The following is a 41,777-nucleotide window of genomic DNA, read 5'->3' as shown; positions in this document are numbered from 1 at the left end:
GCGCGAGCACAAGAAGCTCGCTCTACGCCAAGCCGCATGACCAGTTTCATGATCGCCCATTTTGCAGAACTTGACGCACACAACCCGATCACGTTCGGTCGTTCGCATGGCAGTTTCCTTCTGAACGAAAGATCATTGCCGTTCACTCAGCGGCCTGAAGTCAACGCCGACAGTCTGCAAGACGAGCAGCGCACGCGTGGCTGGCGGGGGCACCCATGTCGGGCTACAACTCTCGGTCATCGTAGCGGGAAATGGTAATGCGCCGCAAGAGTGTTGCAGGGCACGAGGGCTGTTTGGCGGTAGGGGTTGCGCTCGCCAGGGTAGATGTCGCGCATAAGCAGCAGCCGGTCGAAGAACAGCCACTCACTGTAGGCTTGCAGCAGTTCCTCCTGGGAGGGCAGAGGCGCCGGTTGCGGCGAGACATGCGCCGCGGCAGCGCCTCTTATGGCCGGAATAGAGGCGATGGCACCGAGCAGGGCGCGGCGGGAAAATCTTCCAAGGAAGGCAGCGGGCATAGCTTCGCCGGCCTCCAGAACAGGGGTGTTAGGCATTTGGGTCTGCATTTGTGGTAACGTTGCACTAATGGCATAAGGCTGCACGTATCGTAAAGTCGGCACTTTTAATGCAAGGTTTGATTCAAAATGACAATTTCACCAGCTCAATGCCGGGCGGCCCGGGCGCTTGTTGGATGGTCGCAGGAACAGCTGGCAGCGGCCTCCAAGGTGGCCAAGACGACCATTGCCAATTTCGAAGCTGGCAAGCGGACGCCATACGACCGCACGTTGGTCGATCTGCAGGCCGCTCTGGAGGCTGCCGGGGTTGAGCTCATTCCGCAGAATGGAGGAGGCGCAGGCGTGAGGCTCACAAAGCCGTAGCCGGGCCGGCGCTTGCGTTCGCGCTCAACCGGCGCGAAGCTGCCTTTGGGGAACGGGAGGGCATACGTATGGCAATCAGATATCGGGCGACGACAACGATCCGGCTCAACACGGATGGCATATGGGGTGCTTGGATGTTGATCGTGTCTCCGCTGGTGCAGGCGATTAGCTGGTACTACTATTTTGCGAAGCCGGACTATGGATGGCTCGGCCTTATTGCCCTCACCAGCGTGACAGTGCCCTGCGGCTTCGTGCTGCTACTGATCGGCCGCGACTATGACAGCATCGTCGACGAGACGAACTGACGCCTCACCGATGGAGCGGCGCGATGCCCAAGGACAAAAGGTCTGGCATGCAGTGGGGGAAGGAAGACCTAGGCTGGCGCGTCCCGATGGGCTTTGCCGCCGTCGCTGTGGCTGCATTCCTGCTTGGAAGGCATTGGCCCGAATACTCGACGATCTGCCGAGATGGCGAAGGGGGCGCCATTTGCGCCCGAGAATGGATCGGCGCGGCAAGCGGATGGATGGCAGCGATTGCGGCCGCCGTTGCGATCAGGCCGCTGCTAGGTCAGTTGCGGGAGCAGCGCAGACAGACGGAATTCGCACTGGGCTACGCGCCGGCAACGCTCAGCGCGAGCCATGTGAAAAACGGCCTCGAGGACGCCGTCATTCACATCGTGAACTGGAACCGGTTCCCCGCCGACGTCCTTGACGTCCGGATGGATGCTGGCCGGATGGCGGCCGGGATGGCGATCTCCAGAATTAACATCTCAGGCGAGCAACTGGCACGCGATTCGGGTGAGGAGGCCCTCAAACGCATTGTGCGCATAGACGGATGGGAGGACCGGAATTCGCGACCGCCTTTTGTCGATGTCACGTTCTACATCACTTTTCACGATGGCGCGCCGGCGATCGTCCCTGTGGAATTCGAGGTGGCCCTAGTGGTCTACGCCGAGAAACCCTATCGAACAACGCTACGCGCATCGATGAATGTCCGCGTCGAGGGCACCTTTCAGATCGACGAAACTTCGATGGTGTTTCAGCGGTAACCCTCGCCGCAGAATTCACTTGCTCAGAGGCTACCGTGTGCACTCCTCTGCGATCCTGATGATGCGACCGATAGATACATTGCCGCCAGGTGGACGGCGGCAGTGACCCCTTGCACGGTCTATGAAAGTGGATAACTCTTCCGGCATGTCGGTACGCCAGAACATTCAAGACGTAGAATTCTTCGGGGTAGGCTCCTACACCGTCGGCGAGGCCGCGCGCCTGATAGGGACGTCTGCGCTCAATATTTCGAGGTGGATGAAGGGCTACACCTTCCGCCGCGAAGAAGTTGAGCATCGAATCACGCCGCTATGGTCATCGCAGTGGCCGATCATCGACAATCATCTCGAGATCGGATTCCGTGACCTGATCGAGCTCCGCTTTGTCAAAGCATTCACAGGGGCCGGCGTCGGCCTTTTGGCGGTTAGAAATTGCATCGAGTACGCACGTGAGTGTGTCAATGACGAGCGCCCGTTCTCAACCAGGCGCTTCCAGACTGACGGCAGAACGATCTTCCTCGAAGGAATAGAGCGTTCCGGTGAAACCAAGCTACTCGACCTGAAGAGGCGGCAGTATGTTTTCCGCCAGGTCATAGAGCGGACGTTCAAAGACCTGGATATCGAGGATGACGCGGTGGCGCGCTGGCGACCCTTCAATGGCAAGCAGTCCATCGTGATCGACCCCCATCGTTCGTTCGGTCAGCCGATCGCCTCCAAATATGGCGTCCCCACCGTGGCGCTTGCGCAAGCGGTAGAAGCCGAAGGATCCGTGGAAAAGGTGGCGCGCCTTTTCGATGTCTCAGCTACCGCTGTTAGAGACGCCATGAAATTCGAAGAGAGCCTTCAGAGCGCCGCGTGAAAGCCCTGGTCGACGAAAACCTGTCGCCCACTCTCGCCCGTTCGCTAAACGCCCTGTTCGCCGGGGAGCATGAGATCGTCCATATCAGAGAGAAGTTCGGCCCCGGCGTGAAAGATGTGGCCTGGATCGGCCAGCTGAGCACGGAGGGGCGTTGGATCGTCATTTCTGGCGATCGACGCATTACCCGGAACAAGGTCGAATATGCTGCATTTCGAAGCTCTCGGCTCGTCGGGTTTTTTCTTTCGAAGGGCCTCTACAAGGCTCCGGTCGTCAAGCAAATGGAGCGGCTACTCGCCCTTTGGAGCACGATCGAAAAGCAATCGGAAATTGTCGCGGGCGGCGCGATGTTCGAACTTCCAATAAAGAGCACGCGCATCGAGCAACTGAAGGTCTAGTCTAAAGGCTGTCGCTACACTTTCGCTTTCCGCCAGCCCGCCCACCACGCTTCCCATTGCGAGCAGAACCAGCGCTCTCCTCGAGCTGGGTTGACGCGCGTAGCAAAGTAATATTCCTGCCCCGGCATATGGTAGATATGCTCGCCGCGCTCGTTAATGTTGCCCTTGATATCGCAGCCCGCCTTGCGGACAGCCGCGTTGCTGGCCGACGAATCGCCGCCATGGTGAACGCGCGGCAGCTCGTGCCGATCGTCGCCGACTGCAAGATAGCCCGCGGAAGTCGCCCCGAGCATCACCAGAACGGCGGCGAGACGATAGCGGAAAAGCGAGCGCCACCAAGGCCGTCGCCTCTGCAACCTCTTGGCATGAACAGAATTGCCCATGATTCCTTCCCCGAGGCGAGAATGCGTCGTCTGAAGTCGGGAGTCCAGTATCAGGCCGCAGCGCTGTAGCCCGCTTCCTTGATGCGGCGCCCGCGACGCTACAGGCGCGAGACATGGTCGGCATGACCGCTTCCCTCCTGATGGTGGCGCTTGGCGCCTGGCCCCGTAAGACCGTATGTCCGCCTCTGTCGATGAGGTGGCTCGCCCTACACTGCGCGTCCGAGGGTTGCTCGGACGGGCCGAGCCGATCCTCATCACAGGAGGACGAGCCGTGGCAGATTATAGGGAAGCATTTGTCGGAATCGATGTCGCGAAGCTGAGGAACGCCATCGCGATTGCCGATTCCGGCCGGGAAGGAGAAGTTCGCTTCTTCGGCGAGGTCGACGCATCGAATACGAGCATGCGCCGAGTTATCCAGCGGATCGCTACCAAGTTCGATCGAGTCCATTTCTGCTACGAGGCTGGCCCGACCGGCTACGGTCTCTATCGGCTGATCCGATCGCTCGGCCATGAATGCATGGTGGTCGCCCCGTCGCTGATCCCGAGGAAGCCTGGCGATCGTGTGAAGACAAACCGGCGGGATGCCCTTGCGTTGGCTCGACTGCTGCGCGCCGGCGAACTGACGGCGGTATGGGTTCCCGATGAAGGTCACGAAGCCATGCGGGATCTCGTCCGCTCTCGGGCGGCCGCGGTCGAGACACTTCGCGTTCACCGGCAGTCGACCGGCGAGACAGTCAAACGGGGCGGCATCACCAAGGCTGGGAACGGCCGCGTTCGCCACATGCTGGTCGAGAGCGCCTGGACCTACAGACATCCGCCGAGGGTCGGTGCGAAAAGGCTCTACCGTGTGGAACAAGCATCGCCAAAGGTGCGAGAGATTGCTTGGAAGGCGCAGACCGGCTGACGGCCCGCTATCGAATGTTGAGCGGACGAGGCAAGAAGACAACGGTGGTCTGCACAGCGATCGCCCGGGAGCTGGCCGGCTTCATGTGGGCCGTCGCAAGGGAGGCGCAACCAGCCTGATCAGTCGCCGCCGCGGCGACATACATCTTTCGCACATGGGCGGAGGCGGGACCACGGCAGGGGAACGCCCGTCAGACGCTTTGTGGCCGGCAAATCGACCGACGCCCGCAGTAAGATAGGAACAGCCCCGGACGCACAATCGGGAATGCGGTAGCCAACCCGCGCATCAGAGCTTGATCACCGACGTCCTTCAGTTCCGCCTCCATGTGCGATTATCAGAATGAGCAGCCGTTCCCCGGATCGGACGGCCTCCTGCGCTCCAAACCTTGACAGCGGACATCAGAGCGCTGTTCCGGCGCCACCTTTCGCGCGTGGTCGTGAGCGACGATGCTCGGAGCCTCTGAGGGCTTCGACACATGACGATTTCAGAGCTTACGCTTAAATCCAACGATCCCGAGCCCGCGCGGCGTTTCGAGGTGTTCACGGGTTCTGGACGGCGGCGCGAATGGTTGCCGGAGGAGAAGGCGCGGATCGTGGCGGAAAGCTACGATGCCGGCGAGACCGTGAGCGCGGTGGCTCGGCGACATGCATTGTCCCCGCAGCAGCTGTTCGCCTGGCGCCGGTCCGCGCGGGTGCCGTTGGCGAATGCGCCGGCACCGGAGCCGTTGTTTGTTCCAGCAGTGGTCGCGGCACAGGAGCCCGAGCCGGCGGGGAAGCTAGCGAGATCGACACGGAAGCGGAAGGCCGCGCGAGAAGCCGGCGTGATCGAGCTGGAGATTGACGGCGTCGCCATGCGGGTCGGTCGTGGCGCCGACGCCAGGACGGTGGCGGCGGTGATCCGCGCACTGAAGGCCGGGTCGTGATCGGGCCGACCGGCGCCGTGCGCGTCATGGTGGCGACCAAGCCGGTAGACTTCCGCAAGGGCGCGGAGGGACTGGCGGCGCTGGTGCGCGACACGATGGGCGCCGATCCGTTCTCCGGCGCGATCTACGTCTTCAGGGCCAAGCGCGCCGACCGGGTCAAGCTCGTCTACTTCGACGGCACCGACGTGTGCCTGCTGGCGAAGCGCCTGGAGGACGGGAAGTTCTGCTGGCCTGCGATCACCGATGGCGCGGTGAGGCTGACGGCGGCACAGCTGCAGGCGCTCCTGGAAGGGTTGGATTGGCGGCGTGTGCATGACGCCCGCGAGACGCGCGCGCCGGTCGCGGCAAGTTGATTCAACGGATGGCCATAATGCATGATTGAATCGGCTTCGTGAGCAACCCGGCCGAGCCCCTGACCAACGATCCGATCGCGCTTCAGGCGATGCTCGCGGCAGAGCGCGCCGAGAACGAGCGGCTGCGCCAGATCATCAAGGAGCTACAGCGTCACATGAGCTGTTCTTCGACACGAGAATCGCAATTTCAACGTTCAATTGCTAGCATTTCGAACAGGCCGTTAACCGCCAGGCTGACCGCCTTTTGCAATCTCCAGGACACTCCTGCTGGCAACGGATCAAGCATCCGACGTAAGGCCGAACGACCCGGTGCGAACAGGTAACCGCCCCCAGTTGGAACAATCCATTGTAGACCGTCATCAGAAACTTGAACTGGTCCTTGGGGTCCAGAAATCCTCAACGACCTAGTAGTTGTAGACCGGCCGACTAGCAGATCGTGGCCCGCATCGGGACCCGGCCGGAGGCGACTGTTCATCCATTTACCAGTAAGGAACTCAAGTTGGTCCTTGATCGACGTCTGAAACGAAATGAAAGCCAATCCGCGGTCCGCCCCTGGCTTTTCTTCAACGACTGGTCCAAATGGGATTCCGCGACGTAGTAGCCGCGGAACATTGACCTCGTCCCTCGGGCCATCTCGAGGGTTCACTTTGCGAATGTGCGCTCCGAGAGGGCAGTTCCTCCCTGCCATATCGTCCAAAAAATTGAATGCATTTTCGTTCGGCTGCCGGCCTGGGTCCGAAAAAATGCTGGACGACGCAAGTGCACCGGACGGCCAGCGGCCAACCAGCAAAGCTTCCAAATGCTGGCCGGTCAAACCCGGCCAGTCTCCCACCAGGCTTGCAGCTTTTGACGCGCAGAAATCACGGAATGCCCGGACGTCCTGTGACAGGCGCCGAAAAACTAAGAAGGAGCCGTTTCGGAGGAAATTACTGGGATCGCCCGATGGAGTGTAGCCCCCGTCACCCGGGTCGCGCTCGTAGCCAAACACAAAATAGCCTGGCCCCACATCGCCCTTAGCGTCGAAACCTCGAACGGCTGGTTGTGATATGCCATCCCTAAATCCGAAATGTTCAAGATCATCAATGCGACGCGCGGTTTCTCGATAGGTTGGTCGTAAGCCCTTGGCAGCAGCGCTGGCGATTAGCTGGTCTGCCCATTGTTGCGCGGCCGGTTCGTCGTTTGATGCCACGATCAGGAATACATCAAGCGGAGCTCCGGTGCTTCCGACGACCCAACTATTTGGATCAGTTCGATCGCCTAAAGCCGTGGGAGCCCGCTTTCGAAATCCTCCCATGAACGCCTCGTCGCGGACGAAAAGATCCTCTCGAAGGATGCCGAGATATTCAGAACCTACGGAAACGCACAGCCAGGTGATGGGGAGCTGCCGTCCGCCCCTTGCTAGAGGTTTGATAGCGTTGCGCTGCTCCTGAACATCGGCAACCGAAGTCACATCCGGTGCAAGATCAACCAACCATCTGGCGGCATCGCTTGTCCTACTGCGATCAGCAGTTAAGCCAATCAGCACCTCAACGTTGGTGTTGAAGCCGCCGAGGATGTTCCCCTGGATCTCGTTGAACTCCAGATCGATAGCGCTCATCTGAGAGCTTTCATCGCAAGCGCAGCCGTAAGGTTCGTGCCTACCCTCGGGCTCCCAATCAAGCCAGGGAAAGCCAAGTCATAGCCAGCTCCACACTTTCTTCTGGTCGGGACCAATTGCTGGGTGCCAGTCTTGCGGCAACAAGTCCCAAGACAAGGCACACTTGGACCATGGTTATCGCCATCGTTGCGTTTCCATCGCGTAACAAACAAATGAACCTGCAACAAATCTGCAAGTTGGCCTGCGAAGCGGACCGGCTCGCCGTCTACTTCGAGGTCTTCGAGCGTGAGGTTCGATCCCTTAGGTGGCGCCAGTTCCAACCGAGGGACACGGCATGATTTTGGATCGCCAAAGCCTTCGCCTCGTACGACCGTCCACCAGTCTGGCGTTAATGCGTCGCCATTCTTGGTTTGGACGCGCTGGTCGTCCACTCCGGCGATGTAAAGCCCGACTGGATTTGCGAGGGTGTAGCGAAAGCCGCCCATCACCTGTGCGTACGCTTGGTCGGAAATGAGCGGGTCGCTATTCCTATTGGGGTTTCCACCCTGACAACAGCAAAGAAGTTCCTCGCTGTTGCGACCATCTACCAGGGTTGTCCCGGCTGCCTTTAGCCGGAGGATAGCCGACACGCCGGCAAGATTGACCTCAGCTCCGAGCGAATTCGCCCGGTGCGATAAATGGACTATGCCTGGCTCGATATTGAAGCGATTGCGCGGATTAAAGTCTCCTGGATCGACAATAGTTTGGCGGGATCCATCGGGCAAGCGACGATAGATGCCCTTGCGCGCTCGAAGGTCATCGACGCGAATGCTATTGTCGCCTGTGAAATCGCGATACAGGTCGAGTGCCCGTCCCTCATCATATTTAAACAGGGTTGCGTAGTAGTCGTAGCCCTCAGCACGAACGCAACCTTGTTGATTTTTCCCTCTTTGCTGCGTCGCGCCACCCACTCGAGATACTCGTCCTGACGGTGACGGACAGGCAAGTGAAGGACCTTATTTTCGCCATCGACAAAGACGCCTTCCGGATGGTCTTCTTCGCCTAGGTCTTCAGCGGCGCGATGTATTCCTTCCCGATCGCCGTCGACGGGAGGAAATTCTGTCCAGGGTCCGCGGCGTCGTACTGCGCGTGGGAACGCTCCCCAAGGTGATACCGCGACGGTCTCACCATCTGTCTCAGGGGGCGTGGCCACCGGGTCTATGTAACCTAGGTTTGGCGCGTTCGCCGAAATCTCCGCCTCAGTCACATCGGCAGGGTCTTTCCCTAGAACTGTGGCAACGAGGTCGAGTACGATCCCGCTCGCCTCGGCAGCCATTGCTGCATGCCAGTTCGTCGGATCACGAAAATCGCGCACGCCCCCAGGCGCATCGAAATTCCATTTCACCATGTCGGTGCTCTCCTTCTCCGCCTGTGTCGGCCACCATCTGATAGCGACGCCCGAGATCAATCACGCACGGTTGGTTTCCCGAGCGCACGCGTGGACGCCTTCAAACTAGCCCGTCTCTGGCCGGACTTATGTGATGACGACCCGATTGTTGAGTAGGGCCACGTCGAAATGAATGAAGCGCTCCACCACGATGTGACTCGGCTGCGTGCCGGCGACGAGGACGTCGTATTGCGGAGCGGTTCCGTCACGTCGAATTAACGGGTCAGGGGGCGGCTGCCGGTAAGCCCCCGATGGCGGTAGCCACGCCAAATGATAGCTATTGTCGACAAAAGCAACTCGACGCAGAACCTTTGGAGACACGTCAACAATGCGTTTCTCAGGTATCAGGATTGATGAAGTCCCGTCAAAATTGTCGGGAGTCCAAAAGTCAGGTTGGCCCGACAGCTTTGCCACTGAATGGAAGCTTGGTGCGCCGATGATATGGTGGTCAATAAATACATCCAGATCGTCACCGTAGACCAGGTACTGTAATCCAACCGGATAGGATGCGTCCGGGTCAAACTGATGAAAATGCAAAATTTTATCGATCTTTACGGGGATTTTTTCCTCGAGTCCGGGTATTTCGATGCCACCAGGATGATCCGGCGGATAATATTGCACTGAAGCCTCCGGAAGCAGCGTTATTTTACCGGCGCCTATATCGGGAAGTGCGAGGTGATTGTGGAAGATCTGGGCCTTCCCTGATCCGTACGAACTGCTGCGAAGGGCTTCGTAGATAGCAGCATGTTTCGGGTCGGCAAAACTTCCCCGAAGTATCACCTGGTACCGATGCCTATCGTCCGCAATGACCGGAGTGTGAGACATATAGAGGCGTGAACCAGATCGTCCGCCAGTTATGAACCCGTGAAAGTGGGCGAGGCCATCGTGACCGCTATGAGCTGGCATGGGATGAGCCTCGGCATGAGCACCTGCCGCGACGGTCACTTCCCCAGTCATCTCGTGATGGAAGCGACAAACATACTCGAATTTTCCCTCCCGGCTGAACCAAACGGGGCTAGATATTTCACCTGTCGGAAGGGGCCCGACATTGAAGTAATAACTGCTCTCCGGATCAGTTTCTACCGTGTGGGGCACCGGATCTAGGTTTCTCCACACGACATAGGTGTCGGGCTCTATAGTTTGTTCAGGAAAGCTATTACCGCGTATGTCGACAATTACTGTTCGGGTCATACTTCTCACTCCTCATCACAAATGCGCCAGCTCGTCGACCCCTTGGTCGACTTGAAGCCAGCACGGATTGAGTTCACGGTAGAGATTCGAAAGCGTATGCGTATCGCGTCGCCACCACCCGGTGAGCCAACGAGAGAAATGCACTGCCGTTTTGGCCTCAGCTTCACGGCCGGATAGTGCTTGCTTGACGTTGTACGCGGCCATCATGCCGCTCATGACGGCTCGTAGGACTCCATGTGAGGATGCGGGATCTACGACGGACGCAGCGTCCCCTACAATAAAGTACCCATCGCCAGCCGACGGAAGAACATGCCGCCAACTGACGTCAGCTCCTTTGGGGGGCCCTATATCACGGAAGTCGCTCAAATTTTCGGGTTTGTTTGCAATGAGAGACCTGCCCGGAAAGCAGAGGCTTACCCAGGCCAATCGGTCTGACGCTACCTGTGCAATCCAGTGCCAACCCCAAGGGCGGCCCACTAGTAATGGCCCCTCAGAGAGGTCCTCGCATCTGCCTTCACAATACCCGTACCTTGCGAGCAACCGCGGGGAACTCTGTACAAAGCAAGGCTTTGCTTTTTTCTCAACCAGCCGACACCACCACTTGCGTCAATGGTGAATGCTGCCCGAATGGGTCCAAGTGTGGTCTCGACGCCGCAGATCCGTCCCTCGCTCAAAATTGGGGCCAGCGCTCGGCATGGCTGCCGAACGTCGACGCCTGCCCGCTGAGCTCGATTGAGCAATATTGTGTCGAGCTTCGATCGCGATATTTGATACCCTAGTTGCGAAAGGTCAGATGGGTCATCAAAACGCGTCCTCGAGCGGTTTCCTGCCCAATCAATCTTGATTTCACTATGACGCAACTCGGAAGCCGTATTCACTTCAGTTGCGACCCCAAGTTGTTTGAGAACGGATCCGATGCCAGGATGCAGGGTTTCGCCAGGACGACAGCGAGGGAACGCGGAGCCCTCGACCAAGACGGTGAGCAGTCCGGATTGTGCCGCCTGGATTGCAGCAGCGCTTCCTGCGGGGCCAGCTCCCACAATAATTAGGTCAGCGCCGTACTTCACTGGCAGTCCATGTACCGTCGTTGTCGCGCATTAGAACAAGCGTTGGATCCGCGAAGAGCAGCACTATCGCGCCGAAATTGACCAGAACCTTCTTGAAATCTTTAGGATCTGGAGTTCCTCTGTCAGCGTGATCAAAAACCTCGTAGCGGTAGCTGTGTCTCGTACTGAGGATCCGTCCGGTTGCGGCCTGTGCATCCTCGAAATCTGCATCGTTAGTATCCGCAGGGCGAAAACTCAGCACGGACCATTTAAGCTTGTCCGCCGACGCCTCCACCCCCAACGCGCGATACACGAGCGCCATAGTTAACGTTCTGGCCACATACTCTTCTGCGGTTGTCTTCCCTATCTCGCTTATGTCGAACCCACTCTTCAAAGCCGTTTGGACGTAATCGGCATAGGCAAGCGCCGGATACTCCACTTTGCCCTCACGCTTTCGAAGCTTCGGACCTCGAACGCCGTCCCACGGATCCTTCCTGCCCAAGCCAATAATCTCGTCTGTAAGAGGTGTAGCCGTGGCGTAGCTCCTGCTCGGCGCGAAAGTGCGCGTGATATCGGGGGCCGCGGCTGGCCAAAACGCACTCAAAGCGGCGCAGAGCTTGCTGTCTTCCATGAATGGAGAACCGAGACCATAGTTGGTCAGAAATGTGACCCCCGGCGCGAGGCTCTTGCCGGTGTCTTCCGGATCGGATTCCGAGGTTCGGTCGTACGAAACGTCCCAACCGGGTGCGAATACGCCGGCAGCTGAGTCCGGAAGCATTGATGCCCTGGGCCGGTCGACAGGCAATAGCTTGGTGAGGGCACCGGTCCCGGATCCAAGCGAGCCGACTATTGCAGTCATCGTATCGTCGGACGGATCAAAATTCGCGCCTGTCAGCTGTAGATTGGCAGCGTATCGCTGATCTGAAAGCGACTGTGGCAAGCCGGAGCCTGGAGCATCCCACACGGTTCGCAGCAACGATGGAAGTACGGATTGGTCAGTCCATTGCATCAACGAGGTCTGGTCGACGAGCGGAAAGAAGTCGGGACAAGCTACAATCGAATACGCTGGGATGCGGCGGGGAAGATCAAGTGCTAGGTCGCTGCACTCTGCGTCAATCCAACCGTCACCTGTGTGGTCAACGTAGTGCCTCGCTTGATAGTTGCCGGCGCGGAGCGTTTCGATTAGGTGCGGATCGTCGTTTAGATCAATTTCAGACCCGTCGCTTTTGATTACGTGCCGAGCATGCACATATTCTGGCGCCGCGCGAGCACCACTCGGTAAAGGCAGCAAATTCAAGCTGGATGAGTAGGCCCGCCAAGGGCCGTCACCATCAGGCGACTTGGGAACGGTATACGTAAGCGGCCTCCCCCCATAGACGGCCGGTTCGGTATAGCGCTGGTGCACGACAGGTGAGAGCAACCAACCCACATCGCTTGACAGTTCGGCAATCTGATCTTGAAAAACAAAAGGTGGGTTGCCGATGTCGGGCTCTGCCCAACCGCCATTGTGCCCGTTGGAAAGAAATCGCAGATGGGCACGGCGGATTTTTTCATTTCGATGGGCGGCAGCCAGGCGTACTTGGATGGAACGGCCTTGGATGCACTCGTTGCCTGAGAAAAGCTTGTGGAAGGAACCCAGAAGCGTCGCTGGCCGTCACCAGGCTCGTCGGCGTCCAATGCGTGCGGCGGCGCCCACGGTCCAGCATCGCTCCTTGTTTGACCCGACGTAGCATTACTAACGCCACCGCTCTCAATGAACCGGAGCGGTCCGTGCGAATTCTTCTCGCCTGCAACGAGTGCAGCCACATACGCCCCGTAGCGACATGGGAGGACACGAGTCTTCCGTCCCTCGGCCTCAAAGAACGGAAGGAAACCTCTAGCGTCATCCAAATATTTCGCCGCTTCGGTTCCAACCCGAGCAACACCGGTCCTAGAGTAGACCATGTCGGCGTGACGGCGATGAATAGTACCGACCGCTGCGCGATATTCGAAGGCGAAAACGACGATAGCCAGATGAGCGCCGCCCGCCCTTGCCCGGAGGTCTTCAACCGAGGGAGGATTGATCCCATAGACGAAATTCTCGACAGTTTCGAGCTCCGCGAGCGTAGGAAATCCAGTAAGGCGATGAAGGTGGTCCCGCTGTCTGAAATGGGTCACTCGTGGTGAGGCCAAGGCGTGATAGAGAAGACTGAGAGCTGGGTTTCCGGGCTCAATTGCTCTGTAGCCTTCGGCAGCGAAATCTTCGAATCCTGGCGCGCTGCGATCTACACCCGTTAGCGGTTTTGTAAGCTCTTTTGCGAGATCCACGGCCGTCAGGTCTAAGCCATGTTGCTCAAACAGCGCTTCCCATCCGAGGGGCGCAAGACGGCTCAAAACCGTAGCCACTTGATCAACCAATCTTGGACCATGTGGCGAGTGAAAAGCTGATTGCGCGATGAACTCTCTAACAAAAGCGGCCGCCACCATTCCCTCCATCTAATTCTTACTGAAACAAGAAAGAAGTATTATATTCCGTAACCTCGCGTTACTGCCTCATCCAACAAGTGCATGCATGAGGTTTCTCACGTTAGGGACGCCCAACCCTGTCACTTGATCATACCCTTTGTGCGCTTCATAGAGGCCGTTACTTCCACTAGTAATGTCGCTGAACGCGGCCGAACCGGCCAGCGGATAGAGTAATGGCGGGAGAAATGGTAGGGCAGCCTTACCACTTTTGAGCATCGCCTCATTAAGCAGTGCGCAGATACCTGCCCAAATGGGTGCACTCCAGCTGGTACCTCCAATTTGAACGACCTTTCCGCCCAATACTAAGAATGCTCCAAAATCCGGGTCTGCTGTTATACTTACGTCCGGGACCAAACGTTTGTCGCCGAACGCTGCAGACAACTGCTTCTGCCATGTTGGTCGATTAAAGAACCTGCTTTTGCCACCGCCGCTATTCGCCCACCCAACCTCGCTCTGTCTGCTTCCGTTGGCAGCGAGTTGCAGGGTCGTACCACCTACGCCAATGACCATAGAGTCCGAAGAGGCATATTCCGCCTGCGTCGGGCCGCCAGAACTATGCCCTGTCTGGTCGGGATTTGAGCCCGCGTCGCCGCTTGAGACGAACACGTTTACGCCCGCAGCAGCCAAACGAAGGAATTTCTGATGCTGTGTGGCCACTTCTCCATTAGGCCCGCCCAGGTACGTCTCCCCGAGCCCCAGACTGATTGAGAGTTGCCGCATGCCAGGGTTGCTCGCTAAGTCGGCGATGATACGGTCGAGCGCACGATCCAAATCGACGAAAGAGAGCGAGCCTGATGCATAAATTCGGATCTTTGCACCAGGCGCGATGCCGCTCGACCATTCAACGTCAAGCGTCTCCTCACCCTCGGGAGCATCGAGAGCACTGCCCTTCACATTTATTCTTTCAATTCTTGATAGGTCTTGCGCTAATCCATTGGCTTCCCAAAATGCTTGGAGGTCAGCATCGTCGGGGAGTGTGTCAATCAGGATCGCTATTGTCTGACCTGCCCCGCAGACACCGAGCGCATCGGCGCTATAAGCGGTCAGGATCTCGCTGACCATGTAGGGAGGCTTGTTGGCCTCGGTCTGTGCTTGGGCAACGAGACCCACTGTGGGCGTCCCGAGAGCTACCCGATTTGCGTCACTAGGTGAACGTCGCCGGCTGTTTCGATGCGCTCGTAAGAATGGCTGAAGGCCGCCGATAGCCCGAACGTTTTTGGCTAGCTTTGCCGGCAAACTCGGAACATTTCGCGCTGCGTTATGCGTGAATCCGTCGCGCGTCACGCGGACAAAATCGACGTCAAGACTCTTGGCCACGACGCTGGTCGGTGCGCGGGCATAGATACCGTCCGCAGTCACTTCTACGGTCGTGAATCCTTGCCCCTCGAGCCAATCCTGTAAAGCCGTAATGGAAGAGGCGTTGGGGTTGTACTTCTCCAGCTCCGTGGCAGATACGGTTTTGCCGCTGGAAACGAGCGCCTCGAGCTTTCCTTGTGCCCTCTTTGGAATGTCAAATGAGAAATGTATCGTCAGCTGCTCGTCCGGCTGATTGGGTTCGACCGCGTTTACCACGAGCCCCAATGGTTGATGAGTTCCTTGCGCAGGAATGGTTACGATACTATCCGGAAATGTCTTTCGGTCGGCCATGACCCGTTACTCCACAAGATTAGCACGGCGGCGAGGAGGATCAGCAGTACGAGGCCTGCTTCCTAAGCTCGCTTGCACCGATAAACGGCAACTGGGTACCCTGGCGGACCAGCAGTGTGTGGCTTATGCCAAGGATCTTCCGTACACTGGCAAGCGCTGCCTCGTTCACGTCGATGTAGGCGACGATGTACCATTCGCCGTTGTGTTCCCTTGCCAAACCCTGCGGCCTAGCATGCCATTTCAAGGCCCCGTGATGGGGCATGAAGTATGTCTCCTGGACACCACCTACCGCACAAAGACCCTCGTCGAGCGCGTATTCCATCACTGCGCAGCACAGTTGCGTTAGCGTCCCCCGCAAGCCGGTTGAGCGCTTGTCAGGAACCACAAAAGTCCGTGTCCATTCAGCCCAATCGGGACGTCTTGGGACGCCCGATCTCTCGCACATGTGCGGAAAAACCTCCGAAACCATGTGCGGCTCGCTGGTTGGGATCAATCGAGCCGAAGTCACGACGCGATCGTCTTCAATGCCAAGCAAATAGGTGGCAGCGTCAGTATCGAACTGATCACGCTCGCGCCCATCCGGACTCGGAGGGCGCCACTTCTTTTGATTCACGAAGAAGTCGTGGCGGCGGCGCAGGAACTCGTCGAACTCATTCTCGTAGAGGTGTTTGTTCAGCGCATTGACGACGTGAGCAGTTATCATCGCGCGACCCCCCTATCCTTCTCAGAAGGATAGTTGCAGCCGCGCTAAAATACGTCACCTGTCCGATCGGACAGTTGACTCGGCTACGGATGGATTAGGCGCTTTCGAACAGCTTCGACTACGGCCTGTGTAGTGGTAGCCACACCAAAGGCTTCGCGGGCCTTTGTTAGGTGCCATTTTGCCGTCCGTTCCGTGAGACCGAGGATTTGAGATGTCTCGGATGAGGTCTTCCCGGCCGCCGCCCACAGCAACACCTCTTTTTCCCGATCAGACAACAAATCCTCATCCTTCTCGTCGCCCTGCGAGAGCGCTTGAATAGACATGCCGGCGTAAACTGCCATCGTCACCAATTGCACCTCTTGCCGTGGCGAAAGTGAGCAAACCTTCTGAGACGAAGCAAATGACAGCACCGATTGCCAATGGCTAACGCTAAGCATTGGTACCGCAAAACCACTCAGGATACCGAACTCTGTTGCTTCTCCTGCGACACGTTGCGACCCGCGCGTATTGGACCATTTTGCCGGAACATCAGCCCAGACAAACGGCTTCAAGGTTTTTGCCGAGTAGATGCAAACGCCATCAACAGCTGCATGCTCGGCTTCGACATATCGTTCAAACCAACCTTTCGGCCAGCCATTCAACTCGACCATAGGAGCAAGCTTCTGCCCACCAAGCGGTACACCGCTCAGGATAAGATGTTCAACCCGAGGCTTCTCACGGTTTGATGGAGGTCGTCGAGCAGCTGCCCCGAGGTAGCATGCCTGCGGCAGCGTTCTACGAAATCGAAAACGTCTGCATCAATCATGGCGTTGCCCTCCTCAGCGCCGCGATAGAACGTTCCCAGTTTCTACGCTAGCCAATACCCTATTGAATGCGCCCATCACTTTCCACCAAATATCGAAGGGCTACGACGATTCTTGGCCCGGAATTACCCCCTTTTCTCCACCAGCATTCCTCTTAGTTGTCTGTGTCGTATTCCGCCAAGTCACATAGTAACGTTCTCCAATCCATTCGGCCGACAGCCGAGCGCTGCAATTCAACCGGGAGGCGTGGCAATCGGCAAAGCGCAATGATCAATGAGCAATGAGCAATAAGCAATAAAGAGATGGCACCCTCGCACGGCGCCATAGTGCGTATGCTTTCGCTTAGTGTTCTTCCGCCAGCATGATGGTCATACCCCCGACGGGTGACCTGGGAGTTGGCAGCGGTCGCGCCCGGCGGCGATTGTTCCGGCAACATGCGTGCCGTGACCGTGATCGTCGGTGTAGGAAATGCTGCCGGGCACGAATGTGGCGCCCCGCACCGGCGAAGCGAGATCGACATGTGGAGAAATGCCGGTGCGACGACAGCCACGACAACGCCTTGGCCGGCGTAGCCCCTGCGGCAGGCCGCCCGGGCGCCGATCTGATCGATGCCCCATGGCACGGATTCGCCAGCCAAAGCGGTTTGCAGCGCCGCCTGATGCCGACGGGCATCCAGGCCCGCCATTTCGGAATAGTCGTAGCCGTAACCATCGCTTTCCGGCTCGGTCTGCAATGTCGTGTCGAACGCCGATATTGCCCGCTAGATGACGACCCGTTCGACGCCTTCCACGGCATCGTCTGATTTCACCGCCTCGCGGATGCCCGCCACCGCTTCGTCCGGCTCGAGGTTTTGCTCCGGATAGACCGAAAGCACGCCCGTGTATGGATTGTAGACCGGCACACCTTCCGCAGGGCCGACATTGGGGTCGAAATCGTCGACGGACAGAAAACGCAGGCCCGATTCCTCGCTGGTGACTGCCATGGTCGGAGCCTTAGCGCTGACGCTGGCGCAGATGCGCCTGACGACGTCTTCAGCGTGCGGGCGAAAATCCGGTTCATGCGCCTCGATACGCCGAAATGCCTGACGGCGGACATTGCGTTCCGTACTTTCGAGAGCGGCGACCGTCTCGGCGCCAAGGACGACGAAACCACTCCACAGCGCCTCGAAGTCGGTCCGCGCAAGCTCCTGCGGCGCCGGCGTGCGGATCCTGGAGCAGGACTTTGCCTGGCGACAGTGCCGCCAGCACAGCGAGGCTGCTGCCGGTGTTTTCGATGATCGCCGGCAGCCGCAGCCGGTTCAGCCTTTGGGCGACGGCCTGGCGATCTCGGCCTTGAGCTTCAACCGCTTTGCCGCCCGCCCTATGTCTACACGGTCAGCAACCTTTTCGCCCGCGTTCGCTTGGGAACATATGTTCGTTGTGGCCATGCGCCGTACCCGGCTGGCGGGAGGGCGTCACTTCCTCATTCATCAAATAATCCACAGAAATATTTCGTTGGTACTTCTGTTGGCACGCAGTGACGATGCCGGGGGGCCAAACACTTGGAAACAAAGTCAAATTTGTTTCTTTTGGAATCCGCCTCTGGGCACCAGTTTTCTCTGAACATCAAGGGCTTGACTTCCTGGCGCCGCACCGACGGATTCCTGATTTCGGCCTGCCGGCTGTGCCGGCAAGCCTGCGCAACCGAGTTATGAACTTTCGGGGCGCACGGTCTCCACGCGCAGCGAGCCGGCTGGAAGCGGCTGCAGCAGTCCGGCTTCCGGCTTCGTCAGACTGAGCCAAGCCGCCCAATCGCCGGGCCGAAACACCACGACCTGCCGACTGTGATAGGGCGCAATATCCGGTCCAGGCTCGGTTGTCAGCATGGTGAAGGTTGGCGGCTTGTTGCCGGCAGCTTCACGCCAAAGCCCTGCGATGGCCATGAACGGCGAGCCGTTGAGCGTGAAGCGATGCTTTGCCTTCGGATACTTCGTGCCCGTGAACTCGAAGAAGGCGGATGCCGGAACGAGGCAGCGTTTGCTGCCGGCGAATTGCCTGCCTTCGGAGCGGAAGTTGAACACTGGTCCGCCTTTCGGTCCGGCCGGTGGAAATCCGAACGTCATCGACGTCAGTTCGACAGCGCCGGCGTCGCCGGCGGCGCGCATGATCGGGGCCGGATCATTGATGCGGATGTCATCAACCTGCGGCAGGTCAAGTTCCGTCTGGTGGGTCGGGATCTCGAGTGCCAGCGACTCCAGCATCCGGCAATATTCAGCCCAGAGAATATGCTGCTCATAGTCGTTGCACATGGAAGGCTCCCGACCGGTCTGCCAGTTTACGTTACGCAAACAAAGAGGCGATGGAAAGCCGTGGCCGTTCAACCCTCGCGGTCGCGCTCGACCAGTATATCGGCCTCGATCGCCGCATTGACGAAGGCAGCGCGGGCATAGTGCGCCTCTTTCAGGCCTTCGAGAACGCCGAGGCAGGCCTTGCGGGCGGCGACGTGATAGCGGCCCGTCTTCGCGGGCCAGCGGTTCATCAGGATGTCGGCGGCCTGCGCCACGCGCTCCACCTTGTAGATCGTGTTTCCGGACCTGCCGAGCGCCACGCGAACCGGCTCATCGACATGCTGGTCTTGCATGCTTCCCCTCCCGAACGCGATCGCGAGTCAATTCGGCATGCACTGAAATGGTTCCAGAAACGAAAGAAGCCCGCCGGCCTGAGCCAGCGGGCTTTCTGTTGATCAGCAAGTCTCGCGCTCAGTGGAGCTCTATATCAAGTCTCGTCAGTGGATGGCGGAACGTCAATGGTTCCGCCGCCACCTGACGTAGGCGAAGCAACATGCGCCGCAAGTTTGCCCTTCCGGTGCAGGACCGGCTTTTCGTATACTTTTTTTCATTGAAATATGCCCCAAGGCCCAAACGCCCGGCGCAACCCGCGCCTCCATCAGCCCAATGTCAACCAAATACGAAAACCGGCGCAACGCGAATGACAGGCTTGCCGCGATAGGAGATGGCGGCGTCCAACATTTGCCGCCCAATGAAATCACTTTGCGCTCATCGGCCAAATGGCGGATTTGATTTGCTTGGTGATCCCGTCTGCCTAGGGCAAACTGCCTGCCGGGGCTGCAGGAGGAGAAATGCGAGCACGCGCAGCTACGATCGGCGATCTCGAAAGTGTCTTCCGCGATCTGTCCACGCGGATGTCGGACGAGTATGTGGCCGCCGGCAAGGACAGCAAGGTCGCCTACGACAATCTGATGATGAATTTGAAGGAAGGCCGGGCGCTCGCGCTGGTCGACGGCGACAAGACGGTGGCGATCGTCGCCTGGCACGAAAACAGCGACGCCGCCGACACGCTGTTTGCCGCGCAGGAGGGTTTCTTCAGCGCCGCGACGGTCCGCTTCTGCAGGCGCCACATCCGCCACATTCAGGCGCTGGCCGGCAACCTGCCCATCCACTCGCGCAGCTGGCTGCAGCGGGCCGACGTCGGCAAATGGTTCCGTGTCATCGGTTATGTCGAACGCGGCCGGGAGAACGGCGCCACTGTGTTCGAATTGCCGCCGGCACGGGGAGCGTCAGCTGCGCGGGCTGCCTAGCGCTGGGCACCCTCGGATGCCATCACCGAAAAGCCCACCGCCAGGATGGCGATGGGCCGATATTCGCCTGCGATGGGCTCATATCGGGGGCTCAGATATCGGGCTGATCGAGTGCCTCGAAAATCACCCGTTCCAACGAACCGAACTCCTCTTCGATCTCGCTGACCTCAAGGCCTAAATGCCGAGCATCCAGGGCAGCTCGCGTGGTCAGGGTTCGAGCCGTTGCCTTGTTGGCAGGCAGTTCGCCCGGCAGGTGCTCGTGGATCCAGCCCTGCAGGAAATCAACGCCGCGCTCGCTCATCGATTTATCCCTTCCTTTATCTGGGGATCATTCACCCAGAATGACCCCAGAAGCGACGATCTGAGCCGTCAGGCTGGTGAGCCTGCCTCGCTTCACGAGCGTCGGTTTTTCGTAGATTCTCTTCATGGCGGTGCCTTTGGCGACAAATCGCTCGTCGGCAACAACGTCTCTCGCGGGGCTGCGTTCCATGGCGGGCTGTTGAGCCCGACGCCCTGACACATCGTAATTGAGAGCAGCCGCGCTCCCGCGAACTGGTGATGTTGGTGCCGCGGCAGGTTGCGAAGCCAATGCGGGGCGTGGCATTTGTCGATGCCGATCATTGGGATGGCAAGCAGGACATGGCACGGCCACCAGACATCGCCCAACACCAGGCCCCGAGCGCAGGCGTCAGCCTGAACCGGGCGCTTTCCAAACTCGGCCTGTGTTCGCGCAAGCAGGCCGAGCTGCTGATCGCCGAAGGGCGCGTGCAGGTTGGCGGCAAGGTGGTGCGCGATCCGTCGCTGCGTGTCGATCTCGGCCGCGACCGCATCGCTGTCGACGGCGAGCAGATCGTCGGCGAGGCAAAAGTCTACCTGATGATCAATAAGCCGCGCGGACAGGTCACCACGCGCGATGACCCGCAGGATCGTGGCACCGTCTATGACTGCCTGGTGGAACTGGAGTTGCCTTTCGTGTCGCCGGTCGGCCGCCTCGACAAGGCCAGCGAAGGCCTGTTGCTGATGACCAACGACACGCGCTGGGCCAACCGCCTGCTCGATCCGGCCTCGCATGTCGCCAAGACCTATCATGTCCAGATCGGCACCGCGCCCGACGAAGCGATGCTGGCGCGCTTTCGCGACGGAGCGATCGTCGACGGCGAACTGCTGACCGCAAGTTCGATCGAACTGCTGCGCAGCGGCGGCCGCACTGCCTGGCTGGAAATCGTGCTCGACGAGGGCCGCAACCGCCAGATCCGCCGCCTGCTCGGGGCATTCGACATCGAGGTGCTGAGGCTGGTTCGGGTGGCGATCGGCGGTTTGCAGCTCGGCGAGCTCGCCAAGGGCAAGGCGCGGCATCTGACATCGGAGGAATTGGCGGTGCTCGCGCGTTAAGAGGCAGGCTTGCTGAGAAACACTACTTCTGGTTCCACCTGCGTATCACCGGCTCGCTCAGATCGTGCTCATAGCCGAGGATGCTGAGGCTCGCGGTATCAAGCACGAAGTGCGCACCGCCTTCGGGTGGCAGACCGAGCCAGCGCGCGGCCAGCACGCGCAGGAAATGCGAGCTTGAAAACACCAGCACATTGCCCTCGATTGCCCGCAGCCCGGCGATGATCCTGACGGCCCTGGCACCAACATCCGCTACCGACTCGCCGTCGGGACAGCCGTCACGGAACAATTGCCAGCCGGGGCGCTGCACAAGAATCTCCTTGGTCTCAACGCCCTCATAGGCGCCATAGTCCCATTCCTGCAGGTCGTCCTTCTTGACGGCAGCAGCGCCGAAGCCGGCAAGCGTGCAGGTGCTGAAGGCTCGCTGCGACGGGCTCGACCACACCGCCTGGAAGGACAGATCCTTGAGCCGGTCCGCCACGCCGCGAGCTGCCGCCTCGCCCTTTGGCGTCAACGGTATGTCGGTGCGGCCGGTGTGTTTTCCCGAAGCGCTCCACTCCGTCTCGCCGTGACGGACGAGGTAGATTTCGGGGTACGGATTGCTCATGGGCCGGCCTTTCGGTTTTACGTCCGCACCCTACCCGGGAGGGCCCGGCCAGCGCCAGCCGCGTGCAGGCGGAAAAGGAAAGGCCGCAACCGAATCGGCTGCGGCCTTGTGCTCAAACGTCAGTGCCCGGAGCGGTCAGGCGGGCTGCAGATCGCCCGACAGCGCCAGGTCGGCTTCCTCGGACAATGTGCCGGCCATGGCGGCGGCGAACTTGGTCTGGTCGAGTTCGCCTTCCCAGCGCGCCACAACGATCGTCGCCACTGCATTGCCGACGAAATTGGTCAGCGCTCGGCATTCCGACATGAAGCGGTCGACGCCGAGGATCAGTGCCATGCCGGCGACCGGCACAGTAGGCACCACCGAGAGCGTGGCGGCCAGCGTGATAAAGCCGGCGCCGGTGATGCCGGCGGCACCCTTGGAGCTCAGCATGGCAACCAGCAGCAGCAGGATCTGGTCGCCATAGGTGAGCGGCGTGTCGGTCGCCTGGGCGATGAACAGCGCCGCCAGCGTCATGTAGATGTTGGTGCCGTCGAGGTTGAAGGAGTAGCCGGTCGGGATGACCAGGCCGACCACCGAGCGGTTGCAGCCGGCGCGCTCCATCTTGGCCATCAGGCCGGGAAGAGCGGCTTCCGAGGACGAGGTGCCGAGCACCAGCAGCAGCTCTTCCTTGATGTAGCGGATCAAGGCGAGGATCGAGAAGCCGTTGTACCAAGCGACAGCGCCGAGCACGACCAGCACGAAGAGCAGCGACGTCAGGTAGAAGGTGCCGATCAGAAAGGCGAGGTTGGCAATCGCGCCGATGCCGTATTTGCCGACGGTGAAGGCCATGGCGCCGAAGGCGCCGATAGGGGCGGCCTTCATCAGGATGGCGACCAGGCGGAAGATAGGCGAGGTCAGCGCCTGCAGGAAATCGACGACCGGGCGGCCGCGCTCGCCGACCAGAGCGAGAGAGATGCCGAACAGCACCGAGAAGAACAGCACTTGCAGAATGTCGCCTTGCGCGAAGGCGCCGGTGATGGTGTCGGGGATGATGTTGAGCAGGAAGCCGACGATGGTCGTGTCATGCGCCTTCTCGGTGAAGGTGGCGACCTTCGAGGGGTCGAGCGTCGCCGCATTGATGTGCATGCCGGCGCCCGGTTGGACGACGTTGGAGACGACCATGCCGACGACCAGCGCCAGGGTCGAAAAGACCAGGAAATAGATCATCGCCTTGCCGGCGACACGGCCAACCTTTTTCAGGTCGGAGACGCCGGCAATGCCGGTGGTCACCGTCAGGAAGATGACTGGCGCGATCACCATCTTGACCAGCTTGATGAAGGCATCGCCGAGCGGCTTCAGCGAAGCACCGAGTTCGGGATAGAAATGACCGAGCAGCACGCCGGCGGCGATCGCCGTCAGGACCTGCACGTAGAGATGACGGTAAAAGGGTAGCTTGCCGCCCGGTTCGGCGGCAGCGAATGCTGGCTGCATGACGTCCTCCATGGCGCCCCGATCGAAAGCTCGACCTCCCGGGGCAGTTGTTTTCCGCAGCCTTGCGACTGCTGTATCGGTGATAGCAACTGCCGTGCCAGACTGTGCGGCATTACCGCAGCCATTGATTTTGTTGGGTATTCGACCGACCGAGCTGGTGCCCCGCAACCGCAAGTGCGGACATCCGCATGATCGAATTGTGCTTTGTGCGAAATCATGCACAAATAGGGGATGCTGCAACGCCCTGCCGCGGTCCTGTCGCCGACGCCCGAGCAACTCGGCAAAAGCGCGCGTCGCGCCTGGCTGCTGTTTGCGGCGATCGCGCTGGTGATCGTTGCCACGGCGCTCACCGGCGCCGGCTTCTACGCGCGCCGCGCCGAGGTCGCGGCACTGGCGGCGCAAGGCCGCACCGATGCCAATCTGAAGGTAGCGTTGCTGCGCGCCGTGCTGGAAAGCCCGCGGGCGCTGCCGCTGCTCTTGTCCGAGGACCAGCAGGTGCATGACGCCCTGCAGAACAAGGGCGCTGTCACGATCGACGTGCTCAACCGCAAGCTCGAAGGGCTGGTCTCCGGCACCAAGGCTTCGGTGCTTTACGTCACCGGCGTCGACGGGTTTGCGATCGCCTCCAGCAACTGGCGCGAAACAACCAGCTTCGTCGGCAACGACTATGGCTTCCGCGCCTATTTCTCCGGCGCCATGCAATCGGGAACGGCCGAATATTTTGCGCTGGGCAACATCAGCAAGCGCCCGGGCCTCTATATTTCGCGTCGCGTCGGCAATGCGGCGGCACCGCTCGGCGTCGTCGTCGTCAAGATGGAATTCGACCAGCTTGAAGCCGACTGGCATGAGGCCAACCGGCCGGCCTATGTCAGCGACGACCACGGCGTCGTGCTGATCACCAGCGTGCCGTCCTGGCGCTTCATGACCACCGCGCCGCTGGCCGGCCCGGTGGCTGCCGCCATCCGGAGCAGCCAGCAATTCGGCAACGCGCCGCTGATCCCCTTGCCGATCACACGCCCCGAGGCATTGAGCCCTGACGTGTCGATGGTGCATGCGATAACACCGGGCGGCAGCGATGCCGAATATCTCAGGCTTTCGACACTGGTCCAATCGACGCCATGGCGGCTCGATTATCTCGTGCCGGTCGAAGCGCCGATCGCGGCTGCGGTGCGTGAGATGCGGCTGCTGGCGCTGGGCGTCGTGGTGCCGTTGCTGGCGCTGGCCGGCTATCTCCTGTGGCGCCGTCAGTCGGCGCAGATGCGCATCGCTGCCGAACAGGCAGCGCGCATCGAGCTCGAGCGCCGCGTCGTCGAGCGTACGCATGACCTCAGCCTGGCGCGCGACCGGCTGCAGGCCGAGATCACCGATCACCGCAGCACCGAAGCCAAGCTGCAGGTCATGCAGCAGGAATTGGTGCAGGCCAACCGTCTTGCTACCCTCGGCCAGGTTGCCGCCGGCGTCGCGCATGAGATCAACCAGCCGGTGGCGACCATCCGCGCCTATGCCGACAATGCCCGTGTGTTCCTGGAGCGCAAGCAGACCGCCTCGGCCGAGGAGAACCTTGGAGCGATTGCCGCGCTGACCGAGCGCATCGGCGGCATCACCGAAGAGTTGAAGGTCTTTGCCCGCAAGGGGCGCACGGCAGCCGAACCGGTCGAACTGCGCGGCGTCATCGAGGGCGCCGTGGTGCTGCTCAGAAGCCGCTTTGCCGGCCGGCTGGACGCGCTCGATATCACGCTGCCGCCGGTAACGCTCAAGGTGATGGGCAACCGGCTGCGGCTCGAACAGGTGCTGATCAACCTGTTCCAGAATGCGCTGGAAGCGCTGGACGGGCGCGACGGCGCCAGGGTGCAGGTGTCGGCCCAGGAGACGGCCGACGGCGTGGCGCTTGCCGTCGCCGACAATGGGCCGGGCATTTCGCCTGCCATCCTCAAGTCATTGTTCACGCCGTTCAACACCTCGAAGGAAAAAGGCCTGGGGCTCGGCCTCGTCATCTCGCAGGACATCGTCGCCGATTATGGCGGGCGCATCGAGGTGGCGAGCGGCAGAGACGGCACGCGCTTCACCGTTCACCTCGCCAGGGCAGCATGATGGACACCGCACCGGTCGTATTGATCGACGACGACAGCGAATTGCTGAGGGCCACTCGGCAGACGCTGGAACTCGCTGGTTTTTCCGTCTCGGCCTTTGCGGTGGCGGCCGAGGCGCTGGCCGGGCTCGACGCCAATTTTCCCGGCGTGGTGGTGTCCGACATCCGCATGCCCGGCATTGACGGCCTGCAGCTCTTCGACCGCGTCTTGCAGCTTGATGCCGACATTCCGGTCATCCTGGTCACCGGGCATGGCGACATCGCGGTTGCGGTCAAGGCGATCAAGGATGGCGCCTACGACTTCATCACCAAGCCTTTCGCCGCCGACCGGCTGGCGCAAAGTGTGGCACGGGCGGCGGAAAAGCGCCGGCTGGTGATGGAGAACCGCGCCTTGCGCGAAAGCGCCGAACAGGCGCAGGACGGCCTGCCGCTGATCGGGCAGACGCTGGCGATGGAGCGATTGCGCCGGACGCTGCGGCAAATCGCCGATACCGATGTCGACGTTCTGGTGACCGGCGAGACCGGCTCCGGCAAGGAGGTGGTGGCGAGCCTGCTGCATCGCTGGAGCCGCCGCGCCAGGGGCAATTTCGTGGCGCTGAATTGCGGCGCGCTGCCGGACACGGTCATCGAAAGCGAGCTGTTCGGCCATGAGGCCGGCGCCTTCACCGGCGCACAGAAGAAGCGCATCGGCCGGATCGAGCATTCGAGCGGCGGCACGCTGTTCCTCGACGAGATCGAAAGCATGCCGGCCTCGACCCAGGTGCAGATGCTGCGGGTGCTGGAAATGCGCGAGGTGACGCCGCTCGGCACCAATGAAATCCGGCCGGTCGACCTGCGCGTCGTCGCCGCCGCCAAGGTCGATCTCGGCGACGCCAGCCGGCGCGGCGCCTTCCGCGAGGATCTCTACTACCGGCTCAATGTGGTGACGATCTCGATCCCGCCGCTGCGCGAACGCCGCGACGACGTCGCCCTGCTGTTCTTCTACTTCGCAGAGCGTGCAGCCGGCCGCTTCCGCCGGCAAATGCCAGCCGTGCCTGCCTCAGTGCACCGCCATCTGAGCCAGCACGACTGGCCGGGCAATGTGCGTGAACTCGCGCATTTCGCCGAGCGTTTCGTGCTGGGACTCGAGGAAGCGGCGCAAGCGCCACCTTCCGCCCCGGCGGAGCCGGATGACGCCAGCTCACTGCCGGAACGGCTGGAACGCTATGAAGCCAATGTCATCCGCGAGGCGCTTGGCCGCAATGACGGCGATGTCCGGCGCACGATTGAAGCGCTCGGCATTCCGCGCAAGACCTTCTACGACAAGCTGCAGCGGCACCGCATCGTGCGCAGCGATTTTTCCAGGTAATTCATTTTCCAGGTATTCAGGCGTGTGGACCCGAAAGCAGGGTAGATTTTGTGAACCGGCGCAAAAAAACCGTGGCAAGTCGGCATCAGAAAGTGTTGAAGACCGCATCGGCGGCCTTCGGCAAGGCGCGATCCGGTTGCGCTTGGCGGATGTTGATGATTTGTTGCCGGTCAGCGGAGAATGAATGATGCGAGAACCTGTCGGTCAAGATGAATATGGATCGACCAACCCGTTCGATCCGGACGATCTGACGAATTTGAACGCGATCGGCCCGGCCATGGGCGGCGGCAACGACTTCGAGAAATACGCCGTTGCCGTGATCATCGTCTTCGGCGCGCTGATCATTGGCGGGCTGATGGCCGCTTCCATGACCTTTGGTCACCGGAACGGCTTCCTGTTTGCGCTTGGCGGCGCAACCGCGGCCTGGATATCGGGCAATGCGCTGCTCCTCGACCGTCCCCGCATCTACGCGGCGTTCGTCGTGATCGCGGCGCTGATGCTCGTCGGGTCGACGCTTACGCTCGTCCTCTGATCAATCTCTTGTTTTGATCAGTAGCCAATCGCCTCGCCGGATGCGGCGCGGCTGTCGATGGCGCCGTTGTAGCGGGCGCCGCCGCCCTTCTCGATTTCCGCCAGGCTCTTGCCCCCGACAAGAATGCCGGCCGCCTGACCCCAGGTAGAATCCGCGAGATCGAGGTGGTAGCCCATGCCGGCCAGCAGTTTTTCAGTGTCGGGCGACAGGCCGAAGGGTTCGACATAGATCGTGTCGGGCAGCCATTGATGGTGGATGCGCGATGCGTCGATCGCCTCCTGGATGTTCATGCCGTGGTCGATGACGTTGACGATGGCTTCCAGCGTGATGGTGATGATGCGCGAGCCGCCGGGGCTGCCGATAACCATGAACGGCTTGCCGTCCTTGGCGACGATGGTCGGGCTCATCGATGACAGCGGCGTCTTCTTCGGCTGGATAGCATTGGCCTCTCCCTGGACGAGACCGTAGAGGTTGGGCACGCCAGGCTTCTGGGTGAAATCATCCATCTCGTTGTTGAGCAGGATGCCGGTGCCGTCCGCGACCACGCCGGCGCCGAACGAGCCGTTCAGCGTATAGGTGACCGCGACCGCATTGCCGTCATCGTCGATGATCGAATAGTGCGTCGTTTCCTTCGACTTGCCGAAGCCCTTCGGCATCAAATCCTGCGAGACGCCGGCGCGGAACGGGTCGATCTTGTCGCGGATCTCCTTGGCGTAACCCTTGTCGAGCAGTTTCGAGACCGGATTGTCGACGAAATCGGGATCGCCGAGCGCCGAGTTGCGGTCCACATAGGCGTAGCGCATCGCCTCGACCATGACATGCACCGTCTCGGCCGAGCCGGCGCCAAGATAGGACAGCGGGTAGCCCTCCAGCACGTTGAGGATTTCGCAGATGATGACGCCGCCCGAGCTTGGCGGGGGCGAAGAGACGATCTCGTAACCGCGATAGGTGCAGCTCACCGGTTGCAGCTCGCGTACCTTATATTGCTCGAAGTCTGCCTTGGCCAGAATGCCGCCCCTGGCGCCGCTCGCCTTGACGATGGCGCCGGCGATGGCGCCTTTGTAGAAGGCGTCGGCGCCTTTTTCGGAGATGGCGGCGAGCGAGGCTGCAAGATCGCGCTGGAGGAGACGCTCGCCGGCGCCATAGGGTTTGCCGTCCGGCTTCAGGAAGATGGCGGCGGCGGCAGGGTCCTTCGCCAGCCGTGCGGCATTGCTTGCGAATGAAGCAGCGTCGCCCTGGTCGAGGATGAAGCCATCCTTGGCATAGGCAATTGCCGGCGCCATCAAATCCTGGCGTGGCAGCGTGCCATATTTTTCACGAGCCATCTCGAACCCTGCCACGGAACCAGGTACGCCGACCGCAAGGTAGCCATCAAGGCTGGCGCCCTTCACCGGATTGCCGTCCTTGTCGAGATACATGATCTTGGTTGCCGCCAGCGGCGCGCGCTCGCGGAAATCGAGGAAGGTCGATTTGCCGTCCTTGAAGCGGATGGTCATGAACCCGCCACCGCCGATATTGCCGGCATTAGGGTAGACGACGGCGAGCGCATAGCCGACGGCGACCGCCGCATCGACGGCATTGCCGCCCTTCTTCAGCACCTCGACGCCGGCTTCCGACGCCAGATGCTGGGCGGTGACGACCATGCCGTGCTCGCCCTTCGCAGGTTGAGGCGAGGCGGCATGGAGCGCGCCGGATGGCGCGAGCGCAATTGCGAGCGAAAGGGTGACGCCAATCAGCGTCCGGCGGGTCAAGGGCATGGCGGTGCTCCAAGTGCGGTGTGCCTAGAAGAGCTACATGGAGCGGCCGAGTCCATCATCAATATGAGCGAACACATATTGGTGTTCGCCTGCCGGCGGAGGCAAGCTGATCTCCCCCCTGTGGTGGAGATTAGCCAATCTCAAACAATCCCGCCTGAACCGCCCACAACCGCCGGCCGTTCCGCCGCGACCTTCGCCCGGTAGCCCGCCGCGCGATATGCGGCGACTGGATCGATGGCGCCGCCTGTGTTCAGCCGCGCCATGGCAAGGATCGGCTCGACATCGGTGCGGTAGGCAGCTTTCAGCGTCTGCGTCGCCATCAGCGCATCATTGCCGTCCTGGAAACCCTCGAGCGCCTTGCGGTCGACCAGCAGCGCCTGCGCATAGGCGCGCTGCACCTCGAGGGCCGACAGCATCAGGCTTTCGATCGGGTCGGTGACGTTGTGGCTCTGGTCGAGCATGTGGGCGGGATCGAAACCCTCGGCGCCGGAAAGCTCTGCATCAACCAGTTCGTTGAAGACCAGGAACAGCCGATAGGGATCGATCGAGCCGGCATCGAGATCGTCGTCGCCATACTTCGAATCGTTGAAATGGAAGCCGCCCAGTTTCTTGAACTGGATCAGCCGCGACACGATCATCTCGATGTTGACATTGGGCGCATGGTGGCCCAGGTCGACCAGGCAGAACGCCTTGTCGCCCAGCTCCTTGGCGATCATGTAATTGGTGCCCCAGTCCTGCACGACCGTGGAGTAGAAAGCCGGCTCGTACATTTTGTGTTCGGTGAACAGTTTCCAGTCGGCGGGCAGTCCGGCATAGATCTCCTTCATGGCGTCGAGATAGCGCTCGAAGGCTTTGGCGAAATTGACCTGGCCGGGGAAATTCGAGCCGTCGCCGATCCACACTGTCAGCGCCCTGGACCCCAGCGTCTTGCCGATCTCGATGCATTCGAGATTATGCTCGACGGCCTGGCGGCGCGTGCCGGCATCGGCATGCGAAAGCGAGCCGAATTTGTAGGAGAGCGTCTGATCCCTGGCATCCGAAAAGGTGTTGGAGTTCATGGCGTCGAAGCCGAGGCCGAAGCGCGAGGCGGCCTGCTTCAGCCGGTTCGGATCGGCCTTGTCCCACGGGATGTGCAACGAGACCGTCGGTGTCGCCTGCGTCAGTTGGCTGATGACGGCGCAGTCCTCGATCTTGTCGAAAATGTCGCGCGGCTCGCCGGCGCCGGGAAAGCGGGCAAAGCGTGTGCCGCCGGTGCCGACGCCCCAGGACGGAATGGCGACGGCGAATTTCTCGACCTTGCCGCGGATGGCGTCGATGGCGATGCCGCGACGGTCGAGGCGTTCCCCGAGCGAGGCGTAGTCGCGTTCGAGGTCGGGTTTGCGCTGGGCGTTGTGGCTGGAGACGAGATCGGCGGCGATGATGGTTTCGGACAAGTGCTATTCCTCCCAATGCGTTCAGTCAGCGCTGCCCCTCATCCGGCCCTTCGGGCCACCTTCTCCCCGTATAGTGACGGGGAGAAGAGAAGCGCTCCGCCCTTAACTCAGCGCGTAAAGCTCTGCGCGTTGCCGGCGTCGACGTTGATGATGTTGCCGGTGGATTTGGCCGACATGTCGGACGCCAGGAAATAAATCGCTTCGGCAATGTCTTCCGGAAACACCGAGCGCTTCAGCATCGAGCGCGAGCGGTAGTGTTCTTCCAGATCGTCGGTCGACATCTTGTAGGCGGCGGCGCGCTGTTCCTTCCACTCGCCGGTCCAGATCTTCGAACCGCGCAGCACGGCGTCCGGATTCACGACATTGACCCGGATCTGGGCTTCCGCGCCTTCCAGCGCGAGGCAGCGGGCGAGATGGATTTCGGCGGCCTTGGCGGTGCAATAGGCGGCGGCGTTGGGTGACGCGGCAAGGCCGTTCTTGGAGGCGACGAAGACGACATTGCCGCCGATCTTCTGGGCGCGAAACAGCCGGAAGGCTTCGCGCGAGACCAGGAAATAGCCGGTCGACAATATGTCCATGTTCTTGTTCCACAGCGCCAGCGTTGTCTCCTCGATCGGCGCCGAGGAGGCGAGGCCTGCGTTGGAGATGAGAATATCAATGCCGCCGAACTCGACGGCTGTCTGGGCGAAGCCGGAAATCACCTGCTCCTCCGCGGTGACGTTGATCAGCACCGGCCGGACGAAGTCCTTGCCATAGGCTTTCGCCAGTTCGTCGTTGGCCTTGGCAAGTGCGGTCTCGTCGATATCGGCCAGCACGACGCAGGCGCCTTCGCGCAGCAGGCGATTGGCGGTGGCGCGGCCGATGCCGCCGGCGCCGCCGGTGACCAGCGCGATTTGGCCGGCGAGCGACTTCGGCTTCGGCATGCGCTGCAGCTTCAAATCCTCGAGCAGCCAGTATTCGATGTCGAAGGCCTCCTGCGCCGGCAGGCCGACATAGGACGAAACGGTCGAGGCCCCGCGCATGACATTGATGGCGTTGACGTAGAATTCGCCAGAGATGCGGGCGGTGGCCTTGTCGCCGGCGAAGGTGAACATGCCGACGCCGGGCATCAGGTAGACCACGGCGTTGGGGTCACGGATCGGGGGCGAGTCCGGATGCTTGCAGCTGTCGTAATAGGCCTGGTAGCCGACACGGTACTCAGCAATATCGTCGGCGAGGCGCGCAATCACGGCTTCGACGTCGGGCTTCGCTGGGTCGAACTCGATAACCAGCGGGCGGATTTTTGTGCGTAGGAAATGATCCGGGCATGAGGTACCGAGTGCCGCCAGCGGGCGCAAATCCCTGGAGTTGACGAATTCGAGCACAGCGGCGGAATCGTCGAAATGGCCGAGCTTGTGGCTCTTCTCCGAAATCAGGCCGCGGATCCTCGGCATCAGTCTCGCCGCGATGGCGCGGCGCTCTGCGGCGTCTAGCGATTTGAGGACTTCGCCGCCGAAGATGGCGAGACCCTCGGAGCGGCGCTCGAACCATTCGATCGCCTGGTTGATGACCGAGATCGTCGTCTCATAGCACTCCTTGGGTGTGTCGCCCCAGGTGAACAAGCCGTGGCTTTCGAGGATGACGCCCTTGGCCTCGGGGTGTTCGACGCAGAATTTCTCCAGCCAGAGGCCAAGTTCGAAGCCCGGCCGCTTCCACGGCAGCCAGCCGATGGCGTCACCGAATATCTCCTTGGTCAACGCCTTGGAATCCTTGGCCGCGGCAATCGCGATAATGGCATCGGGATGCATGTGATCGACGAACGGCTTCGGCACATAGGCGTGCAGCGGCGTGTCGATCGAGGCCGCGCGCGGGTTGAGATTGAAGGTGCAGTGGGGAAGATAGCCCACCATCTCGTCCTCATGCGCGACGCCGCGATAAAGGCCTTTCAGCGCCTGCAGTTTGTCCATGTAAAGCGTGGCGAAACCGTCCAGCTTGATCGAGGCGCTGTCGCCGCCCGAGCCCTTGACCCATAGCACTTCGACTTCGGCGCCGGAGAGCGGGTCCTTCTGCCGGATCTTGGACGAGGTGTTGCCGCCGCCATAATTGGTGACACGCTTGTCGGAGCCGAGCGTGTTGGAGCGATAGACCAGAAGCTCAGGCTCGCTCAGCCCCTTGGCTTTAGCATCGTCCCAAAGGTTGGCAAGGCGCGAGCCGGAGCGCTTGTCGAGCATGATTATCCTCCCTGGGACGCAAAAGGCGCGGTCCATTTTGCCGGAAATGTCTACGCAAGCATCTCGGTTGTCAATCATAAACGATCAAGATCGATCATATTGCACTGCACAATGAAATTATATGAGCGGAAATGATTGACACTGGTGGTTTTCTAGTGCCTCATGACCATGCAGGGAGGAACCATGCACGAAAAAGAGCGCCACAGGATCATTCTGTCCGCCGTCCAGGAAAAGCCTGTGGTGACGGTGCAGGAGATGGTCGACCTGACGGACTCCTCCGAGGCGACGATCCGGCGCGATATCGCGGCTCTTCATGTGCAAAAGCGCCTGCGTCGCGTGCGTGGTGGCGCCGAGGCGATCTCGCCACCGCAGTTCATCGGCCTCGCCGGCCGGCCCTTTTCCGTCAACGAAACGCTTAACGCTTCGCAGAAGCGCGCGATTGCGCGCGAAGCGGTGGAGCTGTGCAAGGACGGCGAACCGATCATCATCAATGGCGGCACCACCACCTTCCAGATGGTGCATTTCCTGACCGGACGCCGCATGCCGATCTTCACCAATTCGTTCCCCATCGCCGAGCACCTGCTCAAGCATTCGAAGAACACCGTCATGCTGTCGGGCGGCACCATCTACCGCGAGCAGAACATCATCCTCTCGCCCTTCGACAATGACGTGACGCGTAATTTCTACGCGCGCCGCATGTTCATGGGCGCTCAAGGGCTGGGGCCGCTTGGCCTGATGGAAGGCGACCCGCTGCTGATCCAGGCGGAGCAGAAACTGATCGACCAGGCCGACGAACTGGTGGTGCTGGTCGACTCATCGAAATTCCGCCAGCGCTCGAGCCTGATCCTGTGCGGGCTCAAGCGCATCGCCACCGTCATCACCGATGACGGCATCGAGGATCGCGAAGCCAACATGCTGGAGGCCGCGGGTGTGACGCTGATCGTCGCCCGCAAGTCGGCAAAGGAAGAATCCTCGCTGCAGGCCTGAGGCCAACCGCAGCGACGATGGAATGCAACGCTCAAGGGAGGAAATACGATGAGCTTTCTGAAGAAATTGATGGTGACGGCCGCGTTCTCGGCCGCCATGTTCGTGAATGCCGCCTATGCCGAGAACGTCAAGATCGCGCTGGTGGTGAAGTCGCTCGGCAACGGCTTCTTCGACGCCGCCAACAAGGGCGCCGAAGAGGCGGCCAAGGAACTCGGCGATGTCGACATCATCTACACCGGCCCGACCAAGGCGACCGCCGAAGCGCAGATCGAAGTGGTCAATTCGCTGATCGCGCAGAAGGTCAACGCCATTGCGATTTCGGCCAATGACGCCGACGCGCTGGTGCCGGTGCTGAAGAAGGCGATGGAGCGCGGCATCACCGTCATCTCGTGGGATTCGGGCGTCGCCAAGGAAGGCCGCCAGCTGCACCTCAACCCGTCCGACACCGGCCTGATCGGCGAGACCATCATCAAGCTTGCCGCCGACTATCTGCCGGAAGGCGGCGAAGTCGCCATTCTGTCGGCTTCGTCGACCGCGACCAACCAGAACGCCTGGATCGACGCGGCCAAGAAAATCCTGCCGGAAAAATTCCCCAAGATCAAACTCGTCGCCACCGTCTACGGCGATGACGATTCGGCCAAGAGCACCGACGAAGCCAAGGGCCTGCTGAAGTCCTACCCGAACCTCAAGGCGATCATCGCGCCGACCACCGTCGGCGTCGTCGCCGCCGCCCAGGTCGTCACCGATGCAAACCTGATCGGCAAGGTCAATGTCACGGGCCTGGCGCTGCCGTCCGAGTTCAAGAAGTTCATCGACAACGGTTCCAGCCAGGCGGTTGCCCTCTGGAATCCGATCGACCTCGGCTACTCCGCCGTCTACCTCGCTCATGATCTGGCGGTAAAGAAGGAAGAGGCAAAGCCGGGCGCAACGCTGTCGATCGGCCGCGTCGGCAAGGTCACGCTCGATGACAGCAACTCGGCTGCGATGGCTCCGCCCTTCCAGTTCGACAAGTCCAACATCGAAAAGTTCTCCAAGATCTATTGATCTCGGACGTCTCGGACCAAGCGCGGCGGGACCAAAATCCCGCCGCGACTTTAAACGGACCTTGTTTCAGGGCTTGATACGGATATGGACACGACAGCCCAGCACGGCATTGCGAAGGAGGAGCCCACGGGTCCTGCCCCGCGCCTGACGCTGTCCGGCGTCTCCAAAAGCTTTCCCGGCGTGCGCGCGCTGCACAATGTCAGCCTGTCGCTTTACCCCGGCCAGGTTACGGCGCTGATCGGTGAAAACGGTGCCGGCAAGTCGACGCTGGTCAAGATCATGACCGGCATCTACCAGCCCGACGCCGGCACGATCAGCATTGACGGCCTGGCCGTCACCCTGCCCAGCGCGCATGCCGCCTTCGGCCACGGCGTCACCGCCATTCATCAGGAAACCGTGCTGTTCGACGATCTGAGCGTCGCCGAAAACATTTTTCTCGGCCATGCGCCGCGCACGCGGCTAGGCACTATCGACTGGCGCACCATGCGAAAACACGCGCGCGAAGTGCTCGACACCATGCATGCCGGCCATATCGACGCCGATGCGCGGCTGAAAGACCTCGGCATCGCCAACAAGCATCTGGTAGCGGTTGCTCGCGCGATGTCGATCGATGCGCAGATCGTCATCATGGATGAGCCGACCGCAGCCCTTTCGATGAAGGAGATCGAGGAGCTTTTCCTGCTGATCGAATTCCTCAAGGAGGAAGGCAAAGCGATCCTGTTCATCAGCCACAAGTTCGACGAGATCTATCGGATCGCCGATCGCTACACCGTGTTCCGCGACGGCGAGATGGTTGGCGAGGGCCTTATCAAGGATACCGGCCAGAGCCAGATCGTGCGCATGATGGTCGGCCGCTCGGTCGATCACATCTTTCCGCAACGCAAGGCCGAGATCGGCGCGCCGGTGCTGTCGGTCGCTGGCCTTTCGCACCCGACCGAATTCAACGACATCGGCTTCGAACTGCACAAGGGCGAGATCCTCGGTTTCTACGGCCTTGTCGGCGCCGGGCGGTCAGAGGTGATGCAGGCGATATCGGGCATCACCCGCATATCGGGTGGAACGATCACGCTGGAAGGCAAGACGATCACGCCGAAATCGGCGGCGGATTCCATCGAAGCCGGCATCGTCTATGTGCCGGAAGAGCGCGGCAAGCAGGGCGTGGTGATCGGCCTGCCGATCTTCCAGAATGTCTCGCTGCCTTCGCTGAAGCGCACCTCCAAATCCGGCCTGCTGCGATTGTCGGAAGAATTCGCGCTCGCCCGCTCCTACACCGAGCGGCTTGACCTCAGGGCCTCCTCGCTCAGCCAGGATGTCGGCACGCTGTCGGGCGGCAACCAACAGAAGATCGTCATCGCCAAATGGCTGGCGACGGCGCCCAAGGTGATCATCCTGGATGAGCCGACCAAGGGCATCGACATCGGCTCCAAGGCCGCCGTGCACGGCTTCATGGCCGAGCTCGTCGCGCAGGGCCTGTCGGTGATCATGGTGTCGTCGGAACTGCCGGAGATTCTGGGCATGTCCGACCGCGTCGTCGTCATGCGCGAAGGGCTGGTTGCGGCGGTCTACGATAATAAGGGGCTGGACGCCGAAACGCTGGTCCGGACGGCAGCGGGGATCGCGGCATGAAGGCTCTCCTTAAATACCGCGAGATCTGGCTGGCAGCGGCGATCGTCGTTTTGATTGCTCTGATCTCGACGCGTTTCCCGGCCTTTGCCGACCCCGGCAATCTCGCCCAGGTGTTCAACGACACCTCGATCCTGATGATCCTGGCGCTGGGACAGATGGTCGTCATCCTGACCCGCTCGATCGACCTGTCGATGGCCTCCAACCTGTGCTTCACCGGCATGGTGGTGGCGATGCTGAACGCCGCGCATCCGGCGATCCCTATCCCGCTGCTGATCGTCATTGCGCTGGCCGTCGGACTGGTGCTCGGCGCCATCAACGGCCTGCTGGTGTGGCGGCTGAACATCCCTTCGATCGTGGTGACATTGGGCACGCTCACCATCTATCGCGGCGCCACCTTCGTCCTCTCCGGCGGCGCCTGGGTCAATGCCGACAAGATGAGCCCGGACTTCATCGGCTTCCAGCGCGCAGCTTTCCTGGGCATTCCGGTTCTGTCCTGGATCGCCATACTGGTCATCGCGCTGTTCTTCGTGGTGATGACGCGAACCGCGCTTGGCCGTTCGATCTATGCCATCGGCGTCAACCCGACGGCGTCGGTCTATGCCGGCATCGATGTCGGCCGAACCAAATTCATCGTCTTCTGCATTTCCGGCATGATCGGCGGGCTCGCCGGTTATCTCTGGATTTCTCGTTATGTCATCGCCTCGGTCGAGGTCGCCAATGGCTATGAACTCAATATCATCGCCGCCTGCGTCATCGGCGGCATTTCGATTGCCGGCGGCATCGGCTCGGTCGGGGGCGCGGTGTTAGGGGCGCTGTTCCTCGGCATCATCTCCAACGCACTGCCGGTGATCAACATCTCGCCCTTCTGGCAGATGGCGATTTCAGGCAGCGCCATCATCCTGGCCGTCGTGCTCAACGCGCGCGGCGAACGCCAGCAGGGGCGGATCATTCTGAGGAAGGCGGAGGCGGCATGACCGACACCCCCGCCCCGCGCCACATTCCCGACCGGCTCGACAAGCCGCTCTCTTCAGCGATCTTTTCCTGGGAAGCGCTGCTGGTCTTCGTGGCGGTCGCCATCTTCGCCATCAACAGCTTCGCATCGCCCTATTTCCTCGATGCCTATTCGCTGTCGGACCTGACCTTCAATTTCACCGAGAAAGGCCTGATCGCCTTCGCCATGGCGCTGCTGATCATTTCGGGCGAGATCGACCTGTCGGTCGCCGCCATCATCGCGCTCGCCTCGACCATGATGGGCATGGCGGTACAGGCCGGCGCCGACACGCCGGTGCTGGTGGCTATCGGCATCGTCGTCGGGCTCGGTTGCGGCGCCTTCAACGGCCTGTTGGTGACGAGGCTCGGCCTGCCGTCCATCGTCGTTACCATCGGCACGATGAGCCTGTTTCGCGGCATTGCCTTCATCATCCTCGGTGACCAGGCCTACAAGGGCTATCCCGAGAGCTTCGCCTTCTTCGGCCAGGGTTACGTCTGGTGGGTGGTGTCGTTCGAACTGGTGCTCTTCCTCATCGCGGCCGTCGCCTACTGGTTCCTGCTGCATCGCACCAGCTTCGGCCGCCGTGTCTTTGCCATCGGCAACAATCCGGTCGCGGCACAGTTTTCCGGCGTTCGCGTCGGCCGCATCAAATTCATCCTGTTTTGCCTGACAGGGCTGATGGCCGGCATCGCCTCGGTGCTGATCACCTCGCGGCTCGGCTCGACGCGACCGTCCATCGCGCAGGGTTACGAGCTTGAGGTCATCACGATGGTGGTGCTGGGCGGCGTCAGCATTCTGGGTGGCTCCGGCAGCATTGTTGGCGTCGTGCTCGCCGCCTTTATCATGGGGCTGGTGACCTTCGGCCTCGGCCTGCTGAACGTGCCCGGCATCGTCATGTCGATCTTCATCGGCCTGCTCTTGATCGTCGTCATCGCGCTGCCGATCGTCTGGCGACAGCTGCGTGGTAACAGCTGATGCCTGAGAAATACGCCTTCAAGATGCAGCTCAAACCCGGCATGAAAGCCGAGTACAAAAAGCGCCACGATGAGATCTGGCCGTCGCTGGTGGCGCTGCTGAGAGAGGCCGGCGTCGCCGATTATTCGATCCATCTCGATGAAGACACCAACATCCTGTTCGGCGTGCTGTGGCGGCGCGACGACCATGGCATGGCCGACCTGCCGAAGCACCCGGTGATGCAGCGCTGGTGGGCGCACATGGCCGACATCATGGAGACCAGGCCGGACAACCAACCGGTGGCCATCCCCCTGGAAACAATGTTCCATATGGCATGAGTGCGCTGCGCCACATCGCCGTCATCGACATCGGCAAGACCAACGCCAAGGTGGCGCTGGTCGATCTCGTCACGCTGAGCGAAGTGGGGTTGCGCCGCATGGCGAACGCGCCGCTGCGGCAAGCGCCCTACCCGCATCACGATGTCGAGTCGCTGTGGAGGTTCATCCTCAACAGCCTTGCCAGCCTCAACCGCGAACAGCGTATCGAAGCGATTTCGATCACCACGCATGGTGCGACCGGCGTGCTGGTCGACGCAGCGGGCGAACTGGTGCTGCCTGTCCTCGACTATGAGTTCGACGGCCCCGACAGGCTGGCTACAGAGTATAGTGCGATCCGTCCGCCCTTCATTGAGACTGGGACGCCGCGCCTGCCGCTCGGCCTCAATCTCGGTGCGCAATTCTTCTGGCTTGAGAAGCGTTTTCCCACCGAATTCGCCAGGGCCGCCGCGATGCTGATGTATCCGCAATACTGGGCGCTGCGCCTGACCGGCGTTGCCGCCAACGAGGTGACCTCGCTCGGCTGCCACACCGATCTGTGGAGCCCTTGGGAGGCGGACTTTTCCTCGATGGTCGACAGGCTGGATTGGCGCAGGCTGATGGCGCCGGTGCGGCCGGCCAGGGACCAGCTCGGCCCGATCCTGCCGGCGCTTGCCGCGCGCACCGGGCTCGATCCGCAGACCCCGGTTTTCTGCGGACTGCACGATTCCAACGCCTCCCTATTGCCGCATCTTCTGTCCGACGAGCCGCCCTTCTCGGTCGTCTCGACCGGCACCTGGGTGGTATCGATGGCGGTCGGCGGCAGAGAGATTGCGCTCGATGCTGCGCGCGACACGCTGGTCAATGTCAGCGCGCTGGGCGACCCCGTGCCCTCGGCGCGTTTCATGGGTGGCCGTGAGTTTTCCCAGCTGACCAAGGACAAGCCGCAGGACTGCAGCGGCAGCGAGGTGCTGGCCGTTCTGACAAAAAAGATGCTGCTTTTGCCTTCTACCCAGCAGGGATCAGGACCGTTCCCGCACCATGCCGCGGCATGGCTTGGTGCCGAGGGCATCAGCAAAGGCGAGCGGTTCGCCGCCATTTCCTTCTATCTAGCACTGATGACGGCGACCTGCCTCGAGCTGATCGGCGCCGACGGCCCGACCACCGTGGAAGGACCGTTTGCTCGCAACCGGCTCTTTGTCGGCATGCTGGCGGCAGCGACCGCGCGCATCGTCATCGCCTCCGAGGCGGCCACCGGCACCAGCATCGGCGCGGCACTGCTCGCATCCGATCAGCCAGTGACGCACGGCAAGGGCGAAAGAATTGAGCCGCAGACCGACCCGGTCTGGGCGGCCTATGTCACCGCGTGGCGCGCGGCAGTCGACGCGCAAGGCTGATCACAAAATCCGCTTGCCAAAGGCCGACATGACGAAGTTGATGGCGTCGGCGCCGATCCGCGGCTCCAGACCGGCGGTCAGCCCGGAAACATCCATCGACAGCAGACCGCCGGACAGCGAGATCGCCTCCATTGCCTGATGCGTCTCGCGCACCGTCAGCCCGCCCGAGCCCGCAGCCCAGCCGGCGAATTCGGTCGCCGTCGGCGAATAGCTGAGATGGAAGCCTTGCGTGCCCGAGGTGGCGATGCGGATCGCCTCGTGCATGAGGTCGCGCATGCCCATGGCGTCGATGTCGGTCATGGTGAAGGCCGAGACACGCGAATCCTTGAGCACCCTTGCCTCCGCCGGATCGGCATGGCGCAGGCCGACGATGACGACATTTTCCGGCGACAGCTGCGGCTGCAGCGCGCCGGGCTTGTGATCGAGACCGAGCGCGCGGGCCAGCACCGAGACTTCAGGCATGTCTTCGGCCTCCTCGTCCTCGGGCATCAGGGCGGCGAGGGAATCGATCCAGATCAGGCCGAAGGAATGCGTGGCGCGCGCCGTTGCGGTCAGCGCCTTGTGGGCGATACGGCGATCTGCGCCGGCGGCGAGACGGACGAGGCCCGAGGGCGGCCGCTCGACGTCGGCGAGTTCGACCACGTCGAAATTCATTGCCTCCAGCCGCGCGCCGGTTCCCTCGCGGGCGATAATCCCGCCGGCTTCCGGTTCGGCCGAGATCGACACCATCTTGCGGCCGGAGAAATCCGCGACGTCGTGCATCGGCGCCTTCTCGACATATTCCGAGGTCATCGCCAGAAGCATGGCGCCATAATTCATGCGGAAGGCGACACGGTCGCCGACGGTAGGCCGCGGATCGGCATCCTGCACATCGAGCAGCAGATGGTCGCTGGAAGCGCCGAGCACCCTCACCCCCTTGGCGATCGGCGTCAGCCCTTCGACCAGCACGTCCTCGCGGCCTATATTGGCGATGGCGCGCAGCCGGTCGCCCTCGTCGGCGAAGACCGGCTGGTTGCCGAAGGCGTCGTAGCCGGATGTGCCGATCGGCCGCGAAGGCTTGAGTTTGACCTCGATGATGTCGCTGGTCAGCCGGCAGGCATCGGGTTCGAGTTCGGGCCACGGCACGTCGCGAAAGGTTTCGACACCGCCTTGCAGGATCGCCTCGCCCACGCGCAGATTGTTGATGCCGGGCGGCAGCTTGCCTTCGAGCAGCAGCGTCAGCGATGACGAGGCGCCGCCGGAAATGAAGTCGAGGCTTTTGCCGGACAGGCGCTCGGTTTTGTAGGCATGGGCGACGAGTTGGCCAAGGTTCTCCGGCGTCGGCATTATGGCGCCGAAGCAGCCGAGATTGGTGCCGATGCCGGCGATGCGCACGCCCTTGAATTGTAGGATCTGCTCG

General features: G+C 61.1%; 43 protein-coding genes and 3 pseudogenes (1 of these 46 running past the window's edge). 23 read left to right on the top strand and 23 right to left on the bottom strand.

From position 1 onward, the window contains the following. Positions 1–236 precede the first annotated feature (236 nt). Positions 237–551 (bottom strand): hypothetical protein, encoded by a 315-nt coding sequence (locus tag NKJ88_RS10745; RefSeq protein WP_352444039.1) that lies wholly within the window; start codon positions 549–551, stop codon positions 237–239. Between the two features lie 90 nt (positions 552–641). Here NKJ88_RS10745 and NKJ88_RS10740 point away from each other — a divergent pair. The 5 genes and pseudogenes from NKJ88_RS10740 to NKJ88_RS10720 all read left to right on the top strand — a co-directional run. Continuing rightward, a pseudogene (locus NKJ88_RS10740) lies at positions 642–869 on the top strand (helix-turn-helix domain-containing protein); the annotation flags it as partial. Between the two features lie 74 nt (positions 870–943). Next, entirely contained in the window at positions 944–1,180 is a 237-nt protein-coding gene (locus tag NKJ88_RS10735) for a hypothetical protein (protein ID WP_352444037.1), read from the top strand. A gap of 23 nt (positions 1,181–1,203) precedes the next feature. Next, positions 1,204–1,923 carry a hypothetical protein gene (locus tag NKJ88_RS10730; protein ID WP_352444036.1) on the top strand — a complete coding sequence of 240 codons (720 nt, stop codon included), beginning with the start codon at positions 1,204–1,206 and terminating at the stop codon, positions 1,921–1,923. 145 nt (positions 1,924–2,068) lie between these two features. Next, a complete protein-coding gene (locus NKJ88_RS10725) occupies positions 2,069–2,779 on the top strand; it encodes a hypothetical protein (RefSeq protein ID WP_352444035.1) in 711 nt (236 codons plus the stop codon). Then, positions 2,776–3,174 (top strand): PIN-like domain-containing protein, encoded by a 399-nt coding sequence (locus NKJ88_RS10720; RefSeq protein WP_352444034.1) that lies wholly within the window; start codon positions 2,776–2,778, stop codon positions 3,172–3,174. The genes NKJ88_RS10725 and NKJ88_RS10720 overlap by 4 nt, the downstream gene beginning before the upstream one ends. Before the next feature lie 14 nt (positions 3,175–3,188). Here the strand turns inward: NKJ88_RS10720 and NKJ88_RS10715 are convergent, their stop codons facing one another. Then, complete coding sequence (locus NKJ88_RS10715) at positions 3,189–3,557, bottom strand: sunset domain-containing protein (RefSeq protein ID WP_352444033.1); 369 nt, start codon at positions 3,555–3,557, stop codon at positions 3,189–3,191. A gap of 271 nt (positions 3,558–3,828) precedes the next feature. On the opposite strand from NKJ88_RS10715, the pseudogene NKJ88_RS10710 reads away from it, so the two are divergent. From NKJ88_RS10710 to tnpB, 3 genes and pseudogenes are all read left to right on the top strand, one after another. Beyond that, positions 3,829–4,580: pseudogene (locus tag NKJ88_RS10710) on the top strand (IS110 family transposase). A 356-nt stretch (positions 4,581–4,936) separates the two neighbouring features. Beyond that, positions 4,937–5,383 (top strand): IS66-like element accessory protein TnpA, encoded by a 447-nt coding sequence (gene tnpA / locus NKJ88_RS10705; protein ID WP_352444032.1) that lies wholly within the window; start codon positions 4,937–4,939, stop codon positions 5,381–5,383. A gap of 26 nt (positions 5,384–5,409) precedes the next feature. Continuing rightward, complete coding sequence (gene tnpB / locus NKJ88_RS10700) at positions 5,410–5,736, top strand: IS66 family insertion sequence element accessory protein TnpB (RefSeq protein ID WP_502904744.1); 327 nt, start codon at positions 5,410–5,412, stop codon at positions 5,734–5,736. 187 nt (positions 5,737–5,923) lie between these two features. Here tnpB and NKJ88_RS10695 read toward each other — a convergent pair whose 3' ends face one another. From NKJ88_RS10695 to NKJ88_RS10670, 6 genes and pseudogenes are all read right to left on the bottom strand, one after another. After that, positions 5,924–7,333 carry a Dyp-type peroxidase gene (locus NKJ88_RS10695; RefSeq protein WP_352444030.1) on the bottom strand — a complete coding sequence of 470 codons (1,410 nt, stop codon included), beginning with the start codon at positions 7,331–7,333 and terminating at the stop codon, positions 5,924–5,926. Continuing rightward, positions 7,330–8,648, bottom strand: a pseudogene (locus NKJ88_RS10690) (DUF8225 domain-containing protein). Before NKJ88_RS10690 ends, NKJ88_RS10695 begins: the two are co-directional and overlap by 4 nt. 198 nt (positions 8,649–8,846) lie before the next feature. Continuing rightward, positions 8,847–9,950, bottom strand: a complete 1,104-nt coding sequence (locus NKJ88_RS10685; protein ID WP_352444028.1) for a cupredoxin domain-containing protein — start codon at positions 9,948–9,950, stop codon at positions 8,847–8,849. A 15-nt stretch (positions 9,951–9,965) separates the two neighbouring features. Beyond that, positions 9,966–10,166 (bottom strand): hypothetical protein, encoded by a 201-nt coding sequence (locus tag NKJ88_RS10680; RefSeq protein WP_352444027.1) that lies wholly within the window; start codon positions 10,164–10,166, stop codon positions 9,966–9,968. Positions 10,167–10,426: 260 nt separating this feature from the next. After that, on the bottom strand, positions 10,427–10,990 hold the full coding sequence (locus tag NKJ88_RS10675; protein WP_352444044.1) for an NAD(P)/FAD-dependent oxidoreductase: 564 nt from the start codon (positions 10,988–10,990) through the stop codon (positions 10,427–10,429). A gap of 10 nt (positions 10,991–11,000) precedes the next feature. Further along, entirely contained in the window at positions 11,001–11,855 is an 855-nt protein-coding gene (locus NKJ88_RS10670) for a hypothetical protein (protein WP_352444026.1), read from the bottom strand. Positions 11,856–12,452: 597 nt separating this feature from the next. Between NKJ88_RS10670 and NKJ88_RS10665 the strand changes: the two genes are divergently transcribed. Both NKJ88_RS10665 and NKJ88_RS10660 read left to right on the top strand, forming a co-directional pair. After that, positions 12,453–12,611, top strand: a complete 159-nt coding sequence (locus NKJ88_RS10665) for a hypothetical protein (RefSeq protein ID WP_352444025.1) — start codon at positions 12,453–12,455, stop codon at positions 12,609–12,611. Between the two features lie 155 nt (positions 12,612–12,766). Then, positions 12,767–13,162 carry a hypothetical protein gene (locus NKJ88_RS10660; protein ID WP_352444024.1) on the top strand — a complete coding sequence of 132 codons (396 nt, stop codon included), beginning with the start codon at positions 12,767–12,769 and terminating at the stop codon, positions 13,160–13,162. A 366-nt stretch (positions 13,163–13,528) separates the two neighbouring features. Here the strand turns inward: NKJ88_RS10660 and NKJ88_RS10655 are convergent, their stop codons facing one another. The 5 genes from NKJ88_RS10655 to NKJ88_RS10635 form a co-directional block, all read right to left on the bottom strand. Continuing rightward, a complete protein-coding gene (locus NKJ88_RS10655; RefSeq protein WP_352444023.1) occupies positions 13,529–15,148 on the bottom strand; it encodes a S53 family peptidase in 1,620 nt (539 codons plus the stop codon). Positions 15,149–15,188: 40 nt separating this feature from the next. Next, entirely contained in the window at positions 15,189–15,851 is a 663-nt protein-coding gene (locus NKJ88_RS10650; protein ID WP_352444022.1) for an acyl-homoserine-lactone synthase, read from the bottom strand. Between the two features lie 83 nt (positions 15,852–15,934). After that, positions 15,935–16,501: a helix-turn-helix transcriptional regulator gene (locus NKJ88_RS10645; protein WP_352444021.1), complete on the bottom strand. Its 567-nt coding sequence runs from the start codon at positions 16,499–16,501 to the stop codon at positions 15,935–15,937. A gap of 307 nt (positions 16,502–16,808) precedes the next feature. Next, positions 16,809–17,387 (bottom strand): hypothetical protein, encoded by a 579-nt coding sequence (locus tag NKJ88_RS10640; protein ID WP_352444020.1) that lies wholly within the window; start codon positions 17,385–17,387, stop codon positions 16,809–16,811. Positions 17,388–17,414: 27 nt separating this feature from the next. Further along, entirely contained in the window at positions 17,415–17,636 is a 222-nt protein-coding gene (locus NKJ88_RS10635; protein WP_352444019.1) for a hypothetical protein, read from the bottom strand. Positions 17,637–17,853: 217 nt separating this feature from the next. Between NKJ88_RS10635 and NKJ88_RS10630 the strand changes: the two genes are divergently transcribed. Next, entirely contained in the window at positions 17,854–18,255 is a 402-nt protein-coding gene (locus NKJ88_RS10630) for a hypothetical protein (RefSeq protein ID WP_352444018.1), read from the top strand. A gap of 86 nt (positions 18,256–18,341) precedes the next feature. Here NKJ88_RS10630 and NKJ88_RS10625 read toward each other — a convergent pair whose 3' ends face one another. Beyond that, a complete protein-coding gene (locus NKJ88_RS10625) occupies positions 18,342–18,941 on the bottom strand; it encodes an SOS response-associated peptidase (RefSeq protein WP_023823706.1) in 600 nt (199 codons plus the stop codon). Between the two features lie 68 nt (positions 18,942–19,009). Beyond that, positions 19,010–19,273 carry a DUF982 domain-containing protein gene (locus NKJ88_RS10620; RefSeq protein ID WP_023823707.1) on the bottom strand — a complete coding sequence of 88 codons (264 nt, stop codon included), beginning with the start codon at positions 19,271–19,273 and terminating at the stop codon, positions 19,010–19,012. A gap of 498 nt (positions 19,274–19,771) precedes the next feature. On the opposite strand from NKJ88_RS10620, the gene NKJ88_RS10615 reads away from it, so the two are divergent. Beyond that, complete coding sequence (locus NKJ88_RS10615) at positions 19,772–20,230, top strand: hypothetical protein (protein WP_023823708.1); 459 nt, start codon at positions 19,772–19,774, stop codon at positions 20,228–20,230. Positions 20,231–20,321: 91 nt separating this feature from the next. Here the strand turns inward: NKJ88_RS10615 and NKJ88_RS10610 are convergent, their stop codons facing one another. Together NKJ88_RS10610 and NKJ88_RS10605 are read right to left on the bottom strand one after the other, a co-directional pair. After that, positions 20,322–20,531 (bottom strand): DUF768 domain-containing protein, encoded by a 210-nt coding sequence (locus tag NKJ88_RS10610; RefSeq protein ID WP_023696663.1) that lies wholly within the window; start codon positions 20,529–20,531, stop codon positions 20,322–20,324. A 27-nt stretch (positions 20,532–20,558) separates the two neighbouring features. Then, positions 20,559–20,720 (bottom strand): hypothetical protein, encoded by a 162-nt coding sequence (locus NKJ88_RS10605; RefSeq protein WP_023696664.1) that lies wholly within the window; start codon positions 20,718–20,720, stop codon positions 20,559–20,561. Positions 20,721–20,869: 149 nt separating this feature from the next. On the opposite strand from NKJ88_RS10605, the gene NKJ88_RS10600 reads away from it, so the two are divergent. Next, on the top strand, positions 20,870–21,622 hold the full coding sequence (locus NKJ88_RS10600) for a pseudouridine synthase (RefSeq protein WP_023696665.1): 753 nt from the start codon (positions 20,870–20,872) through the stop codon (positions 21,620–21,622). 22 nt (positions 21,623–21,644) lie between these two features. Here NKJ88_RS10600 and NKJ88_RS10595 read toward each other — a convergent pair whose 3' ends face one another. Together NKJ88_RS10595 and NKJ88_RS10590 are read right to left on the bottom strand one after the other, a co-directional pair. Next, on the bottom strand, positions 21,645–22,226 hold the full coding sequence (locus tag NKJ88_RS10595) for a histidine phosphatase family protein (protein WP_352444017.1): 582 nt from the start codon (positions 22,224–22,226) through the stop codon (positions 21,645–21,647). 135 nt (positions 22,227–22,361) lie between these two features. Then, positions 22,362–23,696, bottom strand: a complete 1,335-nt coding sequence (locus NKJ88_RS10590; protein ID WP_023823711.1) for a dicarboxylate/amino acid:cation symporter — start codon at positions 23,694–23,696, stop codon at positions 22,362–22,364. 231 nt (positions 23,697–23,927) lie between these two features. On the opposite strand from NKJ88_RS10590, the gene NKJ88_RS10585 reads away from it, so the two are divergent. The 3 genes from NKJ88_RS10585 (at position 23,928) to NKJ88_RS10575 (ending at position 27,665) form a co-directional block, all read left to right on the top strand. Next, complete coding sequence (locus tag NKJ88_RS10585) at positions 23,928–25,787, top strand: sensor histidine kinase (RefSeq protein WP_023823712.1); 1,860 nt, start codon at positions 23,928–23,930, stop codon at positions 25,785–25,787. Further along, positions 25,784–27,133 (top strand): sigma-54-dependent transcriptional regulator, encoded by a 1,350-nt coding sequence (locus NKJ88_RS10580; RefSeq protein ID WP_023823713.1) that lies wholly within the window; start codon positions 25,784–25,786, stop codon positions 27,131–27,133. The genes NKJ88_RS10585 and NKJ88_RS10580 overlap by 4 nt, the downstream gene beginning before the upstream one ends. Positions 27,134–27,317: 184 nt before the next feature. After that, on the top strand, positions 27,318–27,665 hold the full coding sequence (locus tag NKJ88_RS10575; RefSeq protein ID WP_032885862.1) for a hypothetical protein: 348 nt from the start codon (positions 27,318–27,320) through the stop codon (positions 27,663–27,665). A 17-nt stretch (positions 27,666–27,682) separates the two neighbouring features. Here the strand turns inward: NKJ88_RS10575 and ggt are convergent, their stop codons facing one another. The 3 genes from ggt to NKJ88_RS10560 form a co-directional block, all read right to left on the bottom strand. Beyond that, positions 27,683–29,422, bottom strand: coding sequence for a gamma-glutamyltransferase (ggt, locus tag NKJ88_RS10570; RefSeq protein WP_023823714.1), 1,740 nt, complete (start codon positions 29,420–29,422; stop codon positions 27,683–27,685). 140 nt (positions 29,423–29,562) lie between these two features. After that, on the bottom strand, positions 29,563–30,855 hold the full coding sequence (gene rhaI, locus NKJ88_RS10565) for an L-rhamnose catabolism isomerase (RefSeq protein ID WP_023823715.1): 1,293 nt from the start codon (positions 30,853–30,855) through the stop codon (positions 29,563–29,565). 107 nt (positions 30,856–30,962) lie between these two features. After that, the gene (locus tag NKJ88_RS10560; RefSeq protein WP_023823716.1) at positions 30,963–33,065 is read right to left on the bottom strand and encodes a bifunctional rhamnulose-1-phosphate aldolase/short-chain dehydrogenase; all 2,103 of its coding nucleotides are present in this window, start codon (positions 33,063–33,065) and stop codon (positions 30,963–30,965) included. Positions 33,066–33,248: 183 nt separating this feature from the next. Here NKJ88_RS10560 and NKJ88_RS10555 point away from each other — a divergent pair, with 183 nt between their 5' ends. The 7 genes from NKJ88_RS10555 (at position 33,249) to NKJ88_RS10525 (ending at position 40,378) form a co-directional block, all read left to right on the top strand. Further along, positions 33,249–34,052, top strand: a complete 804-nt coding sequence (locus NKJ88_RS10555) for a DeoR/GlpR family DNA-binding transcription regulator (RefSeq protein WP_023669662.1) — start codon at positions 33,249–33,251, stop codon at positions 34,050–34,052. Between the two features lie 48 nt (positions 34,053–34,100). Continuing rightward, positions 34,101–35,096 carry a rhamnose ABC transporter substrate-binding protein gene (gene rhaS, locus NKJ88_RS10550; RefSeq protein ID WP_023669661.1) on the top strand — a complete coding sequence of 332 codons (996 nt, stop codon included), beginning with the start codon at positions 34,101–34,103 and terminating at the stop codon, positions 35,094–35,096. An 84-nt stretch (positions 35,097–35,180) separates the two neighbouring features. Next, the gene (locus NKJ88_RS10545; RefSeq protein ID WP_352444016.1) at positions 35,181–36,722 is read left to right on the top strand and encodes a sugar ABC transporter ATP-binding protein; all 1,542 of its coding nucleotides are present in this window, start codon (positions 35,181–35,183) and stop codon (positions 36,720–36,722) included. After that, complete coding sequence (locus NKJ88_RS10540) at positions 36,719–37,696, top strand: ABC transporter permease (RefSeq protein ID WP_023745314.1); 978 nt, start codon at positions 36,719–36,721, stop codon at positions 37,694–37,696. The genes NKJ88_RS10545 and NKJ88_RS10540 overlap by 4 nt, the downstream gene beginning before the upstream one ends. Further along, positions 37,693–38,688: an ABC transporter permease gene (locus tag NKJ88_RS10535; RefSeq protein WP_023681926.1), complete on the top strand. Its 996-nt coding sequence runs from the start codon at positions 37,693–37,695 to the stop codon at positions 38,686–38,688. The genes NKJ88_RS10540 and NKJ88_RS10535 overlap by 4 nt, the downstream gene beginning before the upstream one ends. Beyond that, on the top strand, positions 38,688–39,005 hold the full coding sequence (gene rhaM, locus NKJ88_RS10530) for an L-rhamnose mutarotase (protein WP_023681927.1): 318 nt from the start codon (positions 38,688–38,690) through the stop codon (positions 39,003–39,005). Before NKJ88_RS10535 ends, rhaM begins: the two co-directional genes overlap by 1 nt. Further along, positions 39,002–40,378: an FGGY-family carbohydrate kinase gene (locus NKJ88_RS10525; RefSeq protein ID WP_023681928.1), complete on the top strand. Its 1,377-nt coding sequence runs from the start codon at positions 39,002–39,004 to the stop codon at positions 40,376–40,378. The genes rhaM and NKJ88_RS10525 overlap by 4 nt, the downstream gene beginning before the upstream one ends. Here the strand turns inward: NKJ88_RS10525 and NKJ88_RS10520 are convergent, their stop codons facing one another. Next, positions 40,379–41,777, bottom strand: the 3' portion of a protein-coding gene (locus NKJ88_RS10520) for an alanine racemase (protein WP_023681929.1). 428 nt of this gene lie beyond the right edge of the window; only the last 1,399 of its 1,827 coding nucleotides appear in the window; its start codon lies off the right edge, out of view — the gene reads right to left on this strand; its stop codon occupies positions 40,379–40,381.

Source organism: Mesorhizobium sp. M0016 (assembly GCF_040324035.1).
GTDB lineage: Bacteria > Pseudomonadota > Alphaproteobacteria > Rhizobiales > Rhizobiaceae > Mesorhizobium.
The sequence above is the reverse complement of the archived record's forward strand: the minus strand, read 5'-3'. Positions and strand labels throughout refer to the sequence as shown.

Excerpts from the sequence above, each read along its gene's own strand:
- NKJ88_RS10745 (WP_352444039.1), bottom strand. The coding sequence starts at position 551 with ATGCCTAACACCCCTGTTCTGGAGGCCGGCGAAGCTATGCCCGCTGCC.
- NKJ88_RS10735 (WP_352444037.1), top strand. The coding sequence starts at position 944 with ATGGCAATCAGATATCGGGCGACGACAACGATCCGGCTCAACACGGAT.
- NKJ88_RS10730 (WP_352444036.1), top strand. The coding sequence starts at position 1,204 with ATGCCCAAGGACAAAAGGTCTGGCATGCAGTGGGGGAAGGAAGACCTA.
- NKJ88_RS10725 (WP_352444035.1), top strand. The coding sequence starts at position 2,069 with ATGTCGGTACGCCAGAACATTCAAGACGTAGAATTCTTCGGGGTAGGC.
- NKJ88_RS10715 (WP_352444033.1), bottom strand. The coding sequence starts at position 3,557 with ATGGGCAATTCTGTTCATGCCAAGAGGTTGCAGAGGCGACGGCCTTGG.
- tnpA (WP_352444032.1), top strand. The coding sequence starts at position 4,937 with ATGACGATTTCAGAGCTTACGCTTAAATCCAACGATCCCGAGCCCGCG.
- tnpB (WP_502904744.1), top strand. The coding sequence starts at position 5,410 with ATGGTGGCGACCAAGCCGGTAGACTTCCGCAAGGGCGCGGAGGGACTG.
- NKJ88_RS10695 (WP_352444030.1), bottom strand. The coding sequence starts at position 7,333 with ATGAGCGCTATCGATCTGGAGTTCAACGAGATCCAGGGGAACATCCTC.
- NKJ88_RS10685 (WP_352444028.1), bottom strand. The coding sequence starts at position 9,950 with ATGACCCGAACAGTAATTGTCGACATACGCGGTAATAGCTTTCCTGAA.
- NKJ88_RS10680 (WP_352444027.1), bottom strand. The coding sequence starts at position 10,166 with ATGAGCGGCATGATGGCCGCGTACAACGTCAAGCAAGCACTATCCGGC.
- NKJ88_RS10670 (WP_352444026.1), bottom strand. The coding sequence starts at position 11,855 with ATGACTGCAATAGTCGGCTCGCTTGGATCCGGGACCGGTGCCCTCACC.
- NKJ88_RS10655 (WP_352444023.1), bottom strand. The coding sequence starts at position 15,148 with ATGGCCGACCGAAAGACATTTCCGGATAGTATCGTAACCATTCCTGCG.
- NKJ88_RS10650 (WP_352444022.1), bottom strand. The coding sequence starts at position 15,851 with ATGATAACTGCTCACGTCGTCAATGCGCTGAACAAACACCTCTACGAG.
- NKJ88_RS10645 (WP_352444021.1), bottom strand. The coding sequence starts at position 16,501 with ATGGTCGAGTTGAATGGCTGGCCGAAAGGTTGGTTTGAACGATATGTC.
- NKJ88_RS10635 (WP_352444019.1), bottom strand. The coding sequence starts at position 17,636 with ATGGCAGTCACCAGCGAGGAATCGGGCCTGCGTTTTCTGTCCGTCGAC.
- NKJ88_RS10625 (WP_023823706.1), bottom strand. The coding sequence starts at position 18,941 with ATGTGCAACGACTATGAGCAGCATATTCTCTGGGCTGAATATTGCCGG.
- NKJ88_RS10620 (WP_023823707.1), bottom strand. The coding sequence starts at position 19,273 with ATGCAAGACCAGCATGTCGATGAGCCGGTTCGCGTGGCGCTCGGCAGG.
- NKJ88_RS10615 (WP_023823708.1), top strand. The coding sequence starts at position 19,772 with ATGCGAGCACGCGCAGCTACGATCGGCGATCTCGAAAGTGTCTTCCGC.
- NKJ88_RS10610 (WP_023696663.1), bottom strand. The coding sequence starts at position 20,531 with ATGAGCGAGCGCGGCGTTGATTTCCTGCAGGGCTGGATCCACGAGCAC.
- NKJ88_RS10605 (WP_023696664.1), bottom strand. The coding sequence starts at position 20,720 with ATGGAACGCAGCCCCGCGAGAGACGTTGTTGCCGACGAGCGATTTGTC.
- NKJ88_RS10600 (WP_023696665.1), top strand. The coding sequence starts at position 20,870 with ATGGCACGGCCACCAGACATCGCCCAACACCAGGCCCCGAGCGCAGGC.
- NKJ88_RS10595 (WP_352444017.1), bottom strand. The coding sequence starts at position 22,226 with ATGAGCAATCCGTACCCCGAAATCTACCTCGTCCGTCACGGCGAGACG.
- NKJ88_RS10590 (WP_023823711.1), bottom strand. The coding sequence starts at position 23,696 with ATGCAGCCAGCATTCGCTGCCGCCGAACCGGGCGGCAAGCTACCCTTT.
- NKJ88_RS10585 (WP_023823712.1), top strand. The coding sequence starts at position 23,928 with ATGCTGCAACGCCCTGCCGCGGTCCTGTCGCCGACGCCCGAGCAACTC.
- NKJ88_RS10580 (WP_023823713.1), top strand. The coding sequence starts at position 25,784 with ATGATGGACACCGCACCGGTCGTATTGATCGACGACGACAGCGAATTG.
- NKJ88_RS10575 (WP_032885862.1), top strand. The coding sequence starts at position 27,318 with ATGATGCGAGAACCTGTCGGTCAAGATGAATATGGATCGACCAACCCG.
- ggt (WP_023823714.1), bottom strand. The coding sequence starts at position 29,422 with ATGCCCTTGACCCGCCGGACGCTGATTGGCGTCACCCTTTCGCTCGCA.
- NKJ88_RS10560 (WP_023823716.1), bottom strand. The coding sequence starts at position 33,065 with ATGCTCGACAAGCGCTCCGGCTCGCGCCTTGCCAACCTTTGGGACGAT.
- NKJ88_RS10555 (WP_023669662.1), top strand. The coding sequence starts at position 33,249 with ATGCACGAAAAAGAGCGCCACAGGATCATTCTGTCCGCCGTCCAGGAA.
- rhaS (WP_023669661.1), top strand. The coding sequence starts at position 34,101 with ATGAGCTTTCTGAAGAAATTGATGGTGACGGCCGCGTTCTCGGCCGCC.
- NKJ88_RS10545 (WP_352444016.1), top strand. The coding sequence starts at position 35,181 with ATGGACACGACAGCCCAGCACGGCATTGCGAAGGAGGAGCCCACGGGT.
- NKJ88_RS10540 (WP_023745314.1), top strand. The coding sequence starts at position 36,719 with ATGAAGGCTCTCCTTAAATACCGCGAGATCTGGCTGGCAGCGGCGATC.
- NKJ88_RS10535 (WP_023681926.1), top strand. The coding sequence starts at position 37,693 with ATGACCGACACCCCCGCCCCGCGCCACATTCCCGACCGGCTCGACAAG.
- rhaM (WP_023681927.1), top strand. The coding sequence starts at position 38,688 with ATGCCTGAGAAATACGCCTTCAAGATGCAGCTCAAACCCGGCATGAAA.
- NKJ88_RS10525 (WP_023681928.1), top strand. The coding sequence starts at position 39,002 with ATGAGTGCGCTGCGCCACATCGCCGTCATCGACATCGGCAAGACCAAC.